This window comes from Novosphingobium sp. BL-S-20, assembly GCF_055521635.1.
The window spans coordinates 287,409-342,610 of record NZ_CM145494.1; the positions used below are offsets into that span (position 1 = coordinate 287,409).

Below are 55,202 nucleotides of genomic sequence, written 5' to 3' on the forward strand. Positions count from 1 at the left end.
CGAGGCCAGATTCCGGCCAGAACACGACGCGGGTCTCGCCCGGCGAGCGGGGCACGGAGAGCTTGGCGAGCTTGACGAAGTTGCCCTCGTAATAGCGCGGGTCGTCGATGAATTCCTGGCGGATGTCGGGCTGGACCAGCGTGTAGCGCACCGCGCCTTCGCTGCGCTCGGCCCAGCGGTCGGGCAGGATCATCAGCGCGGCGAGGGCGGCGAAGGCCGCGAGGGCGGGCAGCGGCCAGAGCCAGCGCGCGAAACCGGCAGAAGCGCGGGTCAGGCGCCAGAACAGGCCGGGCAGGCAGGCGATCAGGACCAGCAGGCCGGAAAGGCCGTAAGTCCCGGTCCAGGGCACGGCCATGGCGAGGCCCCGGCTTTCGAAGCCTCCGAGCAGCGCGATACCGAGCGGATTCCAGGCAAAGCCGGTGAAGACCCAGGCGCGCAGCCACTCGCTGACGATCCAGGCCGGGGCGAAGGCGAGGGCGAGGAGGAGGAAGGCGCCGGGGCCTCTGCGATTCTCCTTCCCGTCGAACCGCAGCACCAGCCATGCGCCCAGCGCGGCGAGGCCGGGATAGATCGCGAGGTAGAGCGAGAGCAGGAACACCGCGATCATGCCCAGCCAGGCGGGCATGGAGGCCTGATAGGTGAAGGCGGTCGCGATCCAGTTGTTGCCGAGCGTGAAGTGCCCGATCCCGAAGCACCAGCCGATCAGGAAGGCGCGCCGCCAGCCGGGGGCGCGGAGCACGAGTTCGGCCAGCACGGCCACGCCGATCAGGGTGAGCGGCCAGAGCGCCAGCGGCTGGAATCCGCAGGCCGCAGCGGCGCCTGCGACAATCGCCGCAAGACCGGCCGCAAGGCGCGGGCGGCGTTCGAGAAAGTCCAGTACGGGTTTCAGGGCCGGGCCTCGTGCCGAAGGGGATCGATGGCGCCGCTATGGAGGGGCAAGGCGGTGCGAGGCAAGCGAAGTTCGCGCAGCGCCTGTTCGAAAGTGTGGTCCTTCAAAAACGAAAACGCCCCACGCCTTGCCTTGCGGCGAGACATGGGGCGTTTTCGTTCGGGATGCCTTGGGGCTTTTGGCAAGCCCCTCGGAATCTTACGAGCCTACCGCTTCCAGCGGGCTTTCGCCGCCTTCGTCCGCTGCTGCAGCCTTGCGGGTGCGGCGGCGGCGCGGCTTTTCTTCGGCGGTCTCGGCTTCATCGCCGGCCTGCTCGACAGCCTTTTCAGCAGCCTTGGCGGCGCGAGTGCGCTTGGCCGGGGCCGCGGCGATTGCCGGGGGCAGGGTTGCCGGGTCGAGGTTGGCGGACGGCTCGGCTTCGGCGGCAGGCGCTTCGTTGCCGGAGGTCTCGCCCTCTTCCTCATCGCGGCGGCGGCGCGGCTTGCGCTGCTTCAGGCCGCGCGAGGCGCGGTTGTCGCGAACGAAGGGATTCTCGGCCGGTTCGTAGACGGTCGTCTCGCCTTCGGCCGGAGCCTCGTTGCCGGGAGCGGCGACGGCGGTCTCTTCCTCGACGGTTTCGACGCGGGGCGCACGCTCTTCGCGGCGGAAGTCTTCGCGGCGCGAATCTTCACGGCGCGGTTGGCGCTCCTGGCGCTGTTCCTGCCGATCCTGGCGATCGTAATTGCGTTCCTGACGCTCGGGACGCTCCTGCCGTTCGGGGCGTTCCTGACGCTCCGGGGCGGGCGAATCGAAGTCGCCGTAGTCGTCGACCGCGTAATCGTCGCCGTAGTCGGGCGTGCGATCGTCGCGGCGCGGCTGGCGCGCTTCTTCCTGGCGTTGCTTCTGGTCGGCAATGACGCGGAAGTAGTGATCGGCGAACTGGAGGTAATATTCCTCCTGCACGCGGTCACCGTTGAGGTGCGCGTCATGGGCCAGCTTCTTGTACTTCTCCAGCATCTGCGGTGCATTGCCGCGAGCCCTGCTGTCGATTCGGTTGATTTGCTGACCGCCCTGCTGGCGATTGTTACCGCGACCACGCCGACGGTTATTACCACGATTATTATTCAAGGATTATTTCCTCAAAACCCAGGGCATCGGCCTGTTCCTGTCGGGCCGATCTGCCACACGTCACATGATCACGGATCGCCCCCGAGTGCCGTGAACTCCACCGTTTGCCGTGCCGAAGCGCTAAACGCCGCGACGATCTGCAAAGATTGGAGGCGAGCCGCCCACATGGGAAATTCCATCCATGTGCCGGTTCGACGTAATCCTTAGGCATTCCGGGGCGGAATTCCAAGTGAAAACTTACGCAGCTGTTGAAAACTCCAGCACGCGCGGTCGATTGCCGAGATCGCGGTGCAGGCGGCTGGAAAGACCGGATTTCGCCCCGATCGCGGCAACGGCCTCTGCCTGTTCGTGGCCGATTTCCACCAAGGCGGCCCCGCCCGGCGCCAGCAGGCCGGGCAATTGAGGCACCAGCACGCGGTAGTCGTCCAGCCCCAGTTCGCCCGAATAGAGCGCGCTGGCAGGCTCGTAACCGGCGACCGAGCGGTCGAGCGTCAATGTGGTTTCTACGTAGGGCGGATTGGCCAGGATCAGATCGAAGGGACCGCCCAGCGGCTCGGCCCAGCCGGGGGCGTGCCAGTCGACCAAGGCCATGCGGGCGCGGCTTGCGAGACCGAGCGCTTCGGCATTGCCTGCCGCGACGGCGAGGGCGCCGGGCGAACTGTCGATACCCACGCCACTCGCCTCGGGCAGGTTGGCGAGGACCGCCAGCAGCAGCGCGCCGGAGCCGGTGCCGCAGTCCAGCACCCTGCGAGCATTGGGCCGGGCAGCGAGGGCGGCTTCGACCAGCACTTCGGAATCGCCGCGCGGGATCAGGACATCGGGGCCGACCGCGAAGGGTAAGCCGAAGAATTCCTGATGGCCGGTGATATAGGCGACGGGTTCGTGCTCGGCGCGGCGCTCCACCAGCGGTTCCAAGCCTTCCGGGGCGGCGTCGCGCATGCGCGAGAGCAGCATCGACGAGCGCGAGCAGCCCAGCGCATGGGCCATCAGCACTTCGGCATCGAGCCTTGCGGTGTCGCTGGTCGCGGCAAGGCGCTCCGCTGCCGCGCGGATAGCTTCGCCGACAGTCATGTCAGGCATCCATGGCGGCGAGGCGCTTGGCCTCGTCCTCGGCGAGCAGGGCATCGACCATTTCGGCAAGGCCCGGGCCTTCGAGAATCTCGGGCAGGCGGTGCAGAGTCAGGTTGATGCGGTGGTCGGTCACGCGGCCTTGCGGGAAGTTGTAGGTGCGGATGCGCTCCGACCGATCGCCGGAGCCGACCATGGCCTTGCGCGCCTCGGCCTCGGCGCCGTGGGCCTCTTCGCGCATCTTCTCGTAGAGACGTGCGCGCAGGACCTGCATGGCCTTTGCCTTGTTCTTGTGCTGGCTGCGCTCGTCCTGGCAGATCACCACCAGATTGCTGGGCAAGTGGGTGATGCGCACCGCCGAATCGGTGGTGTTGACGTGCTGGCCGCCCGCGCCCGAGGCGCGGAAGATGTCGATCTTGAGGTCCTTGTCCTCGATCTGCACATCGACTTCGCTGGGTTCGGGCAGAACCGCGACGGTGGCCGCCGACGTGTGGATGCGCCCACCCGATTCGGTGACGGGTACGCGCTGCACGCGGTGGACGCCGCTTTCGAACTTCAGCTTGGCGAAGACGCCCGCGCCGTTGACGTTGGCGACGACTTCCTTGAACCCGCCAAGGTCGTTGGCGTTGACGGAGATCATTTCGACCCGCCAGCCCTGTTCGGCGGCATAGCGTTCGTACATCCGGTAGAGGTCGGCAGCGAAGAGCGCCGCTTCGTCCCCGCCGGTGCCGGCGCGGATTTCCAGCATGGCCGGGCGCACGTCCGCCGCGTCGCGCGGCAGCATGGCAATGGCGAGCTGGCGTTCGGCTTCGGGTAGTTCGGCCTTGAGGCGGAGCACTTCCTCCTCGGCCAGCGCGCGCATGTCGGGGTCCGGGTCTTCCAGCGTCTGGAGCAGGTCCAGTTCGCCGCGCATCGCCACCACTTCGGCGGCGACGCGCGCCACCGGCTCCAGCTCGGCATAGTCGCGGCTGGCGGTGACGAAGGCCTCGCCCTCCAGCGTGCCCGAGGCAAGGCGCGCCTCAAGCTCCGCGAAACGCGCGGCGATCTGCGCCAGACGGGTGTCGGATACGCTCACGGATGGACCGACTGGAGCACCTGCTCGACCGCGAGATATTCTGCGGTCGGCTCGGCCGCGCGCAGGTTCGCCACGGGGGCGCCGTCCTTTACGCCGAACGAGACGAGCACCCTGGCACCCATCTTCACCGCCTTGTCGAAGCGCTTGCGGGCCGATCCGGTGGCGACCATTTCGGCATCGAGGCCCTGGAAACGCAGCGCGGTGATGACCTTCTGGGCATAGCTCAGCGCGGCATCGTCCTCCACCGCGAGCACCACGGTCAGCGGTTCTTCGGTGAGCGACCCGGCATCGGCGACCAGCATCGACAGGCGCTCGATCCCCGCCGCCCAGCCCACGGCCGGAGTGGCCGGGCCGCCGAGGCTCTCCATCAGCCCGTCATAGCGGCCGCCGCCGAGCACCGTACCCTGCGCGCCGAGGCGGGTGGTGACGAATTCGAAGGCGGTGTGGCGATAGTAGTCCAGCCCGCGCACCAGCGAAGGCGCGCGCTCATAGGCGACACCGGCGGCATCGAGGCCCGCCGTCACCGCCGCGAAGAAGTCCTGCGCTTCGGCGGAGAGGAAGGTGTCGATCTTCGGGGCGTCGCCGACGAAGACTTTGTCGCGCGGGTCCTTGGAATCGAGGATGCGCAGCGGGTTGCGCTCAAGGCGGTCTTGCGAATCTTCCGAAAGCTCGGCCTTGTGGGCGCGGAAGTATTCGATGAGGGCAGCGCGCCAGGCATCGCGGCTCTCGGCATCGCCCAGGGTGTTGAGCTGGAGCGTCACGCCGTCGGCAATGCCCAGTTCCTTGAGCAGCTGGTCGGCCATGACCAGCAGTTCCACGTCGGCGATCGGTTCGGGCGAGCCGATCAGTTCGGCGTCGATCTGGTGGAACTGGCGATAGCGGCCCTTCTGCGGACGCTCGTAGCGGAACAGCGGGCCGTGCGTCGCGATCTTGACCGGGGCGAACTGCTTCCAGCCATTGGTCAGGTAGGCGCGGGCGATACCGGCGGTGAATTCGGGGCGCAGGGTCAGCGATTCGCCGCCGCGATCCTCGAACGAGTACATTTCCTTGGAGACGACGTCGGTCGTCTCGCCGATCGAGCGCGAGAACACTTCGGTCTTTTCAAAGACCGGCATTTCGGCGCGGCGGAAGCGGTAGAGCTTGCGGATACGCTCGAACGTGTCGACGACATGCGCGAAAGCCTCGGCATCGGTGCCGAAGATGTCCTGGGTTCCGCGGATCGCCTGGGGCGTCTTGATCGATGTCGTGCTCATAACGCGCGCGCTTAGCCCGATTGCGGCGGCGGGGAAAGTGGTTGCGGCGCAGGATGGGGGAAACGGGGAGGTCCGGCCCTCTTTGGATCGGGGTAGAGATTGCGGCGATCCGTGGTCCCTTGCTGGTGAAGCGAATTGGATGGTTGCCAAACCGCGCAACAGCCGCAAAGAATGCTGAAATGAAATATCGTAACGCGGTCGTAACGCTCCTCGCCCTCCTTTCGGTTTCAACCCCCGCTCTTGCGCAGGATTCCGCCCAGCGGAGCCGTCCGACAGCGCCTGCGCTGCCCGCGCCGCTGCCCGCCGCGCAGGACAAGCCCTACGCCGGGACCATCGCGCTCGATATCGATGCCAGCGATGTCGTCCACGGGGTCTACCGCGTCACCCAGCAGTTCCCGATCGCCGCCGGAACCGGCAAGCTGACCCTGGTTCAGCCGAGTTGGCTGCCCGGCAACCACTCGCCGACCGGCCCGGCGGCGCTGCTGGCGCAGATTCACTTCTTTGCCGACGGCAAGGAGATCAAGTGGCAGCGCGACACCGTGGCGGTGAACGCCTTCCACCTCGACCTTCCCGCCGGAACCCAGGTCGTCACCGCGAAGTTCATCCACACGTCCCCGGTGCAGGCCAAGGAAGGCCGCATCACGATGACGCAGGAAATGCTCAACCTCCAGTGGGAGAAGATGAGCCTCTATCCCTCGGGCTACTACACGCGCGGCATCACCGTGAAGCCGACCGTGAAATTCCCGGCGGGCTGGACCGTTTACACCGCGCTCGACGGCAAGGTGCAGCAGGGCGACACCGTGACCTGGACGCCGACCGACTATGAGCGTCTGGTCGACGAGCCGATCTTCGCGGGCAAGTATGCCCAGCGCTGGGACCTCGGCCATGACGTCAGCATGGACGTGGTGGCGGACGAGGCCAAGCTGCTCGGCATCACGCCCGAGCACATGAAGAGCTACCGCAACCTGGTGTCCGAAGCGCTGCTGACGTTCGGCGCGCGGCACTTCGACCATTACGACTTCCTGCTGGCGCTGACCGACCGCATGGGCGGCATCGGCCTCGAACACCACCGTTCGAGCGAGAACCAGATGGAACCCAAGGTCTGGACCGAGTGGGACAAGATGGACTGGGATCGCAACGTGATCCCGCACGAGTTCGTCCATAGCTGGAACGGCAAGTATCGCCGCCCGGCCGATCTCTGGACGCCGGACTACCAGCAGCCGATGCAGAACACCCTGCTCTGGGTCTACGAGGGTCAGACCCAGTTCTGGGGCTATATCCTTGCCGCGCGTTCGGGCGTGCAGACCAAGCAGACCATTCTCGACACCCTGGCGGGCGCGGTCGCACGCTATTCGGAAGCAACGCCGGGTCGCGGCTGGCGTTCGGTGGAGGACACCACATTCGCGCCGGTGCTCAACATGCGCCGTCCGCTGCCCTACACCTCCGTCACCCGCACCGAGGACTACTATGTCGAAGGCGCGCTGACCTGGCTGGAAGCGGACCAGATCATCCGCCAGGGCACCGGCGGCAAGAAGGGCCTCGACGATTTCGCCAAGGCCTTCTTCGGCGTGCGCGACGGCGACTGGGGTGAGCTGACCTACGACTTCGACGAAGTCGCGAAAGTGCTGAACGGCGTCTATCCCTACGACTGGGCCGGATTCCTGAAGACCCGCATCTACGAGACCAACCAGCCCGCCCCGACCAAGGGGATCGAGATGGGTGGCTACAAGCTGGTCTGGAAGGAAACGCAGAACGGCTACGAGAAGGGCGTCTCGGAATCGCGCAAGTCGCTCGATCTCACCTATTCGCTGGGCGTGACGCTGGATAACGACGGCACCGTGACGGCGGCCGTGTTCGACGGTCTCGGCTACAATGCCGGCCTCGTCAGCGGCGTGAAGATCGTCGCGGTGAACGGCACGGCCTATAGCGGCGAGGGCATCAAGGATGCGATCACCGCGGCCAAGTCGGCCAAGACGCCGATCTCGCTGCTGGTCAAGCGCGGCGATGCCTTCGATACCGTGGCGCTCGACTATCACGGCGGCCTGCGCTTCCCCTGGCTGGAAAGCACTACGCCGGGCAAGGTCAACGGCCTCGACCGCCTGCTGGCGCCCCGGAGCAAGTAGGGCAGCAAGCAGGAATTCGGTGTCTGGGCGGCTCGATCGGGTCGTCCAGGCGCAAAAGTATGGCCCGGAAGCGGATTTCGATCCGTTTTCCGGGCTTTTTCCTTATGTTCTCAGGGCATTCGTCGATCACAGGGGCGCTTGTGTCGCAAACTGGAGACATCTGCTGCGACAAGGCGGTTGCGATGCATAACTTGCAAGGCTAAGCCCCCGGTCAAAGATGAACCGGCACGAGAGTTTCCGTGCCTGTAATGTAAGGACCAACATGCGCATCGACATGATTCCTGTCGGCAAGAACCCGCCGGAGAGCCTGAACGTCATCATCGAGGTTCCCGTTGGTGGTGAGCCTGTGAAGTACGAGTTCGACAAGGACTCGGGCGCCCTGTTCGTCGACCGTATTCTGCACACGCCGATGCGTTACCCTGCGAACTACGGTTTCGTGCCGCACACGCTTTCGCCCGACGGCGATCCGCTCGACGCGCTGGTCGTCGCCCGCTCGCCCTTCGTCCCCGGCTCGGTCGTGCGCGTTCGCCCGATCGCGGTGCTGAACCTGGAAGACGAGCACGGCGGCGACGAGAAGCTCGTCTGCGTGCCCGACGACGCGACCTTCCCGTACTATTCGGACGTGCAGGAAAAGGGCGACCTTCCGGGCATCGTGTTCAGCCAGATCGAGCACTTCTTCACGCACTACAAGGACCTTGAGGCTGAGAAGTGGGTGCGTGTCGGCACCTGGGGCGGCGCCGAGGAAGCCCGCCAGATCGTGATCGAGGCGATCGAGCGCTACCAGACCGAAGGCAAGAAGGTCGAAGCCTGATCCAGAGTTGGTTTTCCACCCCCATGTGGAACGAAGGGCCGGCGGTGTGAACCGTCGGCCCTTCTCGTTTCCGCCCTGTCCCGGTTCCGAGGTGTCCTATGTCCGGCGCGGTCAGTCCACGACGAGGAAGTAGTCGGCCTGATTCCGCCCGCCGTTGCGTACTTCGATCATGTAGCGCTGGGTGAAGATCGGCACCCAGCGGCAGGCGCGGTGCTGGGCATCGGCTACGCAGACCGGTTTGTGGGCAGCATCGATCACCCGCAGGCTGAGCGGCTCGCCGCCGACGGTGGAAAGGGCGATGCTGGCCTTGCGGCCGGAGAGGAAGACCTGCTGGAACCTGTCGCTCTGGCCCGCGCCGATCTGGCCGGAGCGATATCCGGGGCCGAGCGGGCTGCCGCGCAACGCCGCGCCGGTAGGGGCGGGTGCCAGGGCGCGCCAGGCGGGCACGGGGTCGGTGCCGGTCCAGCCTTCCATCGGATGTGCACCGGACCTGTCGATGACGCGCAGGGCATCGGCCAGTGCGGCACGGTCGCCGCTGTTTCCGGCTTGTTCGGCGGCCTGCCGCGCGGAAGTCAGCGCCTTGGCGACGCGCTCGTCCCGACTGCCTTCCTGGGCTGCGGCCGAAATCGCGAACCCGCCCGCAAGCAGGGCCGCGCCGCAGAGGACGGGAAGAATCGTCTTGGCCGCGATCATGGTTTCGACTCCGGAGCGATCGTGAAGCAGGCTCCCTTTTCGGAGGGTACGAGCGCAATTTCAAGATGATGGCGCTCGGCGATCGCCCGGCAGAGCGCAAGACCCAGTCCCGCACCTTGTTGTCCCGCCCCCTGTTGTCCGGCCCCGTTCAGGTCATAGGCCTCGTGGTTGGCGGCGCGGCCGAACTTGTCGAAGATCTTCTCGCGGTCTTCCTCGGGCACGCCCGGCCCGTCGTCGCAGACGGTCAGCTTCGGCCCCCGTTCCAGTTCCAGCCGGACGGTACTGCCGGGCGGGACGAACTTGAAGGCATTGTCGAGCAGGTTGGTGATGAGCCGGGTCAGCTGCATTTCCTCGCCCTCGATCATGACGCCGGGAGTGATGGCGAGTTCGAAGGTATGGCCCGATTCTTCGGCGCTGTCGGCATAGAGTTCGCCCAGCCGCTCGGCGAGCGTGCTGAGGTTTACCGGCGCGAGGCCGTGGCGGTCGCCGCGCCGCGCCTGGCTGGCGGCAATGTCGAGCAGCGATTCGAGCATGCGGATGATGCCGCGAATCTCCAGCCGGGCATCGATGATGCGCGCGGCGGTTTCGCCGTCGGGCGTCGCCGCCAGCGCTTTTACCAGCCGGTTGTCGAGGTGCATCAGCGGCGTGCGCATCTCGTGCGCCACCTGGTCGGTGGTCTCGCGCTGGGCGCAGGCGAGGCGGCGCAGGCGCGAGAGGGCCTCGCCGGAATGACGGGTCAGTTCGTCGATCTCGTCGCGGTCCTTCGAATCGCGGGCGAGCTGGGCAAGGGCGGCATCGTCGGGATGGCGGAAGGCGGCGTTGATCCGCTCGATGCGTCCGGCCAGGCGGCGGGCGGCGAGCAGGCCCGCCAGCGCGACGGCGCCCACCGCCAGCAGCCCGCCGGCCAGGAAGGTCAGCGCCACCTGCCGCAGCAACAGGCCGAGATCGCGATATTCGTGGGCCACCAGCAACCGCAGGTCGGGGCCGAGCTGGGTCGCCCGCGCCAGCGCGCGTGCGCCATCGGGAAGCACGACGTCGCCCGCCTCCGACACGCCGGCATGGAGGCCGGGCCAGGTCCTGAGATCGCCCGCCAGCTTTGCACCTTTGGCATCGGCCAGCAGATAATGCGCCGGATTGTCGTCGCGCGGCTGGAGGGCGAGGCGGTCGTTGATGCGGTTGGACAGTTCCACCGCGCCGCCGCTGGCGAAGATGTCGACCATGCCTGCAAGGTCTACGTCCACCGCGCGTTCCAGCGCGAGACGGTTGGTGCGCTGGATCGTCGTGTCGGTCAGCAGCCAGAGGCCGAAGGTGATGAGCGCGGCGATGAGGATCGCCGAAACCACGATCTGCGCGAAGATCGATCTATGGGTACTGACGAGGCGCACCATGGTCCTAGCGCCCGTCGAGCAGGCGGTAGCCCGAACCCCAGATCGTTTCCAGCGCGGGAGAATCGAAGCCGTCCTCCAGCTTGCGGCGCAGGCGGCCGATATTCACGTCGACCACGTTGGTCTGGGGATCGAAATTCATCTTCCAGACGTCGCGCAGCAGCATCTCGCGGGTGAGGATTTCTCCGGCATTTTCCATGAAGTAGCGGAAAAGCTCGAATTCCTTGGGGCTGAGCGCGAGGTGGCGGTTGTTGCGGAAGGCGGTGCGCGCCTTCACATGGCACTCGAAGGCGCCGAAGAGGATCACTGCGCTATGCTCGCGGCCCGACGCGCGGCGGTGCAGGGCACGCAGCCGGGCGAGCAGTTCGGGCGCCTCGAAAGGCTTGGCGAGATAGTCGTCGGCCCCGGCGTCGAGTCCCTCGGCGCGGTCGCTGGTGCGGCCCAGCGCGGAAAGCATCAGCACCGGCGTGCCGATCCCGCTTTCGCGCAGGCGCGAGAGGATCGTCAGCCCGTCGAGATCGGGCAGCATGCGGTCGAGGATGATGACGTCGAAGTTCTCGACCCCGGCCAGCCGCAGGCCTTCCTGGCCGCTGCCCGCCCAGACGAGCGCGATGCCCGACTGCTGCGCCAGTTCCTGCACCTGGGAGGCGGCGCGGGTGTCGTCTTCGATGTAGAGGGTCTTGGGGCCGCTCATGGCACAGTTCGCTTTGGCAGGATCGCCGCCGGAACCCGGTCCGGACGGCGATCCTGCAAGGTCCGTCGATCGATCAGCGGGCCGAGGCGTTGGTGGCCTGCGGCGCGGCCGCCGAGGCATCCTGCGGCAGGCCGCCGAGTTCGGTCACCAGTTTGGTATAGGCATCGAGATAGGCCAGCACGATGATCTGGCCGATCTGGGTGTTCTGGTAGCCGCCGCCCGCGGCGCCGCCGAAGGTGCCGCCGAAGAAGCCGCCACCGCCGCCGCCGAAGCTGACGTCCGACTTGCGGGCATAGCCCTCGGTCAGCGCTTCCTCGACCGTGGTGCGGGCGTTGACGACGGAGAGCGTGACGTTGGCCTCGCCCTTCTTGACGTTGAGACCGCCGGCGATCGCGCCGACGCCGCGGCCGAACAGGCCGCCGACGCCGCCGAGCACGGCACCGAGGCCGCCGCCGCCCGAATTGTTGTTGGTGGAGACGATGTCCGGCTGGAGGAAGTAGTCCGCCGCCTTGATCTGGCCCTTGCCGATGTTCGAGCCCTTCTGAAGCTCACCCTGTTCGGCCAGCGCGCGTTCCATGGCGCTGTTCTGGAGCGAGCGGCCACGGTTCACCAGCGTGAAGCAGCCGGACTTCTGCACGAAGACGCGCAGGATCGCCTCGGGGCTGCCCAGGCTGAGTTCGCGCCACCACTGGGTGTCGGGCTCGACGATGGAGACGGTGCCGAGGTTCTTGCGGCACACCGGAATCTGCTGGGTGCCCTTGTCCTGGATCTTGCGGGCGGACGACTTGTCTTCGGCAAATGCCGAAGGCGCCGTGGCCATGACGGCAAGCGCGGTCAGCGCACAGGCGATCTTCTTCATGATGACTTCCCTCTGTTGCAGCGGGCCACTGTCGCGTCTGACTTGCGTCGCAGGGGGCGCGACATGACCCGGCCTTCCCAACCCCCGGCAACTCTAAGCCCGAAATCGCTCCGGGCAAATGACTATTGCTGTGAGATTTCAGTCCGGCGAATTCACCAGGGCGAAGCTGCCGTCTACTTCGGGGCGACCGCCATGTTGTCGATCAGGCGGGTGGTGCCGATCCGCGCGGCGACCAGCAGGCGCATCGGCGCTTCGCCGCGTTCGCCAAGCAGGGTCAGGGCGTCGGCATCGCGCAGTTCGGCATAGTCCACCGAGGAGAAGCCGCCGCCCAGCAGGGCCGCATCGAGGCCCGCGAGCGCGGTGGCGACCGGCTCGCCGCTTTCGATTGCGGCGATCGCGGCTTTCATGGCCGTCGGCAGCGTAACCGCCTGAACGCGCTGCTCCTGCGTGAGGTAGGCATTGCGCGAGGACTTCGCGAGGCCGTCCTCCTCGCGCACGGTCGCCACGCCGAGCACGGCATCGACATGGGGCCGGGTCAGGTCGAGGTCGCGGGTCATGCGGCGGATCACGGCGAGCTGCTGCCAGTCCTTCTCGCCGAACAGCGCCACGTCCGGCAGGACCTGGTGGAACAGCTTGCAGACCACGGTGGCGACGCCGTCGAAATGGCCGGGGCGCGAGGCGCCGCAGAGGCCGTCGCTGACGCCCGAGACCGAGATGTTGGTCGCGAAGCCCTGCGGATACATCGCCTCGACCGTGGGCGCCCAGAGCAGGTCCACGCCTTCCGCCTCCAGCAGCGTGCTGTCGCGTTCGAGCTGGCGCGGATACTTGTCGAGATCCTCGTTCGCGCCGAACTGGAGCGGGTTCACGAAGATCGAGACGGCGACGTGCTCGGCGTGCTTCTTCGCTTCGCGCACGAGTGTCAGATGGCCTTCATGGAGCGCGCCCATCGTGGGCACGAGGGCGATCTTTCCCGATTCCCGCAGCCCGGCAATGGCACGGCGCAGTGGATCAAGGCTGTGGAGGGTTTGCATTGGGTGTCCCTGCTCCGATAGGATGCACTTGACCGATGGTCGCGGCTGCCTTTAGCCGCACCGCGCCCCAGTGAGCAATGGGGGTGAGCAACGGGGCAGGCATTGGGTTTTGCCCGCTTCGGCGGTTAACGGTTTGATTTCGTTTCCCGGTCTAAGGGCTGGGGGCAAGAATCCGGGCTTGGTCCGGGGGCAACAGGGAAAGCGAACAGGGTCCGTGACAGCGCATCGCATCGTCTTCGCCAACGAAAAGGGCGGCACCGGCAAGTCCACGACGGCCGTCCACGTCGCCATCGCACTCGCCTATCAGGGCGCAAAGGTCGCCGCGATCGATCTCGATCCGCGCCAGCGCACTTTGTACCGCTATCTGGAAAACCGCGTAGAGACCGAGCGTCGCCGCGAGATCGCGCTGCCCGGCGCCCGTTTCGCGGTCTACGACGGCGAGGATATCGAAGAACTGGACGAACTGGCCGAGGCGATTGCCGAGGGCTACGACTTCCTGATCTTCGACACGCCCGGCCGTGACGATGCCTTCGCCCGCCATGTCGCGGCAACCGCGGACACGCTCGTCACTCCGCTGAACGACAGCTTCATCGACTTCGACCTGATCGGTCAGGTCGAAAGCGAGACGTTCAAGGTGAAGAAGCTCTCGTTCTACGCCGAACTCATGTGGGAAACCCGCAAGAAGCGGGGCCTCAAGACGATCAACGAGGGCCGCCGCGAACTCGACTGGGTGGTGGTGCGCAACCGCGTCCAGCACGTCGAGGCGAAGAACATGCGCCGCCTCGAAGGGGCGCTGCTCGAACTGTCGAAGCGCGTGGGCTTCCGCATTTCCAACGGCCTCTCCGAACGCGTCATCTTCCGCGAGCTGTTCCCCTCGGGCCTGACCCTGCTCGACAAGGGGCACCTCGGCGAACTCGGCACCAGCCATCTCGTCGCGCGGCAGGAACTGCGCCAGTTGGTGGCCGGACTCAACCTGCCGGTGCCCACGGGCCGCGCGGCGGACATGCAGCTCGCCGCAGACGAATGAAGCTGCTCTGGCTCATCGCGCTCGGCTGCATCGCCTGGCGGCTGATCAAGGGGCGCTGGCCGTGGCAGAACAAGCCGCTGCCGGGGCCGTCTTTCGCCGATGTCCATGCCAGCGCGCAGGCACGGGCGCTGCTGGGCGTAGGTGAGGGCGCGGATCGCCGTGAGATTCTCGACGCCCATCGCCGCGTCATCGCCGAAGTTCATCCCGACCGCGGCGGCACCAACGAGAAAGTCCACGAGGCCAATGCCGCGCGTGACCTTCTGCTCGGCAAGCTGGACGGCCAGTAAGCTCTTGGCATGAGTCACAGGTTCGATCCCACGATCCTGCGCGAGTACGATATTCGCGGCGTGGTCGGGCGGGATCTCGGGCCGGAGGATGCTTATGCGCTGGGCCGCTGTTTCGCGAGCGTGGTGCGCCGGGCGGGCGGCAGCAAAGTCGCGGTCGGCTATGACGGGCGACTCAGTTCGCCCGCGCTGGAAGCGGCGCTGGTCGAGGGGCTGACCGCCAGCGGCGCGGATGTCGTGCGGATCGGGCTGGGGCCGACGCCGATGCTCTACTATGCCGAGGCCTCGGGCGAGGATGTCGACGGCGCGATCCAGATCACCGGCAGCCACAATCCCGCCGATCACAACGGCTTCAAGCTGGTGCTGGGCGGGCGCCCGTTCTTTGGCGCGGATATCGTGCGGCTCGGCCAGATGGCGGCGGCGGGGAACTGGAACGAGGGGGCCGGTCGGGTCGAGGCCCGCGACGTGCTGGACGCCTACGTCGCGCGGATCGCCGAGGGCATCACCGGGATTGCGCTCGAGGCGCTGTCCAGCCTGCGCATCGGTTGGGATGCCGGAAACGGCGCTTCCGGCCCGGCGCTGGAGCGGCTGACGGCGCGGCTGCCGGGCGAGCACCATTTGCTGTTTACCGAAGTTGACGGGACGTTTCCGAACCATCACCCGGACCCGACCGAGGAGCAGAACCTCGCGGACCTGAAGGCGCTGGTCGCGGCGGAAAGGCTGGATTTTGGGGTGGCTTTCGACGGTGACGCCGACCGTATCGGCGTCGTCGATGGTCTCGGGCGGGTGATCTGGGGCGACCAGTTGCTCGGCATCTTCGCCGAGGACCTCTTGGCGCGTCTGCCCGGGGCTATCGTAATCGGCGACGTCAAGGCTTCCGGGGCGCTGTTCGACACGGTCGCGCGGCATGGCGGCCAGCCGCTCATGTGGAAAAGCGGCCATTCGCACATGAAGGCCAAGATGCGCGAGACCGGCGCCCCGCTCGCGGGCGAGACGAGCGCGCATATCTTCTTCGCGGACGATTTCTACGGCTTCGACGACGGCCTCTATGCGGCGGTGCGGCTGATGGCGGCGACGGTGCGGCTCGGCCGCTCGGTCACGGAGTTGCGCGGGGCGATGCCGGATATGCTCAACACCCCGGAACTGCGCTTTCAGGTGGCGGAGAGCCGCAAGTTCGCCGCGATCGACGAAGTGCGCGGGCGGCTGGCGGAAGCGGGGTTGCGTTTCGTCGATATCGACGGGGTTCGCGTCACCACGCCCGACGGCTGGTGGCTGCTGCGGGCGTCCAACACGCAGGATGTGCTGGTCGCGCGGGCGGAAAGCGGCACGGAGGCAGGGCTGGAGCGCCTGATCGCCGATATCGACATGCAACTGGCGGCATCAGGCCTGCGACGCGGTCCGCAGGCCGGGCACTAGCGCAGCACCAACCACGCCAGGCCTACCGCCAGCGCACTGGCGACCAGCGGAACCGCTGCCGCCCGGCCTTTGGCCCACCCCGCGACACTCACCACCACGCCCGCTTTGAACAGCGTGTTGAGCGCCACCGGCACCGCCAGCACCAGTCCGGCGGTGCGCGGGTCGAGCGTCTGGCCGGCCAGCCCGCCCATGGTGATGATCGCGGAATCGACATCGATTGTCCCCGAGATCGCCAGCACCAGAGCCAGCCCGCGATCCCCGAAGTTTTGCAGCACCCAGAGCGAAGCCACCGTCAGCACCATGACGAGACCCGCCAGCATCAGCGCCGGGGCTATGTCGAAGGGGTTGCGGATGGTCATTTCGTGGCTGGTGTCGCTTCCTTCGGCAAAGCGGGTGCGGTGCAGATACCAGGCGGCGCAGACAAGGCTGACGGTCAGCCCCGGCGCGACCAGCGTGGCCAGCGTCGGCAGGGCGGCGGGGGCGAGCAGGCCCGCCAGCACCATGACGCGCAGGAACATGACCACGGAGGAGACCGAAACCGCCGAGGCCAGCACCGGCACCGGGATTGCCGCTTCCTTCATGCGGTTGGCGATCGAGGCGGTGACGGCGGTGGAGGACACCAGCGCGCCTGCCGCCGCCGTGGCGATGATCCCGCGCGCTGCTCCGACGATCCGCGTGGCGAAGTAACCTGCGAAGGAAAAGCCCGAGACCAGCACCACGATCAGCCAGAGCTTGCGCGGGTTCCAGGCGTTGTAGGGGCCGAAGTCCCGGTCCGGCAGCAGCGGCAGGATCACCAGCGCGATCAGCGCGAAGCGGGCGATGGACAGCACTTCGCGCTGGCTGAGACGGTCGATCCAGCCGTGAAGCTGCTCGCGCATGGCCAGCAGCAGCACCATGACCACCGCGACCGCCGTGCCGATCAGCCGCTCGCCGATGCCCACCAGCAGCCCGCTGGCCAGTGTGAGCAGGGCGACCACGCCGGAAGTGCCGCTGACGGTCTCGGCCAGCCGGGCATCGCGCCAGTAGCCGGCGATCACCAGCACTCCGACCGCTGCGAGCAACACGGTCGCGGGGCCGGGGGCCGAACCGTAGAGAATGCCCGCAAGGCCGCCGCTCAGGCCCAGAAGCGCGAAAGTGCGGATACCGGCGAAGCGCGAGCCGTCGGCCTTCTCGCGCGCCGCCCAGCCGCGCTGGAGACCGACCAGCAGCCCGAGCGCGAGGCTGACCGCGAGGGCGACGAGATGCTTCAGGTCGAAATCGCTCGGCATCGTCGCTTTCGTTCCCCCTTGAGCACCGGGCGAGCATCCGCGAAGCCGCGCGGTCAGGCAAGTGAAATGCCGCAACCTCCCGGCCAGCTCGGGCTTTCCTGATCTGCGCCAAGATGCTTCAAGCAAGCGGGATGACCGTGCCGAGATCGAGATCATGACAGCCGGGGTAGTGGTTCCGCCAGAACTGGACGCCTGGTTCTCAGGGCGGGGCTGGCGCGTGCGGCGCCACCAGCGGGAGATGCTGGCCGCTTCGGACCGGGGGAACCATGCCCTGCTGGTCGCCGATACCGGGGCGGGCAAGACGCTGGCCGGGTTCCTGCCGACGCTCGCCGCCTTCTGCCCCTCGCGGCTGGCCGAGGCGCCGATGCCAGAGGGGCTGCACACACTCTACGTCTCGCCACTCAAGGCGCTGGCGCACGATGTCCAGCGCAATCTTCTCACGCCGGTCGAGGAGATGGGCCTGCCGATCCGCATCGAGACGCGCAGCGGCGATACCCCCTCGGACCGCAAGGCCCGCCAGCGCGCCCGCCCGCCGCATGTCCTGCTGACGACGCCGGAATCGCTTTCGCTGCTGCTCAGCTATCCCGAGGCACCGACGCTGTTCGCCGGGCTGAAGCGCGTGGTCATCGATGAAATCCATGCTTTCGCCACCGGCAAGCGTGGCGATCTGCTGGCGCTGGCGCTGTCGCGGCTGCAGGCACTGTCGCCCGACCTTCAGCGCGCCGGGCTGTCGGCGACGCTCGCCGATCCCGATGCCTTTCGCGGCTGGCTGGCGCCCTGGGGCGAGATCGACCGGGTGGAGCTGGTGGAAGGGGAGGCAGGCGCCGAGCCGGAAGTCTCCATCCTCCTGCCGCAAGTAGAGCGCATTCCCTGGAGCGGCCACGCCGCGACCTGGGCGATCCCGCAGCTGATCGAGCAGATCAAGGCCCACCGCACCACGCTGATCTTCACCAACACGCGCTTTCTGGCCGAGTACATCTTCCAGGAACTGTGGAACGCCAACGAGGACAACCTGCCTATCGGCATCCACCACGGCTCGCTCTCGAAGGAAGCGCGGCGCAAGGTGGAGGGGGCCATGGCGGAAGGGCGCCTGCGGGCGCTGGTCTGCACCGCCAGCCTCGACCTCGGGGTGGACTGGGGGGATATCGATCTGGTCGTGCAGATGGGGGCGCCCAAGGGTTCCTCGCGACTGCTCCAGCGCATCGGCCGCGCCAATCACCGGCTCGACCAGCCGAGCAAGGCCCTGCTGGTGCCCGGCAACCGCTTCGAGTTCCTGGAGGCTTTCGCGGCGCAGCAGGCGGTCCATGACGGCCAGCGCGACGGCGAGCCGTTCCGTCCCGGCGGGCTGGATGTCCTCGCCCAGCATGTCATGGCGGTGGCCTGCGCCGGGCCGTTTCGGGAAGAAGCGCTGCTGTCCGAAGTGCGGTCCTCGCTCGCCTATGCCTGGGTGGACGAGGGGATTTTCGCGCGGGTTCTCGATTTCGTCGCGACCGGGGGCTACGCGCTGCGCTCCTACGATCGTTTTCGCCGCATCGTCCGCGAGAAGGACGGGACCTGGCGCCTCACCCATCCCGAACATGCGGCGCGGCACCGGCTCAATGCCGGGATCATCGTCGATTCCGAAATGCTCGACGTGAGCTTTCGCAACGGGCGCTCGCTGGGGAAAGTGGAGGAGGGCTTCGGAGCCAGCCTCAAGCCCGGCGATACCTTCCGCTTTGCGGGCATGGACCTCGAAGTCGAGGCGCTGCGCGAACTGGAACTGGTGGTGCGGGCGGCGAAGCGTTCGGCGACCATCCCCAGCTACATGGGTCAGCGCATGCCGATCTCGACTCACTTGGCCGACCGGGTACGCGCGATGCTGTTCGACCGCGCGGGATGGGCGCGTTTCCCCGACGATGTGCGCGAATGGCTGGAAGTGCAGGACTGGCGTTCGCACCTGCCGGCGCCGGGTCGGCTGCTGGTGGAGAGCTTCCCGCATCAGGGGCGGGCCTATACGACCTATTACACCTTCGAGGGCTGGCCCGCGAACCAGTCGCTGGGGATGCTGGTCACGCGGCGCATGGAGGATCGGGGCTTGGGGCCGCTCGGTTTCGTGGCGACCGATTATGCGCTGGTGGTCTGGGGGCTGAAGCCGGTGGAGGACCCCGCGGCGCTGCTCTCGCCCGATATCCTGACCCATGAGTTCGTCGACTGGGTCCAGCAGTCCTATCTGCTGCGCCGGGCTTTCCGCGAAGTGGCGGTGATTTCCGGTCTCGTCGAGCGGCAGCAACCGGGAAAGCGCAAGTCCGGGCGGCAGGTCACGTTCTCCACCGACCTCATCTATGACGTGCTGCGCAAGTACGAACCCGATCACCTGCTGATTGAGGCCGCCTGGGCCGATGCCCGTGCCCGGATGACCGACGTGGCGCGCGTGGCCGACGTGTTAGACCGGGCGGCGAAGGAAGTGGATCATGTCCTGCTGGAGCGGATCAGCCCGCTTTCGGTGCCGGCGATCTCGATGATCGGCCGGGAATCGCTGCCTTCGGGTTCGGCTGACGACGATCTGCTGATCGAGGCGGAAAGCCTGGCCTCGATGGCGATGCGGGTGGATCTGGCCGAATCCGAAATCGAAACCGAGGGAGATTAGGCAACAAAAAAGGGGCGGATCGCTCCGCCCCTTCGTTGGTCCTTGAGAGACCGGTTCCGCTTCCGGCTTACTTGCCAAAGTCGCGGAACTGTTCGTTGCCGACGAAGCCGAACTTCGTGACGTCCGCAGCCTTGATGATCTGCAGCACGCCGGCCGACAGTTCATAGCTGGCCTGCGCTTCCGGCTGGTACTGCAGCTCGGGCTCGGTCGGGTAGGTCAGCGACTGCTTGAGCAGATTCGCCAGACCCGGACCGTCCACTTGCGTGCCGTTCCAGAGGATTTTGTCGTCCGCGGTGAGCACGACCTTGTTACGGATCGGGTCAACCGGCGGGGGAGTGTCCGTCGGAGGGGTTGCAACCGGAAGATCGATGTCGATCGAGTGGGTCGCAACCGGGATGGTGATGATGAACATGATGAGGAGAACGAGCATGACGTCGATCAACGGCGTCGTGTTCATTTCCATCATCGGCTCGCCATTTTCCTTGCCGCCTGACATTGCCATGGAAAGTTACTCCTGTTCCTGCCGACGTCAGGTCGGGTCGACCGGGTTGGTGATGAAACCAACCGTCGGATAGCCCGAGATCTGGACGTTGTAGATCGCACCAGCAACGCAGCGCCACGGGGCGTTGACGTCACCGCGGATGTGGACCTGCGGCACGAGATCGGGGTTGGCCTGAAGGGCCTGCGGACCGCCTTCGCGCTTCACGATGTTGTCGAGGCGCTTGAAAGCCTGATCGCGCAGTTCCTGCGAGGTCACCGGCGTGATGTTGTTGAAGTAGACGCGGCATTCGCCATTGCGCGAAGCGCCGGCGTAACCGGGTTCACCCGCAGCCTTGCCGGCATCGTCGGTGGTCGAGACGGTGAGGAGAAGGTTTTCCACCTTATCCTTCGATTCGACTGCTTCGATGACCGGGATCTTCAGCTTTTCGATCGTCTGGATCGCAACCGGAACCGCGATCAGGAAGATGATCAGAAGCACCAGCATGACGTCGACGAGCGGCGTCGTGTTGATGTCGGACATCGGTGTCTCGGCACCGCCTCCGCCCGAGGATATCGCCATAGTCTTATCCTAATCCTTGCGTTGCCCTGGGCAGGCGGCGGACGCGCATGCTACGCACCGCCGCCTGGTTCCCTGGACGCGCCCTGGCCGCAGAGCGACCGGCGCGCCCTAACTGCTTACGGCTTGGCCGGAGCAGCAGCCGGCTTGGCGGGAGCGGCAGCGGGCTTGGCGGGGGCAGCGGCGACGATGGGCTTCACGGCGCCCTTCGAGTTGATGTTCGCGAGAACGTCAGCCGAGAAGCCGGTCAGGTTTTCGGCGATGCGCTTGTTGCGGCTCTGCAGGTAGTTGTAGGCCAGAACGGCGGGAACGGCGACGATCAGGCCGAGTGCGGTCATGATCAGCGATTCACCGACGGGGCCAGCAACCTTGTCGATCGAGGCCGAACCGGCGATGCCGATGGCGATCAGGGCGCGGTAGATGCCGACCACGGTACCGAACAGACCGATGAACGGTGCGGTCGCGCCGACGGTGGCGAGGAACGGCAGGCCCGAAGCGAGGCGAGCGTTGATCGAGGCTTCCGAGCGGGCAAGCGAAGCGTGCATCCAGTCGTGGGCTTCGAGCGAGTCGGTCATCTTGGCGTGCTGGTCTTCGGCGGCGATGCCGTCGTCGACGAGCTGGCGCCAGGCGCTGTTCTTCTCGAGCTTGGCGGCGCCTTCACGCAGGGTCGGGGCCTTCCAGAACGTCGTGCGGACAGCGTTGTACTGGCGCATGATCTTCGACTGTTCGAACCACTTGGTGAACAGGATGTAGAACGAACCGAACGACATCACGCCCATGATGATCACGGTTGCGTACGAGATGAAGCCACCGGCCTCGAGCGCTTCCATGAAGCCGAACTTGTTCTGCGGCGCAGCTTCGCCCGCGGCGGCAAGGATATCAACGATAAGCATGCGATTTACCTCTCAAGAAGAATGCAGGGACTGTGTCGGGCCAGGGTGTGTGCGGCCCGTGCAGTCTTGAAGTTAGTTGAGCTTGTAGACGATCGCCGTCGACGTGCTGCCCGCGATCGGGTTGCCGGCATCGTCAAGCGCGGGGTTGTAGCGCGCATAACGGGTCATGCCGTCGCAAGCCGCTTCGTCGAGATCGGGGCTACCGCTCGAAGAAGTGACGGAGCAGCTGGTGACCTTGCCGTCGGGACCGATCGCAACGCGTACACCGACGCGGCCTTCACGCTCTTCACGAGCAGCCTTGGTCGGGTAGTTGTTCTGAATGCGGGCTGCCCAACCGGCCTGACCCTTCGGCGAAACGCCGCGAGCCTTGGACGGTCCGGGAGGCGCTGCCGGCGGTGCCGGCGGTGCCGGAGGCGCTGCGGTCGTGATCACCACCGGCGGGGCCGGCGGAGGCGTGATCACCGTCTGCACCGGCGGCGGTGCCGGGGCGATATTGATCGGCGGCGGCGGCGCGACGATCGGAGGCGGCGGGGTGTTTTCCTGCGGCTCCGGCGGCGGCGGCGGCGGCTCTTCCTCCTTCGGTTTCTCTTCCTTGATGTCGACTGTGGTCACCTTCTTGATGACCTGTTGCGCAGCCTGGTAGGCCAGGCCCGTGACGAGCGCATAGCCTACAAAGACGTGGATCAGCGCAACAATGACAAGCGCGGTAATCTTGTTACCGCTCATTTGCTGGTCAGCGTAAGCCATTCAAACGCATCACTCCATTACCAAGCCCCGGACCGTGCCGAAGCCGGAACTAGTCCAAGGGCGTCCATGGTCCTCCCCGAAAGGCGAGGTCCATGACGAAACTTCAAATTACCCACCCTGACGGCTGACAGTCAGCCCATCCGTAAATTTTTGACGGGAGGCGAACCGTGGGGCTTTTTTGTTTTTTGGCCCCAATTTGCGAGTTTCCTTAACCCGACAGTTGCATGTGTGCAACGCCTTATCGGTACGTCAACCGTTAACGGCCAATTCACCGCGGATAAGTTCCAATCGCAAAAGGGGGATTTTGTGGCCGGCCCCCAAGCCGCTATAGGCTGGCCTTTTTCCACGGAGAGTGTCCCCGATGTCATCCAAGCTGCACAGACTTGTCGCGAATCTGGCGGGAGTTGCGCTGGCCGTGCAGGCGTTTCCGGCGCTCGCTCAAGGGGTAAATCCTGGTAGCGCTAACGGACTCAGTGCCGGAATCGATTCGGGGCCGACCTTTGCCGATATCGCCGACCTTTCCGAATCGGCAGGTCTCGTGGTGAAGGCCCAGATTCGCAAGATGGTGCGGGTGGAGGATGCCCGCGCGCCGGGCCTCGCCCAGGGCATGGCCCGCTTCTACATCACCGCGCAGACCCAGGCGCTGATTGCGGGCAAGGCGCCGATCGGCGAATCGTTCGTCTATCTGGTGGACCTGCCGCTGGATGCCAAGGGCAAGGCGCCCAAGCTCAAGAAGCAGGATGTGCTGCTCTTCGCTCGCGCCGTTCCCGGCCGTCCGGGCGAGCTTCAGCTGGTGACGCCCACCGCGCAGCAGCTCTGGAGCGAGCAGGCCGAGGGCCGCGTGCGGGGCATCCTGAAATCGCTGCTTTCCGGCAATGCCCCGGTCAAGATCACCGGCGTGCGTGAACTGATGTTCGTGCCGGGGAACCTTGCCGGACAGGGCGAGACGCAGATCTTCCTCAATACGAAGGATGGTTCCGCCGCCTCGATCACGGTGCACCACGAACCCGGCGCGGCGCCGGCCTGGGGCGTCTCGTTCTCCGAACTCGTGGCGGATATCGGCAATCCGCCGCAGCCCGAGACGGTCGAGTGGTATCGCCTAGCCTGCTTCCTGCCGAACACGCCGCCGCAGGGCAGTAATGTCGCCGAAGGGGTTGCCGAGCGCCGTCAGGCCGCATCCGATTACCGCATGGTTCTGGGCGAGCTGGGCGAATGCCGCCGCACGCTCGGTCAGGGCGCGAAAACGGCCGGTTGAAGTTTCGGGGCAGGAACGGCGCGAAGGTACTGGAATTTCACCGTGGGCTCCCCTAGGGCCCGAACCCGAAAGGGTAGTCCATGGTTGAACCGCTGAATATTGCGCTGGCCGGTCTCGGCACCGTCGGAACGGGCGTCGTCCGTCTTATCGAGACCAATGCCGAACTCATTGCCCGCCGGGCGCGCCGCCCGATCCGCATTGCCGCGGTCAGCGCGCGCGACCGCACCAAGGATCGCGGCGTCGACCTTTCCCGCTACGACTGGGAGGACGATCCCGCCGCCCTCGCTGCCCGCAGCGATGTGGACGTGGTGGTGGAGATGGTCGGCGGATCGGACGGCCCGGCGCTGGCGTTGGCGCGCGGCGCCATCGGCCAGGGCAAGGGATTGGTCACCGCCAACAAGGCGATGATCGCGCACCATGGCCTGGAACTCGCTTCGGCCGCCGAGAAGGCAGGCGTCGCGCTCAAGTTCGAGGCCGCCGTCGCGGGCGGTATCCCGGTCATCAAGGGGCTGAGCGAAGGCGCTGCCGCCAATGCCATCGAGCGGGTCTACGGCATCCTCAACGGCACCTGCAATTACATCCTCTCGACCATGGAAGACACCGGGCGCGACTTTGGCGACGTGCTCGCCGAGGCGCAGCGCCTGGGCTATGCCGAAGCCGACCCGACCTTCGACGTCGAGGGTATCGATGCCGGGCACAAGCTCTCGATCCTGGCGGCGATCGCCTTCGGTTCGCGTCTGCGCTTCGACGCGGTGGAGACCACCGGCATCTCGCGGGTCAAGGCTGCCGATATCGAGCAGGCCCGCTCGCTCGGCTATGTCATCCGCCTGCTGGGCATGAGCGAGATCGACCGCGCGGACGGCACTGCCCGTCTGTTCCAGCGGGTCCATCCGCATCTCGTGCCGTTCGACCACCCGCTCGCCCATGTCGACGGCGCGACCAATGCCGTCGTCGCCGAGGGCAATTTCATGGGCCGCCTGCTGTTCCAGGGCGCGGGCGCGGGTGACGGACCGACCGCCAGCGCGGTCGTGGCCGACATCATCGACATCGCGCGCGGCGAGAAAGGCGCGGCTTTCTCGATGCCGGAGCAGGAACTGGAAGCGATGGAACCGGCGGAGACCGGGCACCGCCGCGGCCGCAGCTATATCCGCTTCACCGTGCCGGACCGTCCGGGCGTGCTGGCCGACATCACCGCCGCCATGCGCGATGCGGGCGTGTCGATTGCCAGCATGATCCAGAAGGGTGAGGACGCGAAGACCGGCGAAGTAATCCTGGCCATCGTCACCCACGAAGGTCCGGAATCGGCGGTGACCGAAGCGCTCCGCATCCTCGACGGGTCGGACAGCCTCGCGGCCCAGCCGCTGGTGATGCAGATCATCGAAGGCTGAGGGAACAGCGGGGTTGATGGAAGACGGGCGCGGCGACGCGCCCGTTTTTCCTCAGTGCGCCCGCATCTCGCCCTTGGCGATCTTGTCGGCGTCGGAACCGGCGGGCGCTTCCGGAATGGATTTCAGATCGATCAGGTAGGGTTTTTCGACTTTACCGAAGCTGGCGGTCGCCTTGCCCTTGAAGATGCCGTTTCCGGCGACGTCCGGCGGCGTCAGCCTGCCGTCGTTGAGCGCCTGATCCGACAGCGGGTCTTCCTGCGAGGTGGACTGGACGCGGTACTTGTCCTGATCCGGCGCGCAGACGACGATATCGCCCGGACGGGCGGCGCGGCTTTCGCGCAGGCACTTCTGGCGCGCCGGTTCGGCAGTGACCCGGCCGGTCCCGAACATGCGCTGGGCGATGGCCCGGTCCTCCTCGGAAACCGAGCTGCCTGCGGCCGTCGCCGCCGCGGAACCGGAGGCTCCCGAGGACGTCCCTCTAGAGGCTTGGGCAATCGCCGGAGCGGGCAGGAATAATGCGATTGCGAACAGTATCCGCCGTCTTCTCGACAATTGAAAATCCTCTGTCTAAGTCGCTCCCAGAACCTTTCCTCCTCGGATTAATCCGGAGTGAACATGCCTGAAAACAAGACGCCTGCAAGTAAAGTTCTCGACCGGGTACTGGTCCTCGAAATGGTCCGCGTTACCGAGGCGGCGGCCATCGCCGCCTCGCGCCTAGTGGGGCGCGGCGACGAGAAGGCAGCCGACCATGCCGCAGTCGAGGCAATGCGCAAGGCCTTTGACACGCTTTACATGGACGGCACCGTCGTGATCGGCGAGGGCGAGCGGGACGAGGCGCCGATGCTGTTCATCGGCGAGAAGGTCGGTGGCGCGCCGGGCACCGGGCCGAAGATCGACATCGCGCTCGATCCGCTGGAAGGCACCACGATCACCGCCAAGGCCGGTCCGAACGCGCTCGCCGTGCTTGCCGCCGCCGAGGAGGGCTGCCTGCTCAACGCGCCCGATGTCTATATGGAGAAGCTGGCCGTGGGGCCGGGCTATCCCGAGGGCGTGATCGACCTCAACAGGACCGCGACCGAGAATGTCGCTGCGGTCGCCGCTGCGAAGGGCGTGAAACCGGACGAGATCATCGTCTGCGTGCTCGACCGTCCGCGCCATGCCGACCTGATCGAGGAACTGCGCGAGATCGGCTGCGGCATCCACCTGATCCCCGACGGCGACGTGGCGGGGGTGATCGCGGTGACCGACGAGGACACCACGATCGACATCTACATGGGTTCGGGCGGCGCGCCGGAAGGCGTGCTGGCGGCAGCGGCACTGCGCTGTGTCGGCGGCCAGATCCAGGGCCGCCTGCTGTTCCGCAACGAGGACGAGCGCAGCCGCGCCCGCAAGTGGGGCATCAAGGACCTCGACAAGATCTACACCCTGAGCGATCTCGCCAAGGGCGATTGCATCTTCGCCGCCACCGGCGTGACCGACGGCTCGCTGCTCTCGGGCGTGAAGTGGCTCAAGGGCGGCAAGATGACCACCGAGAGCGTCGTCATGCGCGCCAGCTCCGGCACCGTGCGCTGGATCAAGGGCGAGCATCGGGGGCGGTGATTGTCGAGTGTGTCTCGCTCGGGGACTCGCTTTTGCATTCAAATGCTTGATGGATCGAATGGCCGGTTCCGGACTCTCCGGGGCCGGCCTTTTCGCAAGGACGCTCCAGTGACCGGCGACGCTTTCTGTTGCAATCCGATGACTCATGGCTAGAGGCGACCGCGTTCAGCCAAACCATCACCACAAGCCGTCTCGGGGATTCGCAATGAAGATCATGTCCGGCAACAGCAACCTTCCGCTCGCTCGCGCGATCGCGGGATATCTTGAGCTGCCGCTCACCGACGCAGCCGTGCGCCGTTTCGCCGACGAGGAAATCTTCGTCGAAATCCACGAGAACGTGCGCGGCGAGGACGTCTTCGTGGTCCAGCCCACCAGCTATCCGGTGAACGACAACCTGATGGAGCTGCTGATCGGCATCGACGCGCTGCGCCGCGCCTCGGCCAAGCGCATCACCGCCGTGATCCCCTACTTCGGCTACGCCCGCCAGGACCGTAAACCCGGTCCGCGCACGCCGATCTCGGCCAAGCTCGTCGCCAACCTGCTGACCGAAGCCGGTGCCGACCGCGTTCTCTCCGTCGATCTCCACGCCGGGCAGATCCAGGGCTTCTTCGACATCCCGACCGACAACCTCTTTGCCGCGCCGGTCATGGCAGCCGATATCCAGGCCCGCTACGGCGACCAGTCGCTGATGGTGGTCTCGCCCGACGTCGGCGGCGTGGTGCGCGCTCGCGCGCTGGCCAAGCGCCTCGATAACGCGCCGCTGGCGATCGTCGACAAGCGCCGTGACAAGCCGGGCCAGTCGGAAGTCATGAACATCATCGGCGACGTGAAGGGCCGCGCCTGCATCCTGATCGACGATATCATCGATTCGGGCGGCACACTCTGCAACGCCGCGCAGGCGCTGATGGACGAGGGCGCGATCAGCGTCACCGCCTACATCACCCACGGCGTGCTTTCGGGCGCAGCGGTTTCGCGCGTGACCAATTCGGCGCTCAAGGAACTGGTCATCACCGATTCGATCCAGGCGACCGAAGCGGCGCAGCAGTCGGACAAGATCCGCATCCTGACGATCGCCCCGCTGATCGGCGAGGCGATCCGCCGCATTGCCGACGAAAGCTCGGTTTCGAGCCTGTTCGACTGATCTCCGGCCCCCAGATTCGCGTCCGGGGCCATCAAGGCAACAAAGGCGCGTCCTCGCAGGAGGGCGCGCTTTTGTTTCATGTGGAACTTTTTTCGGGCCTCACTCCCAGGGGCGGGGTTGACCCGGTTCCAGTCGATGCAGTGCTTCCAGCCTGCGGGCCTGCCGCGATTCGAGCGTCAGGGTGAGCAGCGGCTGCGGCCGCAGCACGAACTGGCGTGGTGACATGCCGAACAGTTCGGTGAACTCGTGGATCAGGTGGCTTTCGTCGTAATAGCGCAGCGCCAGCACGTCCGCCTCCTCCGCATCGGCGACGCCGCGCAGGTAGCTGGCCATGTCGAGCGCGCGGGCGCGGCGCAGGACCTGCTTGGGCGCCATGCCGAAATCGCGGCCGACCACGCGCTCCAGCTTGCGCCGCTCCACCCCGCATTCCGCTGCCGCCTCGGCTACCGAGAGGGTGGGGGCGCGGTAGCAGATATCCTCGAACCGGGCGGTCACGGGATCGGGGGCGGCGCAGTCGAGGTCCGCCACCCGCGCGCGGACCATCGCTTCCAGCGCGAGGAGCCAGTCTTCCGGTGCGGCATCGGCTGCGAATAGGGCCAGCAGCCGGTCCGAAGGCAAGCCGATGACATCGGTGCTGACGATCCGGTCGATATAGTCGCCCACGCGCGGTCCCTTCAACGCGGTGCAGGCGCCGGGGCGGAGCGCGAAGCCCAGGCTGATGAAGCTGCCGGTGACACAGACCGGCATGCGGCGCGATTGCGGGCCGAAGAACAGCGCCGCATTGCCCGCCTCCTGCGCCCCCGCCGCGGTCTCGGCGTTCCACAGTCCGGCAAGCTGGATTCGCAGGCAGGCGGTATCGTTGAACAAGCCGCATTCCAGCGCATAATCGATCGGGGCCAGAACTTTGGTGACGTAGAGCCGCGATATCCACGGCGCCAGGTCGGCGGCGGGCGCGCGGTTGTAGCTCAGGGGCTGGCCGTCCCTGCTGATTCCCTGTGCCGGGGCGATCATCCTGTCGATCGCCGGGCGAATCCGATGGTGCATGACCCATTGCCCCTGAAGATGCCCCGCCATCGGGATAAGTCTCGCCGTCTCCGGCTGCAACATGGGAAAAATCCATATGGGTTCCGCCCGCGACTTTTCGAAGGCCGATTTCGGCGGCATCGGCCTTGACCATGCGGCGCCCCGCCGGGCAGAGCAGGGGGCATGAGACTGGACACCGACATCGCCCTCGCCCTTCGCCTCGCCGACGCTGCGGGAGAGGCGATCCGCCCGCACTTCCGCACCGGCATCGGCGTGGAGCGCAAGGGCGATGCCTCGCCGGTGACGGTGGCCGACCGCGCCGCCGAGGAAGCCATCCGCCGCATCCTCAAGGCCGAGGTCCCGCGCGACGGCATCATCGGCGAGGAATTCGGCAGCGAGGAAGGCAGTTCGAACCGCACCTGGGTGCTCGATCCGATCGACGGCACCGTCTCGTTCATTGCCGGACGCCCGATCTTCGGCACCCTGATCGCCCTGCTGGTGGACGGCTGGCCGGTGCTGGGAATCATCGACCAGCCGATCCTGGGCGAACGCTGGGTGGGCGCGAGCGGCTTCGCCACGACCTTCAACGGCAAGGAAGTGCGCACGCGCGCCTGCCGCGAACTGTCGGACGCCATGCTGGCGACGACCGGCCCCCACTACTTCGACGACCACCAGGGCGAGCATTTCATGGCGCTGGCCGCCAAGACCGACCACAAGCGCATGGTCATGGGCGGCGACTGCTACAACTACGGTCTGCTTGCCAGCGGCCATCTCGACGTGGTCTGCGAGGCGGGACTCAAGCTGCACGATTGGGCGGCACTCGTCCCCATCGTCGAGGGCGCGGGGGGCACGATGTGCGACTGGAACGGCGATCCGCTCCATGCCCAGTCGGACGGCCATATCCTCGCGCTCGGCGATCCGGCGCGGCTGGAAGACGTGGTGGAAGCGCTGGACTGCCACCACTGAGGGCACCGTGCGCAAGTTGAGGCTCTTCGTCTACGGCACGCTCCAGCCTCATGCGGGCACCCGCATTGGGCGCTGGGTGGCCGAGCGGATGATCTCGGCCGAGCCCGCCAGCGTTCCCGGCTCGATCCGCGCGGTGCGCGGCGGCAACGGGTGGTTTCCCGCACTTGTCCCGGCCGGGACCGGCGCGCGGGTTAGCGGCACGCTCTGCGAACTGGCGCTGCGCCCCGGCGATCTGGCCCGGCTCGACCGCTACGAGGGACGCGAATATCGCCGCGTCGCAATGCCGGTGCGCACGGCGGGCGGTCGGCGCCACCGGGCGGCCATCTATCTCTGGCGCATCGCCCTGCCCAAGGGGGCGCCGCCGATCCTCTCCGGCGACTATCTCGCCTGGCTGGAACGGAGCGGGCGGCAGGCCTTCACGACTCCGCGCAACGGGACGTGAAGGGAATAGGGGGAGAGAGGGGCGGTGCGGCGAGTCTTTCCCTTGCGTTCGGCGGATTCTCTCACTAAAGGCGCGCCCTTCAATCGACACGGTTGAGTCTCCGTCAGGAGATTCGCGGGTCGGCCTGGCGAAAAGGGCTGCCATGGCTGACCGGACGTGTCCCTGTGAAAGGAAACGAAATGCCCAAGCTGAAGACCAAGAGCGGTGTGAAGAAGCGCTTCAAGCTCACCGCCACCGGCAAGGTGAAGCACGGCGTCGCCGGTAAGCGCCACCGCCTGATGAGCCACAACGGCAAGTACATCCGCCAGAATCGCGGCACCGAAGTCATTTCCGACGCCGATGCCAAGACGATCAAGAAGTGGGCGCCCTACGGGCTCAACTGAGGAGTACTGACCTATGAGCCGTATCAAGAGGGGCGTAACCACCCGCGCCAAGCACAAGCGTATTCTGGACCAGGCCAAGGGTTACCGCGGCCGTCGCAAGAACACGATCCGCGTTGCCCGTCAGGCCGTCGAAAAGGCCGGCCAGTACGCCTACCGCGACCGCAAGATCAAGAAGCGGACCTTCCGCGCGCTCTGGATCCAGCGTATCAACGCTGCCGTCCGCGCCGAAGGCCTGACCTACTCGCAGTTCATGCACGGCGTTAAGCTCGCCGGCATCGAACTCGATCGCAAGTCGATGGCCGACCTCGCCATGAACGAGGGTGCGGTGTTCGCGGCTGTGATCGCTCAGGCGAAGGCTGCTATCCCCGCCTGAATTGCGTAAGTTCCGGTGCCTCGGCACCGGGCTTCGCGGATCATGCGAGAAAAATTCGGGGCGTGGGTGCCAGTCACCCGCGCCCCGTTTTCTTTTGAGCCTTCCGAAATATTTGCGCTCCATACCCAGTCTCTATACCAAAGACGCGGGGGGATGCCCCGGTGCGAAGATCAGACAGGGAATGACAGCTAGGCGGGTCGTCATACAGTATTGCCCCGTACCTGCGGGGTTGGATCGCTACGTCTCGGTCCTGTTCTACTGCGAAATCCATATGGGCGAGGGGGAGCGTCTTCACGACGTGCTATCTCCCGACTGGGCGACGTTCCGGTTTCATTACGGCGCGGGCGTCGAAGGCGAGATGCGCAACGGCTCTTCCATCGGCGAATGCCGGTTTACGGTGGCCGGTCCGCGTTCGCAGGAAGTCCGTTTTTCGCTCGGCAGCACGCGCCAATGGGGCTTTCGCCTGACCCCGCTCGGCTGGGCGGCGCTGGTCGGCGTTCCGGCGGACCGCTATGCCGACGTGCTGGCGGACGGCGACGAAGACGAGGCTTTCGCCGCATTTCGGCCGCTCTACGATGTGATCGAGCAGGGAGAATCTCCCGGCGAACAGCTCGACCTGTTCACCGCCTTCCTCGAAGCGCTGCCGCGCCGCCCGGTCGCGCACGAGGCGCTGATCCTGGGAATCTGCGATGCCCTGGCCGATCCCGAAGTGCGCTCCGCCACCGATCTGGCAAGCCATGCCGGGGCCCATTCGCGCACGGTCGAGCGGGTCTGCCGCGCCGCCTTCGGATTTTCGCCCAAGCTGCTGCTGCGCCGCCAGCGCTTCCTGCGCAGCATCGACCAGTTCACGCTGGAACCGGCGCGCAAGTGGATCGGCGCGATCGACGCGGCCTATCACGATCAGGCCCAGTTCGTGCGCGATTTCCGCGCCTTCATGGGCATGACCCCGCGCCAGTATGCCCAGCTCGACAAGCCCCTGACCGGCCCGCTCATGCGCGAGCGCGCGCGTCACGCCCGGCTCAGGGGGTGATGCTCGTCACCGTTGCGATTTGGCCGCCGTCCCCGTAAGGACCGCGCTTCCAGATATCAGCAACAGTCAGGCAGACACCAGTGGACTACGCAGCAACCGGCCAGGAGGCGCTCTCGCGGATTGCGGAAGCATCCGATCTCGAAACGCTGGAGGCCCTGCGTGTCGAGTTTCTGGGCAAGCAGGGATCGATCTCCGGCCTGCTCAAGACGCTGGGCAAGCTCGACCCCGAAGAACGCAAGGTCGAAGGCCCGAAGATTCACGCCTTGCGCGAAAGCGTGAGCGATGTGCTCGCCGCCCGCAAGGACGTGCTGGAGACGGCGGCGCTGAACGCCCGCCTCGCCTCGGAGACCATCGACCTCTCGCTGCCCGCGCCCGGAGCGCCGCGCGGCACCGTTCACCCGATCTCGCAAGTGATGGACGAGATCGCCGAGATATTCGCCGACCTCGGCTTCTCGGTCGCCACCGGGCCGGAGATCGAGGACGACTGGCACAACTTCACCGCGCTCAACATGCCGGAAAGCCACCCGGCGCGGGCGATGCACGACACCTTCTATTTCCCGGACCGCGACGCCCAGAACCGAGAGATGCTGCTGCGCACGCACACCTCGCCGGTGCAGATGCGCACGATGCTCAAGGACGGCGCGCCGCTGCGCATCATCGCGCCGGGCCGCGTCTACCGTTCGGACAGCGACGCCACCCACACGCCGATGTTCCACCAGGTCGAAGGTCTGGTGATCGACAAGGACGTGCACCTCGGCCACCTCAAGTGGACGCTGGAGACCTTCCTGAAGGCGTTCTTCGAGCGTGAGGACATCGTCCTGCGCCTGCGCCCCAGCTACTTCCCTTTCACCGAGCCTTCGGTGGAAGCGGACATCGGCTTCACCCTGATCGACGGCAAGCGCGTGATCGGCGGCGACCCGTCGAAGGGCGAGGGCGGCTGGATGGAAGTGCTCGGCTCGGGCATGGTCAACCGCCGCGTCATCGAATTCGCCGGGCTCGACCCTAACGAATGGCAGGGTTTCGCCTTCGGCATCGGCATCGATCGCCTGGCCATGCTGAAGTACGGCATGGACGACCTGCGCGCCTTCTTCGACGGCGATGTCCGCTGGCTCTCCCACTACGGTTTCTCCGCCCTCGACGTGCCGACCCTTTCGGGCGGCGTTGGCACTCCGGCCTGAGCGCGGGAAGGATTTAGAAAATGAAGTTCTCGCTTTCCTGGCTCAAGCAGTACCTTGAGACTGACGCCTCGCTTGAGGATATCGCCCTGAAGCTCAACGCCATCGGCCTTGAGGTCGAAGGCATCGAAGACCCCGCCGCCAAGCTGGCCGGTTTCCGTGTGGCCAAGGTGCTGACCGCCGACAAGCATCCGCAGGCGGACAAGCTGCAGGTCCTCACCGTCGATACGGGTGAGAGCGTGCTGCAGGTCGTCTGCGGCGCACCCAATGCGCGCGCGGGTCTTGTCGGCGTGCTGGGCCTTGCCGGTGCGACCGTGCCGGCCAACGGCATGGTGCTGAAGGTTGCCGCCGTGCGCGGCGTCGAATCGAATGGCATGATGTGCTCCACGCGCGAGCTGGAACTGGGCGAAGATCACGACGGCATCATCGAACTGCCCGAGGATGCGCCGGTCGGCACGCCTTTCGCGGACTACCACGGCGCCGATCCGGTGATCGAAGTGGCTATCACGCCGAACCGTCCGGACTGCATGGGCGTCTACGGCATAGCGCGCGATCTGGCCGCCGCCGGTCTCGGCACGCTGAAGCCGATCGAGGCGCTGGACATCGCCGGCAGCTTCCCCTGCCCTGTCGAAGTGCGCACCGACGATGCCGAGGGTTGCCCGGCGTTCTATGGGCGCGTCATCAAGGGCGTGAAGAACGGCCCTTCGCCGCAATGGCTTCAGGAACGCCTGAAGGCGGCTGGTCAGCGTCCGATCTCGGCGCTGGTCGATGCCACCAACTACCTGATGCTGGCCTATGGTCGCCCGGCCCACGCCTATGACCTTGCCAAGCTGAACGGCGCTGTCGTCGCGCGCCGCGCGCACGATGGCGAGACGGTCGTCGCTTTGAACGAAAAGACCTACACGCTCGATGCCGAGATGACCGTGATCGCCGACGATTCGGGCGTTCACGACATTGCCGGCATCATGGGCGGCGAGCATTCGGGGTGCGGTGAAGAAACCACCGACGTCCTGCTCGAAATCGCCTATTTCGATCCCGAGCGCATCGCCAAGACCGGCCGCAAGCTCAACCTCACCTCGGACGCGCGCAGCCGCTTCGAGCGCGGGATCGATCCGAATTTCCTCGATAGCGGCCTCGATCACCTGACCCAGCTGATCCAGACGCTCTGCGGCGGCGAGGCTTCGCAGGCGGTGCGCAGCGGTGCGGCTCCGGCGACGCCGAAGATCGTCCACTTCGATCCGGCGCTGACCGAGAAGCTCGGCGGCGTTCGCATCGAGGAAACCGAGCAGCAGCGCATCCTCGAAAGCCTCGGTTTCTCGGTGGTCGCCGAGCAGGCGAACTTCGACAAGTCCTGGGCCGTCACCGTTCCCGGCTGGCGCCCGGACGTGGACGGCGCTCCCGACATCGTCGAGGAAGTCGTCCGCATCCACGGTCTCGACAAGGTCACCAGCGTTGCCCTGCCGCGCGCAGATGGCGTCGCCCGCCCGACCGCCACGCCGACGCAGGCGCTGGAACGCCGCGTGCGCCGCGCCGCCGCCGCGCGCGGGCTGCATGAAGCCGTTACCTGGTCGTTCCTGCCTTCGGCCGAGGCCGATGCCTTCGCGGACGGTAACGCACTCTGGTCGCTCGCCAACCCGATCAGCGAGGACATGAAGGTCATGCGGCCTTCGCTGCTGCCGGGCCTGCTGATGGCGGCCAAGCGCAATCTCGATCGCGGTGCTTCGTCGCTGCGTCTGTTCGAACTGGGCCGTCGTTATCTGCGCGGCGAGGGCGGTGCGAGCGACGAGCGTCTGGCGCTCGGTTTCGTGCTGGCGGGCGAGAAAGTCTCGCGCGGCTGGGCAACCGGCAAGGCGACCGTGTTCGACGCTTACGACGCCAAGGCCGAAGTCACGGCACTTCTCGCCGAAGCCGGTGCTCCGGTGGAGAAGCTGCAAGTCATGGGTGAAGCTGGCGACCAGTTCCACCCCGGCCAGTCGGCCACGCTGCGCCTCGGCCCCAAGAACGTGCTGGCGCGCTTCGGCATGCTGCACCCGACTGTCGCGAAGCAGTTCGACATCGAAGGTCCGGTGGCGATTGCCGAGATCTATCTCGACGCCATCCCCGGCAAGAAGGGCGCCGCCACTTTCGCCCGCACCCGCTACGCGCCCCCGCCGCTTCAGGCGGTGACGCGCGACTTCGCGTTCCTCGTGCCGGTCGAGCAGGCCGCAGGCGATCTCGTCCGCATGGTCGCGGGCGCGGACAAGGCGAACATCGTCTCGGCACGTCTGTTCGACGACTTCCGTGGTCAGGGCGTGCCCGAGGGCCAGAAGTCGCTGGCGCTCGAAGTCACGCTCCAGCCGCTCGAAAAGAGCTACAAGGAGGAAGACCTCAAGGCGATCAGCGCCAAGGTGACCGCTGCCGCCGCCAAGCTCGGGGCCGTGCTGCGGACCTGAGCCGACTGCTTGAAGAAACAAAGGGAAGATCGCCGGTGACTGATAGGGAATTCGTGACCATCTCCTCCGGCGATCTGACCGCCCGGCTCGCGCCTTTCGGGGCCGAACTCTGGTCGCTCACCGACCGGGCGGGCCGCGAATATATGACCGATGCCGATCCCGCGTTCTGGACCGGCCATGCTCCGATCCTGTTTCCGATCGTCGGGGCGCTGAGCGGCGGTCGCTATCGGCTCGATGGCCATGAATACGAATTGCCCAAGCACGGCTTCGCCCGCCATTCGCTGTTCGAACTGGTCGAAGCCGTGCCCGATCGCGCCATGTTCCGCCTCCGCGACAGCGCGGAAACCCGCAAGGTCTATCCTTTCGCCTTCGTGCTGGAGCTGGAGTTCCGCCTCGAAGGCATGAGCCTGCACACCACGGCGACAGTGACCAATGCCGGAGACGGGGCCATGCCCTTCAGTTTCGGCTACCACCCGGCCTTCGCCTGGCCGCTGCCTGGCGGCGCCGCCAAGGCCGACCACACGATCGCCTTCGAGCAGAGCGAACCTCAGCCGATCCGCCGCATCGACATGGCAACGGGCCTCGTCCAGCTCGAACCCGTCGCCACCCCGGTCGAGGGCCATCTGCTCCGCCCCGAGGCCGCGCAGTTCGAGACCGACGCGCTGATCTGGGACCGGCTCGCCAGCCGCTCGCTTACCTTCGGAGCGCCCGGCGGCGCGCAGCTCGTCGTCGCCTTCCCGGACACGCCGATGCTAGGTATCTGGCAGAAGCCCGGCGCGAACTATCTCTGCATCGAACCCTGGCAGGGCATGGCCGATCCGCTCGGCTATACCGGCGCCTTCCGCGCCAAGCCCGGCGTGCTTTCGCTCGAACCCGGCACCAGCCGGAGCTTCCGCATGGACGTCAGCGTCCTCACCGCCGACTAAAGCAGTCGTCCGATTGCAATCGGATCGACTGCTTTAGATTTTTCGTCTGTCGCGTTTTCCGAGTCATCAGGTGTTCCACCTGATTAGAAAACGCTTTTAGGAGACTTTCCCCATGAAGACCGCACTCGTGACCGGCGCCACTGCCGGTATCGGAGAAGCCTGTGCCCGCGCGTTCGTGGCGGCGGGCTGGCGCGTGATCGGCACCGGCCGCCGCGCCGAGCGTCTCGAAGCCCTGAAGGCCGAACTCGGCGCCGACAAGTTCCACGCCGCCGTCTTCGACGTGCGTGACGAATCCGCGCGTGACGCGGCCCTTGCGGCGCTCCCGGCCGAGTTCGCCGCCATCGACTGCCTCGTCAACAACGCGGGCCTCGCGCTCGGCACCGAACCGGCCCAGAACGCCTCGCTCGACAGCTGGAAGACGATGATCGACACCAACGTCACCGCGCTGGTCTCGCTCACCCACAAGCTGCTGCCCGCGCTGATCGAGCGCAAGGGGGCGATCGTCAACCTGTCTTCGGTGGCGGCAACCTACCCTTATACCGGCGGCAACGTCTACGGCGGCACCAAGGCCTTCGTGCACCAGTTCTCGCTCGGCCTGCGCTCCGACCTGGCGGGAACGGGCGTGCGCGTGACCTCGATCGAGCCGGGCATGGTCGAGACCGAATTCACCCTCGTGCGCACCGGCGGCAACCAGCAGGCCTCGGACAATCTCTACGGCGGCGCCAATCCGATGACCGCCGAGGACCTCGCCGGGACCGTGCTCTGGGTCGCGACCCTGCCGCCGCACCTCAACATCAACACGCTGGAACTGATGCCGGTGAGCCAGTCCTTCGCCGGCTTCCAGGTCGCGCGCGAAGGCTGAGGCGGGACTGCCTGGCGCGTAAGGGGGAGAGGGCGCGCCGCGCTCCCCCCTTTCCATCTGGCCCCGCGCCCACTAATAGCGCGCCGATGAGCAACGTCCCCCACCAGTCCCGGCGCACTTTCGCGATCATCTCGCACCCTGACGCCGGCAAGACCACCCTGACCGAGAAGCTGCTGCTGCAAGGCGGCGCGATTCACCTGGCAGGGCAGGTCAAGGCACGCGGCGCCGCGCGCCGCGCGCGGTCGGACTGGATGAAGATCGAGCAGCAGCGCGGCATTTCCGTGACCAGCTCGGTCATGACCTTCGAGCGTGACGGGATCACCTTCAACCTGCTCGATACGCCGGGACACGAGGACTTCTCGGAAGACACCTACCGCACGCTTACCGCCGTCGATTCGGCGATCATGGTGATCGACGCGGCCAAGGGCATCGAGCCGCAGACCCGCAAGCTCTTCGAGGTCTGCCGCCTGCGCTCGGTGCCGATCATTACCTTCATCAACAAGGTGGACCGCGAAGGCCGCGCCTGCTTTGACCTGATGGACGAAGTGGCCGACATGCTGGCGCTCGACGTCTGCCCGATGTCCTGGCCGGTTGGCATGGGCGGCCTGTTCGAGGGCATTCTCGACATCGAGAGCGGCAAGATCAGCCGCCCCGAGGGCGCGAGCAAGGAATTCCTCGGCAAAGTCGACGAAGGCGCGACCCTGCCCGATGCCGTGGCGGAAGAACTCGAACTGGCCCAGGCCGGTTATCCCGAATTCGACGTCGAGGCCTATCGCGGCGGCGACCTCACCCCGGTCTACTTCGGCTCGGCGCTCAAGAACTTCGGCGTCACCGAACTGATCGACGCGATCGAGAAGTTCGCCCCGCCGCCGCGCCCGCAGCCTTCCAACGAGGGCACGATCGAGCCGGAGAACAAGGAAGTCACCGGCTTCATCTTCAAGGTCCAGGCCAACATGGACCCGATGCACCGCGACCGCATCGCCTTCATGCGTCTGGTCTCGGGCACCTTCAAGCGCGGCATGAAGCTGACGCCCTCGGGCCTCGGCAAGCCGATCGCGGTCCACTCGCCGATCCTGTTCTTCGCGCAGGACCGCGAGATCGCGGACAATGCCGAGCCGGGCGATATCATCGGCATTCCCAACCACGGCACCTTGCGCGTGGGCGACACTCTGTCCGAGAAGAATCAGGTCCGCTTCACCGGCCTGCCGAACTTCGCGCCGGAAATCCTGCGCCGCGTGGCGCTCAAGGACCCGACCAAGACCAAGCAGCTGCGCAAGGCGCTCGACGACCTTTCCGAAGAGGGCGTGATCCAGGTGTTCTACCCGGAGATCGGCTCGCAGTGGGTGGTCGGCGTGGTCGGCCAGCTCCAGCTCGACGTGCTGATCAGCCGTCTCGAAGCCGAATACAAGGTGGAAGCGGTGCTGGAGCCGGCACCCTTCGACACCGCCCGCTGGCTCAAGGGCGACGACAAGGCGCTGCGCGACTTCGGCGAGTTCAACAAGATGAACCTCGCCCGCGACCGCGACGGCGACCCGGTGTTCATGGCCCGCTCGGCCTGGGACGTGAGCTACCAGCAGGAACGCAACCCGGACCTGACCTTCAGCGCGACGAAGGAACGCTGATCCTTACGGCAAGCTCGGGATGACACTTCGACAGGCTCAGGGTGAGCGGGGGTAGCGAATACCTCTCAATCTCACGCGGGCTGAGCGGATGGGAGCCACATACCTCCCAACCCCGCTCAGGCTGAGCCTGTCGAAGCCCCCGCAGAATCACGCACAGCCCGGAACCTGACAGGACGCCGATGGATTGCTAAAGCCAGCATCCCTCCGGAGTCCCGACTTGCAGATCAAGTTCGCCAGCTACAACATCCACAAGGCCGTCGGCCTCGACCGGCGCCGCGATCCCGAGCGCATCCTCACCGTGCTGCGCGAGATCGATGCCGACGTCGTCGCCTTGCAGGAAGTGGACCGCCGCTTCGGTCGCCGGATGAGCGCGCTGCCGCTCGATGCCATCCACACGACCACCGATTACGTGCCGGTGCCGCTGTCGATGAAGCCCGACAGTCTCGGCTGGCACGGCAATGCCATCCTCGTGCGCAAGGGCATCGACCTCCTCGAAGCGGATGCCGTTCCCTTGCCGGTGCTGGAGCCGCGCGGGGCGATCCGGGCCGACCTCTCGCTTAATGGACATCGCTTTCGCGTCGTCGGCATGCACCTCGATCTCTCGGGCTTGCGCCGCCGGTTGCAGGTGCGAAGCGTGCTTGCCCATGTCGATGCCTGCGAGGCTTCGGTGCCCACTGTGATGATGGGCGATCTCAACGAATGGTCGGCCGGAGGCGGCTGCTTTCGGGAGTTTCACGAACCCTGGCAGGTGCTTGCACCGGGCCGCAGCTTTCCTTCGCGGCGACCGCTTGCCCGGCTCGATCGCATCATCGTGTCGCAGCAGTGGTCGGTTCTGGGAACAAACGTTCATCATAGCCCCCTGTCGGCGATAGGATCTGACCATTTGCCGGTCTTTGCATCACTAGAGTTGCCTAAAAAATAGGCAGCTGCTCAGGAATCGAGCGACGCTTCATGCTGCACTTGCGTTGAGTGGAGCAAATTTTCGCCCAGAAACTACCAATTGGTAAATTGGCACGGCCTTTGCTTATCCATTGTTAACCGGCGCGGGGCCGGTCAAAAACAGGGGATCGGCATGAAGTTCATCATAGCCATCATCAAACCCTTCAAGCTCGACGAAGTTCGGGAAGCGTTGGGGGCAATCGGGGTCGCCGGCATGACCGTGACCGAGGTGAAGGGCTTCGGGCGCCAGAAGGGTCAGACCGAAATCTACCGTGGGGCCGAATATTCGACCAACATGCTCCCGAAAGTGAAGATCGAAGTGGCCGCGCCCGACGATCTGGCGCCGAAGATCGTGGAAACGATCCAGCAGGTCGCCAGCACCGAGGCGATCGGCGACGGCAAGATCTTCGTCCTCGACCTGGCTTCGGCCGTGCGCATCCGCACCGGCGAGTCCGGGGACACCGCGCTTTGACCCGCGCTTTCGACTGGAGGGAAACCACGATGAACCGCAAGATTCTTTGCGGCGCGGGCGCACTGGGTGCGTCGCTGTTCGCCGCCATGCCTGCCTGGGCGCAGGACGCCGCCGCCACGCCGACGATCGACAAGGGCGACACCGCCTGGATGCTGACGTCGACGCTGCTCGTCTTCCTGATGATCCTGCCCGGCCTCGCCCTGTTCTACGGCGGCCTGACCCGCTCGAAGAACATGCTTTCGACGATGACGCAGATCGGCGCGGCAGCCAGCCTCGCAATGCTGATCTGGGTCATGTACGGCTACACCATGGCCTTCGGTGACGGCGGCAATGCCTTCGTCGCAGGCTTCGGCAAGGCCTTCCTCAAGGGCATCACCCCCGATTCCGTGTCGGGAACGATCCCCGAATACGTCTTCGTCTGCTTCCAGATGACTTTCGCGGCGATCACCGTCGCGCTGGTGCTGGGTTCCACGGTCGAGCGTATCAAGTTCTCGGCGGTCATGGTCTTCGCCGTGATCTGGCTGACCATCGTCTATTTCCCGATCGCGCACATGGTCTGGGCACCGACTGGCTACTTCTTCGGTCTCGGCGCGCTCGATTATGCGGGCGGTACCGTCGTCCACATCAATGCCGGCGTCTCGGCGCTGGTCGCCGCGATCATCCTCGGCAAGCGCAAGGGCTTCCCCAACGAGCCCATGCCGCCGCACTCGCTGACGCTGACTTTTGTCGGCACCGGCCTGCTGTGGGTGGGTTGGTTCGGCTTCAACGCCGGTTCGGCTCTCTCGGCCAACGGCGCTGCCAGCCTTGCCATGATCAACACTTTCGTCGCCACCGCTTCGGCAGGCCTGTTCTGGATGCTCGCCGAGCGTCTGGCCGGTCACAAGGGTTCGGCTCTGGGCTTCTGCTCGGGCGTCGTTGCCGGTCTCGTCGCGATCACCCCGGCTGCGGGCAATTCGGGTCCGTTCGGCGCGATCGTCCTCGGCGGCGTGGCTTCGGTGATCTGCTTCTTCGCGGTCAGCAAGCTCAAGCCCGCGCTCGGCTATGACGATGCGCTCGACGCCTTCGGCGTCCACGGCATCGGCGGTATCGTCGGCGCGATCGGCACCGGCATCGTCTATTCGCCGGCGCTCGGCGGACCGGGCAAGCCCGACTTCGTGATGGGTTCGCAGCTCGTGATCCAGATCGAGGCCGTGCTGGCCACCATCGTGATCTCCACGATCGGCACCGTCATCGCGATCTTCATCGCCAAGGCAGTCACCGGCCTGCGCGTCGCTCCGGAAGTCGAACTGGAAGGTCTCGACATCGGCGAGCACGGCGAGCGCGCCTACAACTGAGTTTCAAGTTTGGAGTTTGGCGGCGGCGGATACTTCTTCCTCTCCTACGATCCGTCGTCGCCTCCCGGTGTTCCTCCTGCGAACACAAACTCAAGGGTCGGAGCCAGCCGCTCCGGCCCATTTTTCTGTTCGGAATTCCGCTCCGAATTTCCTCCGAATTTCCTTTGTCGCACTGGCGGCAATGTGTGATGTTGTGCGCGCACCTGCGGGAGATTGGCCGTGAAATACATCATCGCGATCATCAAGCCCTTCAAGTTTGCGGACGTGAAGGATGCGCTCTCCGCAGCCGGAATCTCCGGCCTGTCCGTCTCTGAAGTAAGCGGCTTCGGGCGCCAGAAGGGCCAGGCCGAAATCTATCGCGGCGCCGAATATGCCTCCAGCATGGTGCCCAAGCTGAAGCTGGAGATCGCGGTGTCCGACGCTTTCGCGCCCACCGTCATCGACGTCATCCGCACGACCACAAGCACCGCCGAGATCGGCGATGGCAAGATCTTCGTCTTCGACCTGGCGGACGTTCTGCGCGTCCGCACCGGGGAGCAGGGCGACATCGCCCTCTGACGGCTATTTGAAAATGCCCGACAGGGCATTTTTGGAGCGGCATCGGCCCGCGCGCCCACCCGACCTCCCACGAGTGTATCCTGATGGGAGGTCGGGTGGGCGCGCGGGCCGGTGCCGTAAAATCCGCCTACGGCGGATTTTCAAACGGAACCTCAGTTCCCTGCGGCGAACATGTCGATCAGCTGGCGGATCGGCGAGACGTCATAGCCTGCCCCAGCCGCCTTCGAGGCGATCACCGAGGGATTGTCTCCGGCCTTGGCACGGGCAAGCGCCCAGAGCAGCGTGGAGCGCGTGCCCGAGCGGCAATAGGCGAGTACCGGACCTTCTGCCGTGTCCAGCGCCTCGGCCATGGCCGTGACCTGAGCCTGGCTGAACCCGCCATGACCCACGGGAATCGCCACGTAGTCAATTCCGGCAGCGCGGGCCTCGGCCTCGATGACCTCGCCAGGAACCTGATCCTCGCTCTCGCCTTCGGGGCGGTTGTTGACGATCCGGACGATTCCCAGGGCTTTCGCCTCGGCAATGGCATCGGTGCCGATCTGCGGGCTGGCGAAGACGGTGTCGGTGATCTGGCGGAACATGGAAGCGAGTCTCCGGTATGAACGGGCCGTTTGGGCTCCGGTTCGGCCTGAAATTCGTCCACGTCAAGGGTTCTGTCCCTGCTGAAAGCAAGGCAGAACGCCGTGAAAATGCGATATTTCGTCAGTCTGAGGGGAAAATGCCCCTTAATTGTGTTCGCCATGTGGCAGAACCTCGTGTATGACTCGCGATTGCAGGCAGGTTCCGGCTGGTTCCGGCTATTTGTCTGCCGCCCGGCGCGGTTCGTCCACGTGTCCGGGTTCATGCTTTTTGGGGCGCAGCGAAGGTACGTTCGTAGACATGGGTTTTGACAGAGGTCGTCGCGGAAGGGGACGCGACAAGCGCGATGGTGGTTTTGGGGAGAACGAGTTCGATCCGTTCTTTGCCGGCCAGGATCGCTTCGGTGGCGGTGACCGTTTCGGTGGCGGCGATCGTTTCGGCGGTGGCGGTGATCGCGGCGGTTTCGGCGGCGGTGATCGCGGCGGCTTCGGCGGCGGCGATCGCGGCGGTTTCGGCGGCCCGCGCGGCGGCGGCGGTGGTGGCGGCTTCGGCGGCCCGCGCGGCGGCGGTGGCGGCATGCCGGCCCAGGTTGTCGGCCAGGGCAGCGGCGTCGTAAAGTTCTTCAATGGTGCCAAGGGCTTCGGTTTCATCCAGCGCGATGAAGGCGGCGAAGACGTGTTCGTGCACATCAGCGCTGTCGAGCGTGCCGGTCTCGAAGGCCTGGCCGAAGGTCAGCAGCTCGAATTCCAGCTCGTCGATCGCGGCGGCAAGATTTCGGCCAGCGAACTCGTGGTCGTCGGCGACGTGATCCCGGTTGCCAAGCGCGAGCCTGCGCCGCAGCGTCAGCTGACCGGCGAAAAGGCCACCGGCACTGTCAAGTTCTTCAACTCCATGAAGGGCTTCGGCTTCATCACCCGTGATGACGGCCAGCCGGACGCTTTCGTGCACATCAGCGCTGTCGAGCGTTCGGGCCTCGGTGCCCTGAACGAAGGCGATCGCGTGGAGTTCGACATCGAGGTCGATCGACGAGGCAAGTACTCGGCGGTCAACCTGGCGCCGCTCCAGGCCTGATCCCGATCTGCAATGCTCCCGGTGTTTGACCGGGGGGCTGCAAATACCTAAAAGCGCGCAAATGGCGGTCCGGATAGGGCCGCCATTTGTCGTTTGCGATTCCCGTTCTCACTTCACTGTTTCGTTATCGAGGAATTCCGTCATGTCGATCACTCCGCTGATGCCCGTGTACCCCCGGTGCGGCGTTCGGCCCGTTCGCGGCGAACACTGCCACCTCATCAGTGAAGACGGTCGCCGATTCCTCGATTTCGCGAGCGGCATTGCCGTCAACCTGCTCGGCCATTCGCATCCCGGCCTGATCGGCGCGATCCAGAAGCAGGCCGAGACGCTGATGCACGTCTCCAACCTCTACGGCAGCCCGCAGGGCGAGGCGATTGCCCAGCGTCTGATCGACCTGACCTTCGCTGACACGGTGTTCTTCACCAATTCCGGCGCGGAAGCGGTGGAATGCGCGATCAAGACTGCGCGCGCCTATCACCAGCACGTCGGCAACGACCACAAGTACGAGCTGATTACGTTCAAGAACGCCTTCCACGGCCGGACGATGGCGACGATCAGCGCCTCCAACCAGGAGAAGATGCACAAGGGCTTCCTGCCCTTGCTGCCCGGCTTCAAGTATCTGGAATTCAACGATCTCGAAGCGGCCAAGGCGGCGATCGGCCCCAACACCGCCGGTTTCCTGGTCGAGCCGATCCAAGGCGAAGGCGGTGTCCGCATCGCTTCCGACGAATTCCTCCAGGGCCTGCGCGCACTTTGCGACGAGCATGACCTCATGCTGGTGCTCGACGAAGTGCAGAGCGGCGTTGCCCGCGCCGGAACGCTCTATGCCTATGAGCAATTCGGCATCGTGCCGGACATCATGTCCACGGCCAAGGGTATCGGCGGCGGCTTCCCGGTCGGTGCCTGCCTTGCCACCGAGAAGGCGGCGCGCGGCATGGTGATCGGCGCGCACGGTTCGACTTACGGCGGTAACCCCTTCGCGATGGCCGCGATCGGGGCCGTGCTCGACGTGGTTTCGGACGAGGCCTTCCTCGCCGACGTCCGCGCCAAGGGCGAGCGCCTGCGCGGACGGCTGGAGCAGTTCATCGGCAACTATCCCGAGCTGTTCGAATCGGTCCACGGCCGCGGCCTGTTCATCGGCGTGAAGCTCAAGATCGAGCCGCGTGCTTTCGTCGCCCACATGCGCGACAACCACCAGCTGCTGACGGTTTCGGCGGGCGACAATGTCGTGCGCGTGCTGCCGCCGCTGGTTATCGACGACAGCCACATCGATGAGTTCATGGAGCGTCTCTCCGCCGCGGCAGCAAGCTATCAGCCGGAAGAGGTGGCCTGATGAGCCGGGATTTCCTTGACCTGAGCGATGCCGGCGGTCCTGCCCTGGCGGCCATGATCAACGACGCTATCGACCGCAAGGCGGCGCGTAAGGGTCTGCCCAAGGGGCAGGCCGATGCCGATGCGCCGCTGGCCGGTCACGTTCTGGCGATGATCTTCGAGAAGAACTCGACCCGTACCCGCGTCTCGTTCGACATGGCGATGCGCCAGCTCGGCGGCAGCGCGCTGATCCTCGAAGCGGGCTCGACCCAGCTCGGCCGCGGCGAGACCGTGGCCGACACCGCCCGCGTGCTCAGCCGCATGGTCGACGCGATCATGATCCGCACCGACGATCACGCCAAGATCGAGGAACTCGCGCGCCATGCCGACGTGCCGGTGATCAACGGCCTGACCGACCAGTCGCACCCGTGCCAGATCGTCGCCGACCTGCTGACGATCGTGGAGCGCGGCTTCGCGCTGCCCGGTCTTCAGCTGGCATGGCTGGGTGACGGCAACAATGTCGCCAACTCGCTGATCGAGGCAGCGGGCCTGATGAAGTTCACCATCCGTATCGGCGGCCCGGCGGGCTATGAGCCGGATGCCGGTTTCGTCGAGCGCGCGCGCGCGGCGGGCGGCGAAGTGATCTTCACGCAGGACCCGGTCGAGGCGGTTCGCGGCGCACAGGTCGTCGTCACCGATACCTGGGTCTCGATGGGCCAGGCCGGGGGCGAGGTTCATGTCGCGGCGATGCAGCCCTATCAGGTCGATGCCGCGCTGATGGCCAATGCCGCGCCGGATGCCCTGTTTTTGCACTGCCTGCCCGCGCATCGCGGCGAGGAAGTGACCGACGAGGTGATCGACGGTCCGCAGTCCGGTGCCTGGGACGAGGCCGAGAACCGCATCCACGGCCAGAAGTCGGTGCTGCTCTGGGCGCTGGGCAAGCTGTGAGCGAAGACCTGCCGCGCAGCGACGATACCGGTTTCGATCGCGTCCTGGCCTTCACGGTCCCGACCCGCCATGCGCGCGGGCGGGTCGTGCGGCTGGGACCGGTTCTGGAAACCGTGCTCTCCGCGCACAGCTATCCCAAGGTCGTCAAGCACGTCCTGGCGGAGGCCCTGGTCCTCACCGCGCTGATGGGCTCGCTGCTCAAGGAAGAGGATGCGCAGCTGACCTTCCAGGCCCAGGCCGAAGGCGGCGCGGTGGACCTGCTGGTCTGCGATTACCGGAACGGCGAACTGCGCGGCTACTTGCGCCACGATGAAGCTCTGGCCGAAAAGCTGGAGGAGGACTGCTCGCTGGAGACCATCTTCGGCAGCGGTTATCTGGCGATCACGTTCGACCTTCAGGTATCGAACCAGCGCTATCAGGGCGTGGTGCCGCTGGAAGGGGCATCGCTCGCCGAGGCTTGCGAAGCCTATTTCGCGCAGTCCGAGCAGGTGCCCACGGTCATCCGTATCGCGGTCCGTTCGAACGGGCCGCGCTGCGTGGCGGGTGGTCTGCTCGTGCAGCACCTGCCCGACGGCGAGGAAGGCAAGGAGCGGCTCCACGCCAAGGAGATGCATCCGGATTGGGAGCATGTCTCGATCATGGCGCAGAGCATCCAGCCCGCCGAACTCGTCGATCCGGTGCTCAATCTGGAGCAGTTGCTGTGGCGCCTGTTCCACGAGGAAGACGAAGTCCGGGCCGAGCCGCTGGTGCCGCTGGTGCGGGGATGCCGCTGCTCGGTGGACTATTATCGCAGCATTCTGGAGCGGTTCCCCGAAAGCGAGCGGGCGGACATGCGCGACGAAACCGGCATGGTGCCGGTGGACTGCGCTTTCTGCTCCAAGATCCTGCATGTGCCGGTGTGAAGGCGCCGCTTTGAGGGAATCGGTCTCCCCGCCGACTTGTCTTGTCGGCGGGGAATGACGATATGGGGCCTATGATGTTCCCCAGGTTCCGAAAATTCGCGATCTTTCCCCGGTGCGGTTTGCCCGAGAGCAGCCGTCTTGCACGGGCCGCGCTGTTGGGCCTGACCGGCACCGCGGCCCTGCTCGGCGGGGCGAGCGCCGAAGGCCAGAAGCGCCCGCTGGAGATGCTCGACCAGTTGACCGCAGGTTCGTGGGAGTTGCGTGAGCACAGCACCGGAAACTCCACCGTCAACCTCTGCGTCCGCAGCGGCCGCCAGTTGATCCAGTTCCGCCATCCGGGCCAGGCTTGCAAGTCGGTGGTCGTCCAGGATTCCCCGGATGAAGTGGTGGTACAGTATATCTGCGCCGGACAGGGCTATGGCCGGACGCATATCCGGCGCGAGACCAATGCGCTGATCCAGCTCGACACGCAGGGCATCGTCGGCGGCCAGCCGTTCGACTATGCGGGCGAGGGGCGGCGGACCGGGCCTTGCCGCTGATAGTGCAGCACGAGGTTGTCATCGCGGCGGCGAAGGCTTAGCTCTCGCGCATGCAGATTTCTCAAGATACTCCTTCTCAGGATAGCACTTCTCAGAATGGCGAGCGCCGCAAGGCCGTCGTCCTGCTTTCCGGCGGTCTCGATTCGATGGTTTCGGCCGGTATTGCCCGCGAGACGGGCTTCGCCGTGAATGCCCTGACCATCGACTATAACCAGCGCCATCGCTGCGAGATCGATTCCGCGCGGAAGATCGCGGAGTTCGTGGGGGCGGAGCGCCACGTGGTGCTGCCGCTCGATCTGCGCCAGTTCGGCGGATCGGCGCTGACCGACGATATCGAGGTGCCCAAGGACGGCGTCGGCCCCGGCGTGCCGGTGACTTATGTGCCTGCGCGCAACCTCGTGTTCCTGTCGCTGACCCTGGCCTGGGCCGAGGCGATCGGTGCGACCGACATCTTCATCGGCGTCAATGCGCTGGACTATTCGGGCTATCCCGATTGCCGTCCGGAATTCATCGCCGCGTTCCAGGATATCGCCCGGCTCGCCACCAAGGAAGGCGACCAGGGCACGCAGTTCCGGATTCATGCGCCGCTGCAGTTCATGGGCAAGGCGGATATCGCCCGCGAGGCGGATCGTCTGGGCATGGATGCGGGGATGAGCTGGTCCTGCTACGATCCGCAGCCCGGCGACGTGGCTTGCGGCGAATGCGACAGCTGCCGCCTGCGCAAGGCGGGTTTCGCCGATGCCGGGCTGGTTGATCCGACGCCTTACGCTGTCTGATCCCCGAATAGTCCAAAGCAAAAAGCCCCGCGAGAGCGGGGTTTTTTTTGTGCTCGCAGTCGCTTGCAGCAGGCAAAAGAAAAGGGGGCCGGATTGCTCCGACCCCCCAATCTGTAACCGTTGCCGGTTCGCTTACATGCCCGAACCCGGACCGTAAGTGATCTCGACGCGACGGTTCTGCAGCTCGCGCACGCCGTCAGCAGTCGGAACGCGCGGGTTGGCTTCACCGAAGGCCTGGCTCGAGATCGAGCCGTCCGGAATGCCGTGGCTGGTCAGGTATGCACGAACCGAGTCGTTACGGCGTGCCGACAGACCCAGGTTGTACTTCGGGGTACCCGAACGGTCGGTGTAACCGGCCAGCATGATCGGCACGCTGTTGCAGTTGCCATAGGCACTGACGGCGCTGTCGAGGATGGTGGCGGCTTCCGGCGTGATGTCCGACTTATCCCAGTCGAAGAACACGATGTACGGACCCTTGTTGCATTCCACGACCGGCGGCGGCGGCGGCGGCGGGGGCGGCGGCGGGGGCGGCGGCGGCGGCGGCGGCGGCGGCGGCGGAGCTGCCGGTTCGCCGAAGTTGTAGCCGATGGTCGCCATCAGCGAGTGCGAACGCCACTTGGTGCGAACGTCGCTGCCGTCCACGTCGACGAAGTTCACCTTCGAGACGTTGCTGAAGCGGTACTTCAGACCGACGTCGACATGGCTGCTGATCGGCGCGCGGATACCCGCGATGGCCTGCCAGGCGAAGCCGGTGTCGGAATCGTCGTAGATGTCGTAGTGAACGCGGCCAACGCCGGCGCCACCACCGACGAAGCCCTGAAGGCCGTCATCGGGACCGAAGTCGAGAAGGCCGTTGACCATGAAGGTCAGGTTGCTGGCGTCGGGGCCGTTGCTGCCCTTGAACGAAGCCTGGCGGTAGCTGGCTTCGGTTTCGAGACGGAACGGACCGAAGTCGTAACCGAGAGCGACACCGCCGTCGAAGCCGGCGCTGAAGTCTGCGGTGTCAGCGTTGCTGACGCCGTTAATCTTGAGATCGGCGTCTTCGACGATCATGGCACCGAAGTCACCTTCGATGTACCACGAGTTGTCGCGCGCCAGCGCGGGAGTGGCGATAGCTGTCGAAGCCAGCGCCAGTCCAATGACGAGTTTCCTCATACGTTTCCCCTACTAAGAGATTTGGAGCCACCGAGTGCCTGTGGTGTCTACCCCCTCAGCTTTCCGTGTGCAAGCGCACATTGGAGCTGACTGTTGCAGAAATGTCGCGTTTTCGGGGGGTTGGTGAGGCGTCGTGACTCCTTTATTGGAAATCGACTTCACGTTATTGCCCCTGCACAGTGCTGCGTGTCATGCTGATGGAACGATACCCAAGGCTTGCAGGGCGACGACCAGTTCCCCGATCGCCGCCCGAGCCTGAACATCAACTGTCATTCCGCCAAGTGGTTCCACGGGAAGCGAACCTTTTCTCCAAATTCCGTCGAAGAGCCGTTCCTGACCTGTGGAAAGGTCGTAGATTCTGAGGCCCCGGCGGGCTTCCGCGAAAATCCAGTTGCCGCCCTGAAAGCTCGCGATTGCGGCATCGTGGCCGCTCCAGACGCCGGTAGCCTGGGTGGCGACGAGCCAGCATTCGCCCGCTTCGGCGGTCTCGGGCGGATCGGGTCGCTCTCCGGATACAGTCGAGTGCAAAAGAGCATCGCATCGCGACAGCGCCTCGTTGACGAACACTTCTTTCTGCGCCTGTCCGGCATGGAGCAGCGGCAGGGCAAATCGCGGGCTGGCGCTTTCGAAAATGACGGTCTCGCTCATGATCGGAATTCCTTGCGGAGTTAGGGGGTCGGGAAGAGGTGGAGACTCGTGGAAACCGCGTAAGTGCCCTGTTGCCGCACGCGGAAGGCATCGCCGGGAGAGCGGGCGGAAAGTTCGGCCAGCAGATCGGGCGGCAGGTCCATGCGGGACGCTTGCAGCGTCCAGGTGGCGAGCGGATTTTCCAGTGGGCCGTAAGTGAGCAGATAGCTCTCGGTCTGTTCGACCAGCGGTGTGTCGATGCCGTCCTGCCAGTTCCAGCCGCCCCGCGCGCGGCGGGTCCAGGCGAGGCGCAGGGTGCCGTCGCCGAGCAGTTCGGCGCGGGGATGGACCGGGGCGAGCGGGCGCAGGGTGAGGCCGCTGAGGTGTACCGGGCTGGTGACCGGCTCGGCATCGCCGCGGCCCATGGTGAGCACTTTTCTTTCCGCCGCAGTTCCGAGGCGCGCCGGGTCGAGCGCCAATGCGGTGCCGTCCAGCAGGACGAAAATTTCGCCCGTTGTATGCTCGGTCACGGCACTTTCGGTGCCGCCGCGCCCGCGCAGGAAGCCTTCGAGTCGCCACCGGCCTTCGCCGAGCGCGGTCGCTTGGGCGAACTGAAGCAGTTCCTCACCGATGAGAGCGAGGTTTGCGCCCTCGGCCAGTTGCCGCATGGTGGCCGAGGTGAGATTCATGCTCGGATCGACGAGCGTTACCGCAAGGCTGGAAGTGCGGTCGAACAGCAAAGGGGTTCCCGGCGGCAGGGCGGAAGATGCCGTGCCTATGACCGCGCGGCGGCGACCGCTTCCGCCGAGCGGATCGAGCTGGCCGTCGCCCCGGCCCGCATAGAGTGCGGCGCCGCTCCAGTTCGACCCTGCCGAGGACAGGGCGGCGAAGACGCGCGGCCTTCCGGCGCTTTCGGCGGCGGGATCGTGCGGCAGTTCGAAAGCGGCGAGTACGGTTGCGGTGGCGGGCAGGTCTTCGGGCGCATTGATCCGGCCCGGATCGATGGCAAGCTGCAACGGCGCGTCGGCGCCGGTCGGCACCACGCGCTCGGCGGTCACTTCCACACCGCTGTCGCGCCATTCCCATTCGAGCACCCGCCAGCGCCCGGCGATCCGGGGAAAGGTGACGAGCGTGCCGGGGGCCACGGCAGGATCGAGTTCGGCAGTGCGCCAGGAGATTCGTTCACGGCGCCAGTCGGTGCGGTGCCGGGCCTGCTCGATCAGGCTGCGGGCGGTGGCGGCATCGAGCGCGGCGGGCAGTTCGATGGCGCCGGGCTGGCCGGGGGATGCTTGTCCGGCGGCGTGCTGGATGCCGGGCAGATAGTCGCGGTCGCAGTCGAAGTAGCGCAGGAGCGATAGCGGGCGTTCCTCCGCGCCGCCGCGATGGCGGGCGAAGCCGGTGGCGGCGCCGAAATCGCCGTCCTCGGTCGGGATTGCCGCTTCGGGCAGGGCGATCGGCTGGTCCTGCGCGTGCTCGGGGGCGATCGCGAGGGCTTCGCCGCCTGCATCGGCGGCCAGCGGGAGGACCTGATCGACGGTGTCCAGCAGTTCGACGAGGCTGCCCTCGCAAGTGAAGCCGCGAAAGCCGGTGAGCGGCACGGCGGCTTCGACATCCTCGATCACCTCGCCAAGTACATCGGCCTGATCGAAAGCCTCGTCGGCCACGACTTCGAACGTCAGCGCGGGGATGCGGTTGTAGAAATCCGAGAGGTCGAGGTCCTCGAACACGACATAGGCGAGGTCGCGGTGGGCCGGGCACTGTGCTTCGCCCTCGGCGGCGAGAATCAGCGGGTCGCAGGGCTGGTCGCCGTGGCCGGTGTGGAGGCGCAGGGTGCCGCCGGTCTTGAGGTCGCCCTCGACGCCGCGCAGCAGCCTGCCGTCGGCCCAGATGCGGCCGATGCCGAGGATCGGGCGGCTCGCGACCGCGAAGCTGGCGCTATAGCTATAGGCGGTGACCGAACCTGCGCCCTTGCCGCCGCCGAGCGTCTCGCTGCTTTCGGTGAGTTCGGTGGCCCAGATCATCTGCCCGGCCACGCGCATCCGCCCGAAATGGCGCGGCAGCGGCTGGCCGTAGCTGGAGGTGGTGACATCCAGTTCCCTGAGCCTCCCGCGCTGGCCGCGCGGAGTGCCGAAAAGCGCGGCGTCGAACTGGCTGCCGACCAGCGAGCCGACCGCGCCGCCCATCGGTCCGCCGAGCGCGGTGCCGACGGCGCTGAATACGAGCGTGGCCATGTCTATTCCTTCTCCTCTTCGGGAATCGCGCGCCAATGGCCGATGCGCTGCCAGTCATGCGGCAGCGGGCCGAGCACGACGCGGCGCAGCCCGGCATGGGCGTGGACGATGCGGGCGCGGTCCTGTGCCACGGCGAAATGGTGCTGGCAGGGACCGGGGCGCAGCAGCAGCACGTCGCCGGGTTCCGGCTCTCCACAGACCGGCGTGAGGCCGAGGCGTTCGGAGAAGGCAGCAGTATCGGGCGTGACCAGCGCGCGCAGGCGGTAGCCGCCCGGCAAGTGCCGCGCCCGCTCGCCCGGCAGGCTGGCGGCGACGACGCCGAGGCAGTCGAGACCGATCCGTGGGTCCCGGCCATGGAGGCGGAAGGGAATGCCCACGAGTTCGCGTGCCGCTGCGGCGATAGTGGCCCCGTTCATATCGAAGGCGTTCATATCGAGGGCGAGGGGTAGCGGGTGAGCAGGTCGTTGCCGGGCAGGAACGGCTCACCGCGAAAGTTCGCCGCATTGGCGAAGCGGGCGCCGCAAGTCCCGAGCGTATGGTCGCAGCCCTCGCGCAGGAAGGCGCGGGTGCCGGGCGGGGTGGTTTCGTCCAGCGGGCGGTCGAGGATCAGGGCGCCCGCCCCGGTCGCTCCGGTGACGCTAATGGTCTCGCCCGCCTGCGGACCTTCCAGCCAGCGCAAGCTGCCGCCCGCATGAAGCGCGGTATCGATAGTTTCGCTCAGGACCACGGCATTGTTATCGGGATCGAGCGCCATGAGCACGACTTCGCGGGTGAAGCGCTGGGCATCGAGATTGCAGCCGGGGCCGCAGAACGCGGCGCGGCAACTGGGGCTGGTGCGCGGCACCGGGTCGCGCAGGAGTTCCTGCTTGCGCGAGGTCAGTTCCGCCGAAAAGCTGCCGTCCTCCTGCGAGACCGCGCCGATCGTGCCACTATAGAGTGTGTCGCGTTCCAGCGTCTGCCAGTCGATCAGGCCTATGCACACGCGGGCGTGGTCGAAGCGCCCAGCGGCGAGGTCTTCGACGGAGATCGCCTCGTGGCTCAGCGTGCCGCGCACCTCGGCGCTGTCCGGTTCGAACCCCGCCGACTTGCGGATCGAGGAGGGCACCATGCCGGGCGCGGCGCGGTGCAGCACGCCGCCGAACCAGAGGTCGGCGTCATGGGTGGTGAAGCCCAGCGTCACGCCGTCGCGGCGGTCGATCCGCCAGAACATGGCGACCGTTTCGAGATCGGTGGAAAACCAGACGCGGCTCATGACGCCTCCCGGATCTCGACGAGGGGAACGCTCGGCGCCTCGCCTGCCGCGAAGGCCGCGCCGGAGACTTCGAGCCGGTCCTCGGCGAAACGCACCGGCACGTCGAACAGGAAGCCCGCGCGGACCTCGGCCCCGGCGGCAGGCGGATCGTCGAATTGAATCACGCCGAGCGGTTCGAGCGACCAGTTGGCGGGCTGGATCATGCCGTCCACCGAGACCAGCACGGTATCGAACCGGGGTCGGGTGATCCGGCGGACTTGCGGATCGTCCTCGCCATAGCGCTTGGTCAGGGGGAAAGCGGCGCGGGTGCCGTCACCGCTGCCGAGCGGCTGGTCGAGCGGGGTCGGCACGCCGGTCATGCCGTTCGAGCTGAAGTCGCCGGGGTCGCGCAGCAGGAAGCCGCGCGCGGGGCCGCGGCGGGCGCGGTAGAAGGCGATCAGGGTGCCCAGTTCGTCCTCGGAGCGAATGCCGGGGCCGACATCGAAGCGCAGGCGGGCGTCGGACCAGAGGCTGCTGCGCCGCTCGAAGCCCGATGCTGTCACGGAGATCGCGGTGGAGAACTCGGGCGCCACGGCGGCGTCGCGGCCGAGGGCGAGCGGATAGGGAACAGTGTCGAAGGCCTGCATCGCATCGGCTCCTGAAAGGGGTGGGGCGGGAAGGCGGACGAAGCCGTCGCGGGCGACTTGCGGCAGCGCCCAGACCACGACTTCGTGGTGGTTGCGGGCGAGGGCTTCGTCGATGCCGGAATCGATCCGGCGCCACTGGTCGCTCTGCGCGGCGTTCAGCACGAAACCGGCGAGGTAGTCCTGCGCCTCGGGCGGATAGCCGAGGTGGGCGTTCACCGTGGCATAGGCGCGGCGGCGCAGGGCGTCGGCTCCGGCGGTGAGCCAGTCGTAGTCCTCCACCTGCAGGCGGTCGAAGGCGGGCGCGGCCCAGCCGGTGGGCGGGTTGGCGCGGCGCATCTCGGGCATGGCGGGGTCGAGCACGGTGGGGGTGAAGACCAGCGCCAGCGCCTCGACCGGCTCCGGCGCGGCGGCGGTGCGGACGGTGGTGATAAGGTCTGCGGTGGACTGCGCGAGCAGGGCACCGGCCTTGTCGAGCAGGGCCTTGCGCGCCTCGTCCATCGGTGCGCGCAAGTCGGGAATGGCTGGGGGTGTGCCGCCGAACTTTGCGCGGGCGGCGGGGTCGTAGAGGCAGATGCGCCCGTCCGCGAAGCACCACCACCACGGCTCGCCGACCTGGAAGCGCACCGGGGCACCGGCCTCGATCATCAGCCGGGCGAAGGCGGCGCCGACTGTTTGCAGGTAGCCCATCGCCGTGTCGTTTGCAGGCGAGAGCAGGGTGGAAGGCGGGTCCCAGCCGGTGAGGGCGGGATGGCCGTCATGGTCGCGCTGCTTCCAGTCGTCCGGGCAATGCTGATCGAGCAATTCGTAGGACAGCGAGGCGACCGGGCTGAAGCCGAGCTTCACGCAGTCCGCGAAGAAGGCGCGGTGCCAGGCCCGCGTCGGCGCATTGAGTGGGTCGTTCGCGTTGCCGACGCGATAGGTGCCGTCCATGGCGGCGAGCCGGAAATAATGGCTCATGC

54 protein-coding genes (2 of these 54 cut by a window edge) are annotated in these 55,202 nt (G+C 66.3%); 30 read left to right on the top strand and 24 right to left on the bottom strand.

From position 1 onward, the window contains the following. The 5 genes from lnt to hisS all read right to left on the bottom strand — a co-directional run. On the bottom strand, positions 1 to 877 hold the 5' portion of the coding sequence (gene lnt, locus ACZ1II_RS09000) for an apolipoprotein N-acyltransferase (RefSeq protein WP_465147268.1). It extends 758 nt beyond the left edge of the window; 877 of the gene's 1,635 nt are visible here — the first part of the coding sequence; the start codon lies at positions 875 to 877; its stop codon lies beyond the left edge, outside the window. Positions 878 to 1,087: 210 nt separating this feature from the next. After that, positions 1,088 to 1,996, bottom strand: coding sequence for a DUF4167 domain-containing protein (locus ACZ1II_RS09005; RefSeq protein ID WP_465146116.1), 909 nt, complete (start codon positions 1,994 to 1,996; stop codon positions 1,088 to 1,090). A gap of 237 nt (positions 1,997 to 2,233) precedes the next feature. Beyond that, on the bottom strand, positions 2,234 to 3,076 hold the full coding sequence (gene prmC / locus ACZ1II_RS09010) for a peptide chain release factor N(5)-glutamine methyltransferase (protein WP_465146117.1): 843 nt from the start codon (positions 3,074 to 3,076) through the stop codon (positions 2,234 to 2,236). Beyond that, positions 3,069 to 4,139: a peptide chain release factor 1 gene (gene prfA, locus ACZ1II_RS09015; RefSeq protein ID WP_465146118.1), complete on the bottom strand. Its 1,071-nt coding sequence runs from the start codon at positions 4,137 to 4,139 to the stop codon at positions 3,069 to 3,071. The genes prmC and prfA overlap by 8 nt, the downstream gene beginning before the upstream one ends. After that, a complete protein-coding gene (gene hisS, locus ACZ1II_RS09020; RefSeq protein WP_465146119.1) occupies positions 4,136 to 5,392 on the bottom strand; it encodes a histidine--tRNA ligase in 1,257 nt (418 codons plus the stop codon). Before hisS ends, prfA begins: the two co-directional genes overlap by 4 nt. Positions 5,393 to 5,571: 179 nt before the next feature. On the opposite strand from hisS, the gene ACZ1II_RS09025 reads away from it, so the two are divergent. Both ACZ1II_RS09025 and ppa read left to right on the top strand, forming a co-directional pair. Beyond that, the gene (locus ACZ1II_RS09025) at positions 5,572 to 7,515 is read left to right on the top strand and encodes a M61 family metallopeptidase (RefSeq protein WP_465146120.1); all 1,944 of its coding nucleotides are present in this window, start codon (positions 5,572 to 5,574) and stop codon (positions 7,513 to 7,515) included. 262 nt (positions 7,516 to 7,777) lie between these two features. Further along, a complete protein-coding gene (ppa, locus tag ACZ1II_RS09030; protein WP_465146121.1) occupies positions 7,778 to 8,326 on the top strand; it encodes an inorganic diphosphatase in 549 nt (182 codons plus the stop codon). A gap of 111 nt (positions 8,327 to 8,437) precedes the next feature. Here ppa and ACZ1II_RS09035 read toward each other — a convergent pair whose 3' ends face one another. From ACZ1II_RS09035 to panC, 5 genes are all read right to left on the bottom strand, one after another. Next, complete coding sequence (locus ACZ1II_RS09035) at positions 8,438 to 9,019, bottom strand: hypothetical protein (RefSeq protein WP_465146122.1); 582 nt, start codon at positions 9,017 to 9,019, stop codon at positions 8,438 to 8,440. Beyond that, positions 9,016 to 10,407, bottom strand: coding sequence for a sensor histidine kinase (locus tag ACZ1II_RS09040; RefSeq protein WP_465146123.1), 1,392 nt, complete (start codon positions 10,405 to 10,407; stop codon positions 9,016 to 9,018). The genes ACZ1II_RS09035 and ACZ1II_RS09040 overlap by 4 nt, the downstream gene beginning before the upstream one ends. A 4-nt stretch (positions 10,408 to 10,411) precedes the next feature. Next, a complete protein-coding gene (locus tag ACZ1II_RS09045) occupies positions 10,412 to 11,098 on the bottom strand; it encodes a response regulator transcription factor (RefSeq protein ID WP_465146124.1) in 687 nt (228 codons plus the stop codon). A 73-nt stretch (positions 11,099 to 11,171) separates the two neighbouring features. Further along, positions 11,172 to 11,957 carry a CsgG/HfaB family protein gene (locus ACZ1II_RS09050; RefSeq protein WP_465146125.1) on the bottom strand — a complete coding sequence of 262 codons (786 nt, stop codon included), beginning with the start codon at positions 11,955 to 11,957 and terminating at the stop codon, positions 11,172 to 11,174. 173 nt (positions 11,958 to 12,130) lie between these two features. Continuing rightward, positions 12,131 to 12,988, bottom strand: a complete 858-nt coding sequence (gene panC, locus ACZ1II_RS09055; protein ID WP_465146126.1) for a pantoate--beta-alanine ligase — start codon at positions 12,986 to 12,988, stop codon at positions 12,131 to 12,133. 214 nt (positions 12,989 to 13,202) lie between these two features. On the opposite strand from panC, the gene ACZ1II_RS09060 reads away from it, so the two are divergent. From ACZ1II_RS09060 to pgmG, 3 genes are read left to right on the top strand one after another with little or no spacing between them, the layout of a single operon-like run. After that, positions 13,203 to 14,015: a division plane positioning ATPase MipZ gene (locus tag ACZ1II_RS09060; RefSeq protein WP_465146127.1), complete on the top strand. Its 813-nt coding sequence runs from the start codon at positions 13,203 to 13,205 to the stop codon at positions 14,013 to 14,015. Further along, positions 14,012 to 14,302, top strand: a complete 291-nt coding sequence (locus ACZ1II_RS09065) for a J domain-containing protein (RefSeq protein ID WP_465146128.1) — start codon at positions 14,012 to 14,014, stop codon at positions 14,300 to 14,302. The genes ACZ1II_RS09060 and ACZ1II_RS09065 overlap by 4 nt, the downstream gene beginning before the upstream one ends. Positions 14,303 to 14,311: 9 nt before the next feature. Beyond that, positions 14,312 to 15,715, top strand: coding sequence for a phosphoglucomutase/phosphomannomutase PgmG (pgmG, locus tag ACZ1II_RS09070; protein WP_465146129.1), 1,404 nt, complete (start codon positions 14,312 to 14,314; stop codon positions 15,713 to 15,715). On the opposite strand, the gene ACZ1II_RS09075 is transcribed toward pgmG, so the two are convergent. Beyond that, the gene (locus ACZ1II_RS09075) at positions 15,712 to 16,983 is read right to left on the bottom strand and encodes an MgtC/SapB family protein (RefSeq protein ID WP_465146130.1); all 1,272 of its coding nucleotides are present in this window, start codon (positions 16,981 to 16,983) and stop codon (positions 15,712 to 15,714) included. The two genes, pgmG and ACZ1II_RS09075, sit on opposite strands and share 4 nt — an antisense overlap. Before the next feature lie 154 nt (positions 16,984 to 17,137). Between ACZ1II_RS09075 and ACZ1II_RS09080 the strand changes: the two genes are divergently transcribed. Next, on the top strand, positions 17,138 to 19,609 hold the full coding sequence (locus ACZ1II_RS09080; protein WP_465146131.1) for a ligase-associated DNA damage response DEXH box helicase: 2,472 nt from the start codon (positions 17,138 to 17,140) through the stop codon (positions 19,607 to 19,609). Between the two features lie 67 nt (positions 19,610 to 19,676). Here ACZ1II_RS09080 and ACZ1II_RS09085 read toward each other — a convergent pair whose 3' ends face one another. The 4 genes from ACZ1II_RS09085 to ACZ1II_RS09100 all read right to left on the bottom strand — a co-directional run bounded on the left by ACZ1II_RS09085 (position 19,677) and on the right by ACZ1II_RS09100 (position 22,306). Then, on the bottom strand, positions 19,677 to 20,111 hold the full coding sequence (locus tag ACZ1II_RS09085) for an ExbD/TolR family protein (protein ID WP_147216472.1): 435 nt from the start codon (positions 20,109 to 20,111) through the stop codon (positions 19,677 to 19,679). A 27-nt stretch (positions 20,112 to 20,138) separates the two neighbouring features. Continuing rightward, a complete protein-coding gene (locus tag ACZ1II_RS09090) occupies positions 20,139 to 20,669 on the bottom strand; it encodes an ExbD/TolR family protein (RefSeq protein ID WP_465146132.1) in 531 nt (176 codons plus the stop codon). 116 nt (positions 20,670 to 20,785) lie between these two features. Continuing rightward, entirely contained in the window at positions 20,786 to 21,559 is a 774-nt protein-coding gene (locus ACZ1II_RS09095) for a MotA/TolQ/ExbB proton channel family protein (RefSeq protein ID WP_465146133.1), read from the bottom strand. Positions 21,560 to 21,631: 72 nt separating this feature from the next. Beyond that, positions 21,632 to 22,306, bottom strand: coding sequence for a TonB family protein (locus ACZ1II_RS09100; protein WP_054442167.1), 675 nt, complete (start codon positions 22,304 to 22,306; stop codon positions 21,632 to 21,634). A gap of 361 nt (positions 22,307 to 22,667) precedes the next feature. On the opposite strand from ACZ1II_RS09100, the gene ACZ1II_RS09105 reads away from it, so the two are divergent. Then, complete coding sequence (locus ACZ1II_RS09105) at positions 22,668 to 23,561, top strand: hypothetical protein (protein WP_465146134.1); 894 nt, start codon at positions 22,668 to 22,670, stop codon at positions 23,559 to 23,561. An 80-nt stretch (positions 23,562 to 23,641) separates the two neighbouring features. Next, entirely contained in the window at positions 23,642 to 24,949 is a 1,308-nt protein-coding gene (locus tag ACZ1II_RS09110) for a homoserine dehydrogenase (RefSeq protein ID WP_465146135.1), read from the top strand. A 51-nt stretch (positions 24,950 to 25,000) separates the two neighbouring features. Here the strand turns inward: ACZ1II_RS09110 and ACZ1II_RS09115 are convergent, their stop codons facing one another. Further along, positions 25,001 to 25,339, bottom strand: coding sequence for a hypothetical protein (locus ACZ1II_RS09115; protein WP_465146136.1), 339 nt, complete (start codon positions 25,337 to 25,339; stop codon positions 25,001 to 25,003). A 225-nt stretch (positions 25,340 to 25,564) separates the two neighbouring features. On the opposite strand from ACZ1II_RS09115, the gene glpX reads away from it, so the two are divergent. Both glpX and ACZ1II_RS09125 read left to right on the top strand, forming a co-directional pair. Next, complete coding sequence (glpX, locus tag ACZ1II_RS09120) at positions 25,565 to 26,548, top strand: class II fructose-bisphosphatase (RefSeq protein WP_465146137.1); 984 nt, start codon at positions 25,565 to 25,567, stop codon at positions 26,546 to 26,548. A 205-nt stretch (positions 26,549 to 26,753) separates the two neighbouring features. Beyond that, the gene (locus tag ACZ1II_RS09125; protein WP_147216484.1) at positions 26,754 to 27,689 is read left to right on the top strand and encodes a ribose-phosphate pyrophosphokinase; all 936 of its coding nucleotides are present in this window, start codon (positions 26,754 to 26,756) and stop codon (positions 27,687 to 27,689) included. Between the two features lie 99 nt (positions 27,690 to 27,788). Here ACZ1II_RS09125 and ACZ1II_RS09130 read toward each other — a convergent pair whose 3' ends face one another. Next, positions 27,789 to 28,733, bottom strand: coding sequence for a helix-turn-helix domain-containing protein (locus ACZ1II_RS09130; protein WP_465146138.1), 945 nt, complete (start codon positions 28,731 to 28,733; stop codon positions 27,789 to 27,791). Positions 28,734 to 28,895: 162 nt separating this feature from the next. On the opposite strand from ACZ1II_RS09130, the gene hisN reads away from it, so the two are divergent. The 14 genes from hisN (at position 28,896) to ACZ1II_RS09200 (ending at position 42,226) form a co-directional block, all read left to right on the top strand. Then, positions 28,896 to 29,678: a histidinol-phosphatase gene (gene hisN / locus ACZ1II_RS09135; protein ID WP_465146139.1), complete on the top strand. Its 783-nt coding sequence runs from the start codon at positions 28,896 to 28,898 to the stop codon at positions 29,676 to 29,678. Between the two features lie 7 nt (positions 29,679 to 29,685). Next, positions 29,686 to 30,120, top strand: a complete 435-nt coding sequence (locus ACZ1II_RS09140; protein WP_465146140.1) for a gamma-glutamylcyclotransferase family protein — start codon at positions 29,686 to 29,688, stop codon at positions 30,118 to 30,120. Between the two features lie 179 nt (positions 30,121 to 30,299). Beyond that, entirely contained in the window at positions 30,300 to 30,503 is a 204-nt protein-coding gene (gene rpmI / locus ACZ1II_RS09145) for a 50S ribosomal protein L35 (protein ID WP_021232722.1), read from the top strand. A gap of 13 nt (positions 30,504 to 30,516) precedes the next feature. Beyond that, positions 30,517 to 30,876: a 50S ribosomal protein L20 gene (gene rplT, locus ACZ1II_RS09150; protein WP_147216491.1), complete on the top strand. Its 360-nt coding sequence runs from the start codon at positions 30,517 to 30,519 to the stop codon at positions 30,874 to 30,876. Between the two features lie 229 nt (positions 30,877 to 31,105). Continuing rightward, positions 31,106 to 31,906 (top strand): helix-turn-helix domain-containing protein, encoded by an 801-nt coding sequence (locus ACZ1II_RS09155; RefSeq protein ID WP_465146141.1) that lies wholly within the window; start codon positions 31,106 to 31,108, stop codon positions 31,904 to 31,906. A gap of 80 nt (positions 31,907 to 31,986) precedes the next feature. Further along, positions 31,987 to 33,084, top strand: a complete 1,098-nt coding sequence (pheS, locus tag ACZ1II_RS09160) for a phenylalanine--tRNA ligase subunit alpha (protein WP_465146142.1) — start codon at positions 31,987 to 31,989, stop codon at positions 33,082 to 33,084. Positions 33,085 to 33,104: 20 nt separating this feature from the next. Continuing rightward, the gene (gene pheT, locus ACZ1II_RS09165) at positions 33,105 to 35,513 is read left to right on the top strand and encodes a phenylalanine--tRNA ligase subunit beta (RefSeq protein ID WP_465146143.1); all 2,409 of its coding nucleotides are present in this window, start codon (positions 33,105 to 33,107) and stop codon (positions 35,511 to 35,513) included. A 35-nt stretch (positions 35,514 to 35,548) separates the two neighbouring features. Continuing rightward, positions 35,549 to 36,439: an aldose 1-epimerase family protein gene (locus tag ACZ1II_RS09170; RefSeq protein ID WP_465146144.1), complete on the top strand. Its 891-nt coding sequence runs from the start codon at positions 35,549 to 35,551 to the stop codon at positions 36,437 to 36,439. A 112-nt stretch (positions 36,440 to 36,551) separates the two neighbouring features. Next, positions 36,552 to 37,301: an SDR family NAD(P)-dependent oxidoreductase gene (locus ACZ1II_RS09175; RefSeq protein WP_465146145.1), complete on the top strand. Its 750-nt coding sequence runs from the start codon at positions 36,552 to 36,554 to the stop codon at positions 37,299 to 37,301. Positions 37,302 to 37,387: 86 nt separating this feature from the next. Further along, a complete protein-coding gene (locus tag ACZ1II_RS09180) occupies positions 37,388 to 38,923 on the top strand; it encodes a peptide chain release factor 3 (protein ID WP_465146146.1) in 1,536 nt (511 codons plus the stop codon). A gap of 217 nt (positions 38,924 to 39,140) precedes the next feature. Continuing rightward, positions 39,141 to 39,845 (top strand): endonuclease/exonuclease/phosphatase family protein, encoded by a 705-nt coding sequence (locus ACZ1II_RS09185; protein ID WP_465146147.1) that lies wholly within the window; start codon positions 39,141 to 39,143, stop codon positions 39,843 to 39,845. Between the two features lie 150 nt (positions 39,846 to 39,995). After that, a complete protein-coding gene (locus tag ACZ1II_RS09190; RefSeq protein ID WP_021232713.1) occupies positions 39,996 to 40,334 on the top strand; it encodes a P-II family nitrogen regulator in 339 nt (112 codons plus the stop codon). A 29-nt stretch (positions 40,335 to 40,363) separates the two neighbouring features. Continuing rightward, positions 40,364 to 41,668: an ammonium transporter gene (locus ACZ1II_RS09195; protein WP_465146148.1), complete on the top strand. Its 1,305-nt coding sequence runs from the start codon at positions 40,364 to 40,366 to the stop codon at positions 41,666 to 41,668. Between the two features lie 219 nt (positions 41,669 to 41,887). Continuing rightward, the gene (locus ACZ1II_RS09200; RefSeq protein ID WP_465146149.1) at positions 41,888 to 42,226 is read left to right on the top strand and encodes a P-II family nitrogen regulator; all 339 of its coding nucleotides are present in this window, start codon (positions 41,888 to 41,890) and stop codon (positions 42,224 to 42,226) included. Positions 42,227 to 42,378: 152 nt separating this feature from the next. Here the strand turns inward: ACZ1II_RS09200 and ACZ1II_RS09205 are convergent, their stop codons facing one another. Continuing rightward, positions 42,379 to 42,807 (bottom strand): protein tyrosine phosphatase family protein, encoded by a 429-nt coding sequence (locus ACZ1II_RS09205; RefSeq protein ID WP_465146150.1) that lies wholly within the window; start codon positions 42,805 to 42,807, stop codon positions 42,379 to 42,381. A 298-nt stretch (positions 42,808 to 43,105) separates the two neighbouring features. On the opposite strand from ACZ1II_RS09205, the gene ACZ1II_RS09210 reads away from it, so the two are divergent. The 6 genes from ACZ1II_RS09210 (at position 43,106) to queC (ending at position 48,352) form a co-directional block, all read left to right on the top strand. After that, the gene (locus ACZ1II_RS09210) at positions 43,106 to 43,876 is read left to right on the top strand and encodes a cold-shock protein (RefSeq protein ID WP_465146151.1); all 771 of its coding nucleotides are present in this window, start codon (positions 43,106 to 43,108) and stop codon (positions 43,874 to 43,876) included. A 142-nt stretch (positions 43,877 to 44,018) separates the two neighbouring features. After that, positions 44,019 to 45,209 (top strand): acetylornithine transaminase, encoded by a 1,191-nt coding sequence (locus ACZ1II_RS09215; protein WP_465146152.1) that lies wholly within the window; start codon positions 44,019 to 44,021, stop codon positions 45,207 to 45,209. Continuing rightward, complete coding sequence (gene argF / locus ACZ1II_RS09220; protein WP_465146153.1) at positions 45,209 to 46,135, top strand: ornithine carbamoyltransferase; 927 nt, start codon at positions 45,209 to 45,211, stop codon at positions 46,133 to 46,135. Before ACZ1II_RS09215 ends, argF begins: the two co-directional genes overlap by 1 nt. Beyond that, complete coding sequence (gene hslO / locus ACZ1II_RS09225; RefSeq protein WP_465146154.1) at positions 46,132 to 47,037, top strand: Hsp33 family molecular chaperone HslO; 906 nt, start codon at positions 46,132 to 46,134, stop codon at positions 47,035 to 47,037. The genes argF and hslO overlap by 4 nt, the downstream gene beginning before the upstream one ends. Positions 47,038 to 47,156: 119 nt before the next feature. Continuing rightward, on the top strand, positions 47,157 to 47,576 hold the full coding sequence (locus tag ACZ1II_RS09230) for a hypothetical protein (protein WP_465146155.1): 420 nt from the start codon (positions 47,157 to 47,159) through the stop codon (positions 47,574 to 47,576). Positions 47,577 to 47,626: 50 nt separating this feature from the next. Then, the gene (gene queC, locus ACZ1II_RS09235) at positions 47,627 to 48,352 is read left to right on the top strand and encodes a 7-cyano-7-deazaguanine synthase QueC (protein ID WP_465146156.1); all 726 of its coding nucleotides are present in this window, start codon (positions 47,627 to 47,629) and stop codon (positions 48,350 to 48,352) included. Positions 48,353 to 48,484: 132 nt separating this feature from the next. Here queC and ACZ1II_RS09240 read toward each other — a convergent pair whose 3' ends face one another. The 6 genes from ACZ1II_RS09240 to ACZ1II_RS09265 all read right to left on the bottom strand — a co-directional run. Continuing rightward, entirely contained in the window at positions 48,485 to 49,507 is a 1,023-nt protein-coding gene (locus ACZ1II_RS09240) for an OmpA family protein (protein ID WP_465146157.1), read from the bottom strand. 189 nt (positions 49,508 to 49,696) lie between these two features. Further along, complete coding sequence (locus ACZ1II_RS09245) at positions 49,697 to 50,155, bottom strand: DUF2793 domain-containing protein (RefSeq protein WP_465146158.1); 459 nt, start codon at positions 50,153 to 50,155, stop codon at positions 49,697 to 49,699. 20 nt (positions 50,156 to 50,175) lie between these two features. Next, complete coding sequence (locus tag ACZ1II_RS09250) at positions 50,176 to 52,365, bottom strand: GTA baseplate fiber-binding domain-containing protein (RefSeq protein ID WP_465146159.1); 2,190 nt, start codon at positions 52,363 to 52,365, stop codon at positions 50,176 to 50,178. A gap of 2 nt (positions 52,366 to 52,367) precedes the next feature. Beyond that, a complete protein-coding gene (locus tag ACZ1II_RS09255) occupies positions 52,368 to 52,781 on the bottom strand; it encodes a hypothetical protein (RefSeq protein WP_465146160.1) in 414 nt (137 codons plus the stop codon). An 11-nt stretch (positions 52,782 to 52,792) separates the two neighbouring features. Further along, the gene (locus ACZ1II_RS09260) at positions 52,793 to 53,617 is read right to left on the bottom strand and encodes a DUF2163 domain-containing protein (RefSeq protein WP_465146161.1); all 825 of its coding nucleotides are present in this window, start codon (positions 53,615 to 53,617) and stop codon (positions 52,793 to 52,795) included. Further along, a protein-coding gene (locus tag ACZ1II_RS09265) for a phage distal tail protein, Rcc01695 family (protein ID WP_465146162.1) crosses the window boundary here: on the bottom strand, positions 53,614 to 55,202 show its 3' portion. The gene runs 745 nt beyond the window's last position; only the last 1,589 of its 2,334 coding nucleotides appear in the window; its start codon lies beyond the right edge, outside the window; its stop codon occupies positions 53,614 to 53,616. Before ACZ1II_RS09265 ends, ACZ1II_RS09260 begins: the two co-directional genes overlap by 4 nt.

Excerpts from the sequence above, each read along its gene's own strand:
- ACZ1II_RS09125 (WP_147216484.1), top strand. The coding sequence starts at position 26,754 with ATGAAGATCATGTCCGGCAACAGCAACCTTCCGCTCGCTCGCGCGATC.
- ACZ1II_RS09110 (WP_465146135.1), top strand. The coding sequence starts at position 23,642 with ATGGTTGAACCGCTGAATATTGCGCTGGCCGGTCTCGGCACCGTCGGA.
- pheT (WP_465146143.1), top strand. The coding sequence starts at position 33,105 with ATGAAGTTCTCGCTTTCCTGGCTCAAGCAGTACCTTGAGACTGACGCC.
- ACZ1II_RS09095 (WP_465146133.1), bottom strand. The coding sequence starts at position 21,559 with ATGCTTATCGTTGATATCCTTGCCGCCGCGGGCGAAGCTGCGCCGCAG.
- ACZ1II_RS09100 (WP_054442167.1), bottom strand. The coding sequence starts at position 22,306 with ATGGCTTACGCTGACCAGCAAATGAGCGGTAACAAGATTACCGCGCTT.
- ACZ1II_RS09090 (WP_465146132.1), bottom strand. The coding sequence starts at position 20,669 with ATGGCGATATCCTCGGGCGGAGGCGGTGCCGAGACACCGATGTCCGAC.
- rpmI (WP_021232722.1), top strand. The coding sequence starts at position 30,300 with ATGCCCAAGCTGAAGACCAAGAGCGGTGTGAAGAAGCGCTTCAAGCTC.
- ACZ1II_RS09065 (WP_465146128.1), top strand. The coding sequence starts at position 14,012 with ATGAAGCTGCTCTGGCTCATCGCGCTCGGCTGCATCGCCTGGCGGCTG.
- ACZ1II_RS09045 (WP_465146124.1), bottom strand. The coding sequence starts at position 11,098 with ATGAGCGGCCCCAAGACCCTCTACATCGAAGACGACACCCGCGCCGCC.
- ACZ1II_RS09115 (WP_465146136.1), bottom strand. The coding sequence starts at position 25,339 with ATGTTCGGGACCGGCCGGGTCACTGCCGAACCGGCGCGCCAGAAGTGC.
- ACZ1II_RS09255 (WP_465146160.1), bottom strand. The coding sequence starts at position 52,781 with ATGAACGGGGCCACTATCGCCGCAGCGGCACGCGAACTCGTGGGCATT.
- ACZ1II_RS09130 (WP_465146138.1), bottom strand. The coding sequence starts at position 28,733 with ATGCACCATCGGATTCGCCCGGCGATCGACAGGATGATCGCCCCGGCA.
- ACZ1II_RS09260 (WP_465146161.1), bottom strand. The coding sequence starts at position 53,617 with ATGAGCCGCGTCTGGTTTTCCACCGATCTCGAAACGGTCGCCATGTTC.
- pgmG (WP_465146129.1), top strand. The coding sequence starts at position 14,312 with ATGAGTCACAGGTTCGATCCCACGATCCTGCGCGAGTACGATATTCGC.
- ACZ1II_RS09205 (WP_465146150.1), bottom strand. The coding sequence starts at position 42,807 with ATGTTCCGCCAGATCACCGACACCGTCTTCGCCAGCCCGCAGATCGGC.
- ACZ1II_RS09080 (WP_465146131.1), top strand. The coding sequence starts at position 17,138 with ATGACAGCCGGGGTAGTGGTTCCGCCAGAACTGGACGCCTGGTTCTCA.
- queC (WP_465146156.1), top strand. The coding sequence starts at position 47,627 with ATGCAGATTTCTCAAGATACTCCTTCTCAGGATAGCACTTCTCAGAAT.
- glpX (WP_465146137.1), top strand. The coding sequence starts at position 25,565 with ATGCCTGAAAACAAGACGCCTGCAAGTAAAGTTCTCGACCGGGTACTG.
- rplT (WP_147216491.1), top strand. The coding sequence starts at position 30,517 with ATGAGCCGTATCAAGAGGGGCGTAACCACCCGCGCCAAGCACAAGCGT.
- ACZ1II_RS09035 (WP_465146122.1), bottom strand. The coding sequence starts at position 9,019 with ATGATCGCGGCCAAGACGATTCTTCCCGTCCTCTGCGGCGCGGCCCTG.
- ppa (WP_465146121.1), top strand. The coding sequence starts at position 7,778 with ATGCGCATCGACATGATTCCTGTCGGCAAGAACCCGCCGGAGAGCCTG.
- ACZ1II_RS09180 (WP_465146146.1), top strand. The coding sequence starts at position 37,388 with ATGAGCAACGTCCCCCACCAGTCCCGGCGCACTTTCGCGATCATCTCG.
- ACZ1II_RS09050 (WP_465146125.1), bottom strand. The coding sequence starts at position 11,957 with ATGAAGAAGATCGCCTGTGCGCTGACCGCGCTTGCCGTCATGGCCACG.
- ACZ1II_RS09105 (WP_465146134.1), top strand. The coding sequence starts at position 22,668 with ATGTCATCCAAGCTGCACAGACTTGTCGCGAATCTGGCGGGAGTTGCG.
- ACZ1II_RS09190 (WP_021232713.1), top strand. The coding sequence starts at position 39,996 with ATGAAGTTCATCATAGCCATCATCAAACCCTTCAAGCTCGACGAAGTT.
- prmC (WP_465146117.1), bottom strand. The coding sequence starts at position 3,076 with ATGCCTGACATGACTGTCGGCGAAGCTATCCGCGCGGCAGCGGAGCGC.
- argF (WP_465146153.1), top strand. The coding sequence starts at position 45,209 with ATGAGCCGGGATTTCCTTGACCTGAGCGATGCCGGCGGTCCTGCCCTG.
- panC (WP_465146126.1), bottom strand. The coding sequence starts at position 12,988 with ATGCAAACCCTCCACAGCCTTGATCCACTGCGCCGTGCCATTGCCGGG.
- hisN (WP_465146139.1), top strand. The coding sequence starts at position 28,896 with ATGAGACTGGACACCGACATCGCCCTCGCCCTTCGCCTCGCCGACGCT.
- ACZ1II_RS09210 (WP_465146151.1), top strand. The coding sequence starts at position 43,106 with ATGGGTTTTGACAGAGGTCGTCGCGGAAGGGGACGCGACAAGCGCGAT.
- ACZ1II_RS09215 (WP_465146152.1), top strand. The coding sequence starts at position 44,019 with ATGTCGATCACTCCGCTGATGCCCGTGTACCCCCGGTGCGGCGTTCGG.
- ACZ1II_RS09250 (WP_465146159.1), bottom strand. The coding sequence starts at position 52,365 with ATGGCCACGCTCGTATTCAGCGCCGTCGGCACCGCGCTCGGCGGACCG.
- ACZ1II_RS09240 (WP_465146157.1), bottom strand. The coding sequence starts at position 49,507 with ATGAGGAAACTCGTCATTGGACTGGCGCTGGCTTCGACAGCTATCGCC.
- ACZ1II_RS09075 (WP_465146130.1), bottom strand. The coding sequence starts at position 16,983 with ATGCCGAGCGATTTCGACCTGAAGCATCTCGTCGCCCTCGCGGTCAGC.
- hisS (WP_465146119.1), bottom strand. The coding sequence starts at position 5,392 with ATGAGCACGACATCGATCAAGACGCCCCAGGCGATCCGCGGAACCCAG.
- ACZ1II_RS09040 (WP_465146123.1), bottom strand. The coding sequence starts at position 10,407 with ATGGTGCGCCTCGTCAGTACCCATAGATCGATCTTCGCGCAGATCGTG.
- ACZ1II_RS09025 (WP_465146120.1), top strand. The coding sequence starts at position 5,572 with ATGAAATATCGTAACGCGGTCGTAACGCTCCTCGCCCTCCTTTCGGTT.
- ACZ1II_RS09175 (WP_465146145.1), top strand. The coding sequence starts at position 36,552 with ATGAAGACCGCACTCGTGACCGGCGCCACTGCCGGTATCGGAGAAGCC.
- ACZ1II_RS09245 (WP_465146158.1), bottom strand. The coding sequence starts at position 50,155 with ATGAGCGAGACCGTCATTTTCGAAAGCGCCAGCCCGCGATTTGCCCTG.
- ACZ1II_RS09085 (WP_147216472.1), bottom strand. The coding sequence starts at position 20,111 with ATGGCAATGTCAGGCGGCAAGGAAAATGGCGAGCCGATGATGGAAATG.
- ACZ1II_RS09195 (WP_465146148.1), top strand. The coding sequence starts at position 40,364 with ATGAACCGCAAGATTCTTTGCGGCGCGGGCGCACTGGGTGCGTCGCTG.